54 protein-coding genes and 1 pseudogene (1 of these 55 only partly in view) are annotated in these 56,001 nt (G+C 61.2%); 16 read left to right on the top strand and 39 right to left on the bottom strand.

Annotated elements, in window-relative coordinates; genetic code table 11:
* On the bottom strand, positions 1-1,324 hold a 1,324-nt coding region (locus tag BN1129_RS07810; RefSeq protein WP_042035694.1), incomplete at its 3' end, for a 2,4-dienoyl-CoA reductase FMN-binding domain-containing protein.
* Between the two features lie 330 nt (positions 1,325-1,654).
* Here BN1129_RS07810 and sppA point away from each other — a divergent pair.
* Positions 1,655-3,499, top strand: coding sequence for a signal peptide peptidase SppA (gene sppA / locus BN1129_RS07815; RefSeq protein ID WP_042035696.1), 1,845 nt, complete (start codon positions 1,655-1,657; stop codon positions 3,497-3,499).
* A 260-nt stretch (positions 3,500-3,759) separates the two neighbouring features.
* Here sppA and BN1129_RS07820 read toward each other — a convergent pair whose 3' ends face one another.
* Both BN1129_RS07820 and BN1129_RS07825 read right to left on the bottom strand, forming a co-directional pair.
* Positions 3,760-4,317: an NUDIX domain-containing protein gene (locus tag BN1129_RS07820; RefSeq protein ID WP_042035698.1), complete on the bottom strand. Its 558-nt coding sequence runs from the start codon at positions 4,315-4,317 to the stop codon at positions 3,760-3,762.
* A gap of 6 nt (positions 4,318-4,323) precedes the next feature.
* Positions 4,324-5,124, bottom strand: a complete 801-nt coding sequence (locus BN1129_RS07825; protein ID WP_042035700.1) for a DUF2989 domain-containing protein — start codon at positions 5,122-5,124, stop codon at positions 4,324-4,326.
* A gap of 197 nt (positions 5,125-5,321) precedes the next feature.
* Here BN1129_RS07825 and BN1129_RS07830 point away from each other — a divergent pair, with 197 nt between their 5' ends.
* Together BN1129_RS07830 and BN1129_RS07835 are read left to right on the top strand one after the other, a co-directional pair.
* A complete protein-coding gene (locus BN1129_RS07830) occupies positions 5,322-6,752 on the top strand; it encodes a glyceraldehyde-3-phosphate dehydrogenase (protein WP_042035701.1) in 1,431 nt (476 codons plus the stop codon).
* Between the two features lie 39 nt (positions 6,753-6,791).
* Positions 6,792-7,085 carry a YeaC family protein gene (locus BN1129_RS07835; protein ID WP_042035703.1) on the top strand — a complete coding sequence of 98 codons (294 nt, stop codon included), beginning with the start codon at positions 6,792-6,794 and terminating at the stop codon, positions 7,083-7,085.
* Between the two features lie 245 nt (positions 7,086-7,330).
* On the opposite strand, the gene ansA is transcribed toward BN1129_RS07835, so the two are convergent.
* Positions 7,331-8,338 carry an asparaginase gene (ansA, locus tag BN1129_RS07840; RefSeq protein ID WP_042035704.1) on the bottom strand — a complete coding sequence of 336 codons (1,008 nt, stop codon included), beginning with the start codon at positions 8,336-8,338 and terminating at the stop codon, positions 7,331-7,333.
* A gap of 475 nt (positions 8,339-8,813) precedes the next feature.
* Here ansA and gltS point away from each other — a divergent pair, with 475 nt between their 5' ends.
* On the top strand, positions 8,814-10,013 hold the full coding sequence (gltS, locus tag BN1129_RS07845) for a sodium/glutamate symporter (protein WP_042035705.1): 1,200 nt from the start codon (positions 8,814-8,816) through the stop codon (positions 10,011-10,013).
* Positions 10,014-10,252: 239 nt separating this feature from the next.
* Here the strand turns inward: gltS and BN1129_RS07850 are convergent, their stop codons facing one another.
* The gene (locus tag BN1129_RS07850; protein ID WP_042035789.1) at positions 10,253-12,124 is read right to left on the bottom strand and encodes a methyl-accepting chemotaxis protein; all 1,872 of its coding nucleotides are present in this window, start codon (positions 12,122-12,124) and stop codon (positions 10,253-10,255) included.
* A gap of 257 nt (positions 12,125-12,381) precedes the next feature.
* Between BN1129_RS07850 and prfB the strand changes: the two genes are divergently transcribed.
* Positions 12,382-13,480 (top strand): peptide chain release factor 2 gene (gene prfB, locus BN1129_RS07855; RefSeq protein ID WP_108536280.1). Its coding sequence is split into 2 segments (ribosomal slippage): positions 12,382-12,456 and positions 12,458-13,480, totalling 1,098 coding nucleotides; the frame shifts between segments, so codons are not numbered across the junction.
* Positions 13,481-13,502: 22 nt separating this feature from the next.
* Complete coding sequence (gene lysS, locus BN1129_RS07860; RefSeq protein ID WP_042035706.1) at positions 13,503-15,041, top strand: lysine--tRNA ligase; 1,539 nt, start codon at positions 13,503-13,505, stop codon at positions 15,039-15,041.
* Positions 15,042-15,146: 105 nt separating this feature from the next.
* On the opposite strand, the gene BN1129_RS07865 is transcribed toward lysS, so the two are convergent.
* Positions 15,147-15,968: a PhzF family phenazine biosynthesis protein gene (locus BN1129_RS07865; RefSeq protein ID WP_042035707.1), complete on the bottom strand. Its 822-nt coding sequence runs from the start codon at positions 15,966-15,968 to the stop codon at positions 15,147-15,149.
* Between the two features lie 190 nt (positions 15,969-16,158).
* On the opposite strand from BN1129_RS07865, the gene BN1129_RS07870 reads away from it, so the two are divergent.
* The 3 genes from BN1129_RS07870 to BN1129_RS07880 are packed head-to-tail and all read left to right on the top strand — an operon-like array spanning position 16,159 to position 20,466.
* A complete protein-coding gene (locus BN1129_RS07870) occupies positions 16,159-17,949 on the top strand; it encodes an assimilatory sulfite reductase (NADPH) flavoprotein subunit (protein WP_042035708.1) in 1,791 nt (596 codons plus the stop codon).
* Positions 17,949-19,673 carry an assimilatory sulfite reductase (NADPH) hemoprotein subunit gene (gene cysI / locus BN1129_RS07875; protein ID WP_042035709.1) on the top strand — a complete coding sequence of 575 codons (1,725 nt, stop codon included), beginning with the start codon at positions 17,949-17,951 and terminating at the stop codon, positions 19,671-19,673. Before BN1129_RS07870 ends, cysI begins: the two co-directional genes overlap by 1 nt.
* The gene (locus BN1129_RS07880; RefSeq protein ID WP_042035710.1) at positions 19,663-20,466 is read left to right on the top strand and encodes a phosphoadenylyl-sulfate reductase; all 804 of its coding nucleotides are present in this window, start codon (positions 19,663-19,665) and stop codon (positions 20,464-20,466) included. Before cysI ends, BN1129_RS07880 begins: the two co-directional genes overlap by 11 nt.
* Before the next feature lie 128 nt (positions 20,467-20,594).
* On the opposite strand, the gene proX is transcribed toward BN1129_RS07880, so the two are convergent.
* The 7 genes from proX to BN1129_RS07915 form a co-directional block, all read right to left on the bottom strand.
* The gene (gene proX / locus BN1129_RS07885) at positions 20,595-21,590 is read right to left on the bottom strand and encodes a glycine betaine/L-proline ABC transporter substrate-binding protein ProX (RefSeq protein ID WP_042035711.1); all 996 of its coding nucleotides are present in this window, start codon (positions 21,588-21,590) and stop codon (positions 20,595-20,597) included.
* Positions 21,587-22,699, bottom strand: a complete 1,113-nt coding sequence (gene proW / locus BN1129_RS07890; RefSeq protein WP_042035712.1) for a glycine betaine/L-proline ABC transporter permease ProW — start codon at positions 22,697-22,699, stop codon at positions 21,587-21,589. Before proW ends, proX begins: the two co-directional genes overlap by 4 nt.
* Positions 22,696-23,892 carry a glycine betaine/L-proline ABC transporter ATP-binding protein ProV gene (proV, locus tag BN1129_RS07895; protein ID WP_042035713.1) on the bottom strand — a complete coding sequence of 399 codons (1,197 nt, stop codon included), beginning with the start codon at positions 23,890-23,892 and terminating at the stop codon, positions 22,696-22,698. Before proV ends, proW begins: the two co-directional genes overlap by 4 nt.
* Positions 23,893-24,384: 492 nt before the next feature.
* Positions 24,385-24,879 carry a type 3 dihydrofolate reductase gene (gene folA, locus BN1129_RS07900; protein WP_042035714.1) on the bottom strand — a complete coding sequence of 165 codons (495 nt, stop codon included), beginning with the start codon at positions 24,877-24,879 and terminating at the stop codon, positions 24,385-24,387.
* Between the two features lie 24 nt (positions 24,880-24,903).
* Positions 24,904-25,371 carry a threonine/serine exporter family protein gene (locus tag BN1129_RS07905; protein WP_042035715.1) on the bottom strand — a complete coding sequence of 156 codons (468 nt, stop codon included), beginning with the start codon at positions 25,369-25,371 and terminating at the stop codon, positions 24,904-24,906.
* Positions 25,368-26,165 carry a threonine/serine exporter family protein gene (locus tag BN1129_RS07910; protein WP_042035716.1) on the bottom strand — a complete coding sequence of 266 codons (798 nt, stop codon included), beginning with the start codon at positions 26,163-26,165 and terminating at the stop codon, positions 25,368-25,370. Before BN1129_RS07910 ends, BN1129_RS07905 begins: the two co-directional genes overlap by 4 nt.
* 232 nt (positions 26,166-26,397) lie before the next feature.
* Positions 26,398-26,739, bottom strand: coding sequence for a DUF3135 domain-containing protein (locus tag BN1129_RS07915; RefSeq protein WP_042035717.1), 342 nt, complete (start codon positions 26,737-26,739; stop codon positions 26,398-26,400).
* Between the two features lie 409 nt (positions 26,740-27,148).
* On the opposite strand from BN1129_RS07915, the gene mog reads away from it, so the two are divergent.
* A complete protein-coding gene (mog, locus tag BN1129_RS07920) occupies positions 27,149-27,679 on the top strand; it encodes a molybdopterin adenylyltransferase (protein ID WP_042035718.1) in 531 nt (176 codons plus the stop codon).
* A gap of 38 nt (positions 27,680-27,717) precedes the next feature.
* On the opposite strand, the gene BN1129_RS07925 is transcribed toward mog, so the two are convergent.
* The 18 genes from BN1129_RS07925 to BN1129_RS08010 all read right to left on the bottom strand — a co-directional run bounded on the left by BN1129_RS07925 (position 27,718) and on the right by BN1129_RS08010 (position 43,502).
* The gene (locus tag BN1129_RS07925; RefSeq protein WP_042035719.1) at positions 27,718-28,134 is read right to left on the bottom strand and encodes a DUF2541 family protein; all 417 of its coding nucleotides are present in this window, start codon (positions 28,132-28,134) and stop codon (positions 27,718-27,720) included.
* A gap of 90 nt (positions 28,135-28,224) precedes the next feature.
* Positions 28,225-29,451 carry a beta-ketoacyl-ACP synthase gene (locus BN1129_RS07930; RefSeq protein ID WP_042035720.1) on the bottom strand — a complete coding sequence of 409 codons (1,227 nt, stop codon included), beginning with the start codon at positions 29,449-29,451 and terminating at the stop codon, positions 28,225-28,227.
* 91 nt (positions 29,452-29,542) lie between these two features.
* Positions 29,543-30,268, bottom strand: a complete 726-nt coding sequence (locus tag BN1129_RS07935; RefSeq protein WP_042035721.1) for a 3-ketoacyl-ACP reductase FabG2 — start codon at positions 30,266-30,268, stop codon at positions 29,543-29,545.
* Entirely contained in the window at positions 30,265-30,738 is a 474-nt protein-coding gene (locus BN1129_RS07940) for a hotdog family protein (RefSeq protein WP_042035723.1), read from the bottom strand. Before BN1129_RS07940 ends, BN1129_RS07935 begins: the two co-directional genes overlap by 4 nt.
* A complete protein-coding gene (locus BN1129_RS07945; RefSeq protein ID WP_042035724.1) occupies positions 30,735-31,916 on the bottom strand; it encodes a beta-ketoacyl-[acyl-carrier-protein] synthase family protein in 1,182 nt (393 codons plus the stop codon). The genes BN1129_RS07940 and BN1129_RS07945 overlap by 4 nt, the downstream gene beginning before the upstream one ends.
* The gene (locus BN1129_RS07950; protein WP_042035725.1) at positions 31,913-32,470 is read right to left on the bottom strand and encodes a DUF3261 domain-containing protein; all 558 of its coding nucleotides are present in this window, start codon (positions 32,468-32,470) and stop codon (positions 31,913-31,915) included. The genes BN1129_RS07945 and BN1129_RS07950 overlap by 4 nt, the downstream gene beginning before the upstream one ends.
* Positions 32,467-34,827 (bottom strand): MMPL family transporter, encoded by a 2,361-nt coding sequence (locus BN1129_RS07955; RefSeq protein ID WP_042035726.1) that lies wholly within the window; start codon positions 34,825-34,827, stop codon positions 32,467-32,469. Before BN1129_RS07955 ends, BN1129_RS07950 begins: the two co-directional genes overlap by 4 nt.
* Positions 34,828-34,877: 50 nt before the next feature.
* Complete coding sequence (locus BN1129_RS07960; RefSeq protein ID WP_108537171.1) at positions 34,878-35,492, bottom strand: outer membrane lipoprotein carrier protein LolA; 615 nt, start codon at positions 35,490-35,492, stop codon at positions 34,878-34,880.
* Positions 35,489-35,914, bottom strand: a complete 426-nt coding sequence (locus BN1129_RS07965) for an acyl-CoA thioesterase (protein ID WP_108537172.1) — start codon at positions 35,912-35,914, stop codon at positions 35,489-35,491. The genes BN1129_RS07960 and BN1129_RS07965 overlap by 4 nt, the downstream gene beginning before the upstream one ends.
* A gap of 11 nt (positions 35,915-35,925) precedes the next feature.
* Positions 35,926-37,488 (bottom strand): HAL/PAL/TAL family ammonia-lyase, encoded by a 1,563-nt coding sequence (locus BN1129_RS07970; RefSeq protein WP_042035728.1) that lies wholly within the window; start codon positions 37,486-37,488, stop codon positions 35,926-35,928.
* Positions 37,475-39,178: a glycosyltransferase family 2 protein gene (locus BN1129_RS07975; RefSeq protein WP_042035729.1), complete on the bottom strand. Its 1,704-nt coding sequence runs from the start codon at positions 39,176-39,178 to the stop codon at positions 37,475-37,477. Before BN1129_RS07975 ends, BN1129_RS07970 begins: the two co-directional genes overlap by 14 nt.
* Complete coding sequence (locus BN1129_RS07980; RefSeq protein WP_042035730.1) at positions 39,175-39,546, bottom strand: ApeI family dehydratase; 372 nt, start codon at positions 39,544-39,546, stop codon at positions 39,175-39,177. The genes BN1129_RS07975 and BN1129_RS07980 overlap by 4 nt, the downstream gene beginning before the upstream one ends.
* Complete coding sequence (locus BN1129_RS07985) at positions 39,530-40,900, bottom strand: AMP-binding protein (protein WP_042035731.1); 1,371 nt, start codon at positions 40,898-40,900, stop codon at positions 39,530-39,532. The genes BN1129_RS07980 and BN1129_RS07985 overlap by 17 nt, the downstream gene beginning before the upstream one ends.
* Complete coding sequence (locus BN1129_RS07990; RefSeq protein WP_042035733.1) at positions 40,897-41,535, bottom strand: COG4648 family protein; 639 nt, start codon at positions 41,533-41,535, stop codon at positions 40,897-40,899. The genes BN1129_RS07985 and BN1129_RS07990 overlap by 4 nt, the downstream gene beginning before the upstream one ends.
* A complete protein-coding gene (locus tag BN1129_RS07995) occupies positions 41,504-41,752 on the bottom strand; it encodes an acyl carrier protein (RefSeq protein ID WP_042035735.1) in 249 nt (82 codons plus the stop codon). Before BN1129_RS07995 ends, BN1129_RS07990 begins: the two co-directional genes overlap by 32 nt.
* Before the next feature lie 3 nt (positions 41,753-41,755).
* Positions 41,756-42,022 (bottom strand): phosphopantetheine-binding protein, encoded by a 267-nt coding sequence (locus BN1129_RS08000; protein WP_042035736.1) that lies wholly within the window; start codon positions 42,020-42,022, stop codon positions 41,756-41,758.
* 17 nt (positions 42,023-42,039) lie between these two features.
* Positions 42,040-42,798, bottom strand: a complete 759-nt coding sequence (locus tag BN1129_RS08005) for a lysophospholipid acyltransferase family protein (protein WP_042035737.1) — start codon at positions 42,796-42,798, stop codon at positions 42,040-42,042.
* Positions 42,783-43,502 carry a beta-ketoacyl synthase chain length factor gene (locus BN1129_RS08010; protein WP_042035738.1) on the bottom strand — a complete coding sequence of 240 codons (720 nt, stop codon included), beginning with the start codon at positions 43,500-43,502 and terminating at the stop codon, positions 42,783-42,785. The genes BN1129_RS08005 and BN1129_RS08010 overlap by 16 nt, the downstream gene beginning before the upstream one ends.
* A gap of 486 nt (positions 43,503-43,988) precedes the next feature.
* Between BN1129_RS08010 and BN1129_RS24485 the strand changes: the two are divergent.
* From BN1129_RS24485 to BN1129_RS08025, 3 genes and pseudogenes are all read left to right on the top strand, one after another.
* Positions 43,989-44,313: pseudogene (locus tag BN1129_RS24485) on the top strand (hypothetical protein); the annotation flags it as partial.
* A gap of 18 nt (positions 44,314-44,331) precedes the next feature.
* Complete coding sequence (locus tag BN1129_RS08020) at positions 44,332-45,408, top strand: methyltransferase (protein ID WP_042035739.1); 1,077 nt, start codon at positions 44,332-44,334, stop codon at positions 45,406-45,408.
* Between the two features lie 43 nt (positions 45,409-45,451).
* On the top strand, positions 45,452-45,667 hold the full coding sequence (locus BN1129_RS08025; protein ID WP_042035740.1) for a hypothetical protein: 216 nt from the start codon (positions 45,452-45,454) through the stop codon (positions 45,665-45,667).
* 37 nt (positions 45,668-45,704) lie between these two features.
* Here the strand turns inward: BN1129_RS08025 and BN1129_RS08030 are convergent, their stop codons facing one another.
* Together BN1129_RS08030 and BN1129_RS08035 are read right to left on the bottom strand one after the other, a co-directional pair.
* Positions 45,705-46,460 (bottom strand): DNA/RNA non-specific endonuclease, encoded by a 756-nt coding sequence (locus tag BN1129_RS08030; RefSeq protein WP_042035741.1) that lies wholly within the window; start codon positions 46,458-46,460, stop codon positions 45,705-45,707.
* A gap of 249 nt (positions 46,461-46,709) precedes the next feature.
* The gene (locus BN1129_RS08035; RefSeq protein ID WP_042035743.1) at positions 46,710-47,687 is read right to left on the bottom strand and encodes a cytochrome-c peroxidase; all 978 of its coding nucleotides are present in this window, start codon (positions 47,685-47,687) and stop codon (positions 46,710-46,712) included.
* 449 nt (positions 47,688-48,136) lie between these two features.
* Here BN1129_RS08035 and BN1129_RS08040 point away from each other — a divergent pair, with 449 nt between their 5' ends.
* Complete coding sequence (locus tag BN1129_RS08040) at positions 48,137-48,862, top strand: carbonic anhydrase (protein WP_042035744.1); 726 nt, start codon at positions 48,137-48,139, stop codon at positions 48,860-48,862.
* Positions 48,863-48,933: 71 nt separating this feature from the next.
* Here the strand turns inward: BN1129_RS08040 and BN1129_RS08045 are convergent, their stop codons facing one another.
* Both BN1129_RS08045 and BN1129_RS08050 read right to left on the bottom strand, forming a co-directional pair.
* Positions 48,934-49,842, bottom strand: a complete 909-nt coding sequence (locus BN1129_RS08045) for a pseudouridine-5'-phosphate glycosidase (protein WP_042035745.1) — start codon at positions 49,840-49,842, stop codon at positions 48,934-48,936.
* Positions 49,836-50,927, bottom strand: coding sequence for a PfkB family carbohydrate kinase (locus BN1129_RS08050; RefSeq protein WP_042035746.1), 1,092 nt, complete (start codon positions 50,925-50,927; stop codon positions 49,836-49,838). The genes BN1129_RS08045 and BN1129_RS08050 overlap by 7 nt, the downstream gene beginning before the upstream one ends.
* 248 nt (positions 50,928-51,175) lie before the next feature.
* On the opposite strand from BN1129_RS08050, the gene BN1129_RS08055 reads away from it, so the two are divergent.
* A complete protein-coding gene (locus BN1129_RS08055; protein WP_209418491.1) occupies positions 51,176-51,646 on the top strand; it encodes an RNA methyltransferase in 471 nt (156 codons plus the stop codon).
* 197 nt (positions 51,647-51,843) lie between these two features.
* Here the strand turns inward: BN1129_RS08055 and BN1129_RS08060 are convergent, their stop codons facing one another.
* Positions 51,844-52,590 carry a type 2 periplasmic-binding domain-containing protein gene (locus BN1129_RS08060; RefSeq protein WP_042035748.1) on the bottom strand — a complete coding sequence of 249 codons (747 nt, stop codon included), beginning with the start codon at positions 52,588-52,590 and terminating at the stop codon, positions 51,844-51,846.
* Between the two features lie 208 nt (positions 52,591-52,798).
* On the opposite strand from BN1129_RS08060, the gene BN1129_RS08065 reads away from it, so the two are divergent.
* On the top strand, positions 52,799-53,227 hold the full coding sequence (locus BN1129_RS08065) for a universal stress protein (RefSeq protein ID WP_042035749.1): 429 nt from the start codon (positions 52,799-52,801) through the stop codon (positions 53,225-53,227).
* A 76-nt stretch (positions 53,228-53,303) separates the two neighbouring features.
* On the opposite strand, the gene BN1129_RS08070 is transcribed toward BN1129_RS08065, so the two are convergent.
* The 3 genes from BN1129_RS08070 to proB all read right to left on the bottom strand — a co-directional run.
* Positions 53,304-53,939, bottom strand: a complete 636-nt coding sequence (locus BN1129_RS08070) for a murein L,D-transpeptidase catalytic domain family protein (RefSeq protein ID WP_042035750.1) — start codon at positions 53,937-53,939, stop codon at positions 53,304-53,306.
* Between the two features lie 156 nt (positions 53,940-54,095).
* Positions 54,096-55,349 (bottom strand): glutamate-5-semialdehyde dehydrogenase, encoded by a 1,254-nt coding sequence (locus BN1129_RS08075; RefSeq protein WP_042035751.1) that lies wholly within the window; start codon positions 55,347-55,349, stop codon positions 54,096-54,098.
* A 35-nt stretch (positions 55,350-55,384) separates the two neighbouring features.
* Positions 55,385-56,001: the 3' portion of a glutamate 5-kinase gene (gene proB / locus BN1129_RS08080; RefSeq protein WP_042035752.1), read on the bottom strand. It continues 487 nt past the right edge of the window; only the last 617 of its 1,104 coding nucleotides appear in the window; its start codon lies off the right edge, out of view; it ends in the stop codon at positions 55,385-55,387.

Here is a 56,001-nt window from a genome sequence, read left to right on the forward strand (position 1 = left end):
CGCCACACTTCTCCAGTCGCTTGGCGAAATAGCGCAGGGTCTCGTGAAACTCCTCCTTGCCCGGGATCTGCTTGGCGAAGTTGAACTGGCCGCCGATTATCGGAGCCTGATCAAACAGGCTCACCTGATGGCCGCGCTCGGCAGCGTAGCAGGCAAACGCCAGCCCGGCCGGGCCCGCCCCCACCACCGCCAGTTTCTTGGGCTGGGGCACGCGGCCAAACGTCAGCTCGGTCTCGAAACAGGCGCGGGGATTGACCAGGCAGGAGGCCCGCTGCTGCTTGAACACATGGTCAAGGCAAGCCTGATTGCAGGCGATGCAGGTGTTGATCTCGTCCGCCCGGTTTTCGGCCGCCTTGATGACAAATTCAGGATCCGCCAGGAAGGGGCGCGCCATGGAGACCATGTCCGCCTCACCACCCGCCAGAATGCGCTCGGCCACCTCGGGGGTGTTGATCCGGTTGGTGGTGATAAGTGGCACTGTGAGGTGCTTTTTCAGCTCGGCAGTCACCCAGCTGAAGGCACCACGCGGCACGCTGGTGGCGATGGTGGGAATACGCGCCTCGTGCCAGCCGATGCCGGTGTTGATCAGGGTTACGCCGACCTGCTCCAGCGCCTTGCCAAGGGCGATCACCTCTTCCAGGGTCGAGCCCTGCTCCACCAGATCCAGCATGGAGAGGCGGAAGATAATGATGAAGTCGGTGCCGACCCGCTCGCGGATGGCGCGGACAATCTCCACCGGGAAGCGCATCCGGTTCTCATTGCTGCCACCCCAGCCATCGGTGCGCTTGTTGGTGCGCTCGCAGATGAACTGGTTGATGAGATAGCCTTCCGAGCCCATCACCTCGACGCCGTCGTAACCGGCCGCCTTGGCCAGCGCAGCGGTAGCGGCGAAGTCGCGAATGGTGCCGCGGATCTGCCGCTCACTCATGGCGCGCGGCTTGAACGGGGAGATCGGAGCCTTGAGGGCGCTCGGCGCCAGACTGAACGGATGGTAGGCATAACGACCGGCATGGAGGATCTGCAGCGCTATCTTGCCCCCCTCCTGATGCACGGCCTGGGTCACCCTCTTGTGTTTGGCGACCTGCCAGGGGAAGCTCAGTTGCGAACCGTGGGGCACCAGCCGCCCACGCAGGTTGGGGGCGATGCCGCCGGTGACGATGAGACCGACGCCGCCGCGGGCGCGCTCGGCATAGAAGGCGGCCAGCTTGTCAAAGCCGCCCTTCTCCTCTTCGAGGCCGGTGTGCATGGAGCCCATTAATACCCGGTTGCGCAACTGGGTAAAACCGAGATCGAGGGGGGTCAGCAAAGTCGGATAACGGCTCATCATGAACTCCTTTTCGAGGCCGGTGCGCAGGAATCCATACGCAATACCCGGTTCTTGAGCTGGGTGAAGCCAAGGTCGAGAGGAGTCAGAAGCGTAGGGTAGCGGCTCACAAGGCCTCCGGTTAACTTTTTGTTATCAAATTGAAGCTAGAGTAAAGAATCGAAAATGCTTTTTCAAACAAATGTTTGGACATTTTTTCGGCGAACAGACGTGTTCTGAAGCAAGAAAGGACGATGGCGCTGCCGATCGCCCCAAGCGGAAATGGCAATTGGTGGGCCAACTGGTTAATAATGATCCTTCTCTACCCATTAACAGGGCGATAACGCGACTATGTCTATTTTCAAAGGTCTGGGTTGGTTGTTCCGCAGCCTGTGGCGCCTGCTCAATTTCACTCGGCTGATGCTGGTCAATCTGCTGTTTCTCATCGTAGTGCTGGTCATCGTCTACAGCGTGGGCCAGAAAAAAGCCCCTCAGGCTCCCATCGAAGGGGCGCTGACCCTCAATCTCAATGGGATACTGGTGGAGCAACGCTCGCAGACTGATCCCACAATGCAGTTGCTGCGCCAGCTGAACAGCAGCGAAGAGCAGCCGGGCGAAATCGTCCTCTCCGATCTGCTGTGGGCCATCAAAAGTGCCAAGGATGACGATCGCATCAAGGCGCTGGTGATCAAACCGCAAGGGCTACAGGGTGCCAGCATCTCCAAACTGCAGGAGGTGACGAGTGCCATCGATGAGTTCAAGGAGAGTGGCAAGCCGGTCATCGCCATGGCCGACTACTACAACCAGGGCCAGTACCTGCTGGCCGCCCACGCCGATCACGTGCTGCTCAACCAGAGCGGCGCCGTGGTGATCGAGGGGCTCGGCGTCCACCAGACCTACTTCAAGTCGGCGCTGGAAAAGTTCAACATCACGCCGCATGTGTTCAAGGTCGGCACCTACAAATCCTTCGTTGAACCCTATATCCGCGACGACATGTCCCCCGAGAGCAAGGAGGCCAACCAGCGCTGGCTGGATCAGCTGTGGCAATCCTATGTGACGGACGTAGCCGGGCAGCGGGAGATAGAACCCGAGGCAGTCGCGCCGGCCAAGGATCGCTTCCTCGAGCTACTGCGCAAGGCTGGTGGCAATGCTGCCAACTACGCCCTCGACAACGGGCTGGTGGATCAGCTGGCAACCCGCGACGAGATGACCCAGGCGGTCATTAAAGAAGTCGGGGAAACCGACGATCACGGTTGGAAAGGGGTCGGCCTGAAAGAGTACCTGGCCGCTGCGCCCGAGCAGTATCCACAAAGCGGCAAGGATGAGGTGGGTCTGGTGGTCGCCAGCGGTGCCATCATGGATGGCGTGCAGCCTGCCGGTACCATCGGCGGCGACACCCTCTCCGAACTGCTGGCCGATGCCCGTCGCGACGACAAGATCAAAGCTGTGGTGCTGCGGGTAGACAGCCCGGGCGGTAGCGCCTTTGCCGCCGAGCAGATCCGTGCCGAACTGCTGGCCCTGAAACAGGCTGGCAAACCTGTGGTGGTCTCCATGGGCAGCTATGCGGCTTCCGGTGGCTACTGGATCTCTGCCGATGCAGACAAGATCTTCGCCTCCCCCACCACCCTCACCGGCTCCATCGGGGTGTTCGGCATGTTCGCCACCTTCGACAAGGCGCTGGCCCAGTTCGGTGTGCATACCGACGGCGTCGGTACCACCGATTTCGTCGGGGTCGGCCCGACCCGCGCCCTGCCGGATCACGTGGGTCAGGCAATCCAGCTGAGCGTGGAGGATACTTACCAGCGTTTCGTCGGTCTGGTGAGCAAGGGCCGCGGCCTGAGCCAGCAAGACGCAGAGAAAGCGGCCGAAGGTCGGGTCTGGACTGGCGAAGATGCCAAGGCCCTTGGTCTGGTGGACGAGTTCGGTAATCTGGATGACGCCATCAAGGCAGCGGCCGAACTGGCCAACCTCAAGGAGTGGCAGGTCACCCCCATCGAGCAGGAAGAGTCAGCCAAAGACAAGTTCCTGCGCCAGCTGTTCGACAGCAGCGCCCAGGCGCTGGCCCCACACCTGCAAAACTGGTTGCCCGCAGGCGTTGGCAAGACACTGCAGGAGGTGAACCGCAGCCTGGATCCGCTGACCCGCTTCAACGACCCGCAGGGCACCTACGCCTTCTGCCCGGTCTGCGTGCAGTAATCGTCGACTCGCAAAAAAACCGCCCTAGGGCGGTAAGAATGCGAGTCTCAGCCCGCGAGGTAGAAGGGCCAAAGAGCGAGGGAGGCATCATGCCTCCCTCTTTTTATTGGATGCCAGTCAGGGCAAAGCGGTTAGCCACATTGATGCTTTGACCATGGCACCGTTTCTGTTATTCAAACTTTCGAATATTCAGTCACAAAAAATACTTAACTGACTGGCATGACCCTGGGCGGTTTTTTTATCTGCCTCAAGGGCCTGAGTCATGCCAGCAGGCCGGATTCGTGCCAGTGGTGTAACTCGGCCAGCACCCGGGTCTCCCGCGCCGTCCACTGGGGGCAAGGGCCCGCCAGCTGGGTCTTGTTGGTCTGCAGGGCATCATCCAGCTCAAACCAGCCGGGAGTGAAGCCGAGCCGCACCTCGTAGGGCTGTGGCTGGGGCTCGTTCCAGTCCTCCCCCACTTGACAGAGGTAGTAAAAGGAGCGGATGCAGTAGGCATCATAGTCGGCCTCGCGGGCGGCGCGATACTCCCGCGTTTGCCCGAGCAGGGCACCGATCGCCACCAGCTCGGCGCCACACTCCTCCCGCAGCTCGCGCGCCAGGGCGGCACTGTGGCACTCCCCCTGCTCGATGCCGCCACCGGGAAACATGAGATCGCCGTTGACCCGGGAGTGAACCAGCAGCAGCCGGTCACCGCGCAGGACGATGGCCCTGACGGTGACGCGCTCCAGCTGGCGACCACCGGTGGTCACCTGGCCGTGCAGGAACTGGATGTCGAAGGGGTGAGGCCAGTCACTGGCCAGTTGTTCAATGTGATTCATCAGGATTCAAGGACGGTAAGTCCCGCTTTTTAGCTGCTCGACTATGGTGGCGGCCTGGCTGTCCCAGGCCTCCTGATCGGCTTTGCTCAGGGAGTGATAGAGGCCGAAGCGCTTGGCCGAGACCTCGGGCGTATTCTGGAACGACTCGCTCACCTTGCCCCACAGATAGGCCAGACCGTACTCCTTCTGGCCCATATAGAGGGTGCTGAGAGAGGTGAGGATCCTGCCGTTGACCGCATCCCCTTCCCGATAGAGGGAGAGTGCATGATGCATGAACGCGATGGCCTTCTGCGGCTCGCTCTTGGCATGGATACCTCCCAGCGCCAGCTGCAACTCGGGCTCTTCCAGCACGGGCTGCCCCTCCAGCGCCAAGAACTGCTGGCGTGCCAGCTCGTTGGTGTTGTTGGTCCAGTGCCAAAGCAACAGGTAGGGATCCTGCGAATTGCGGGTAGCGGCATCGAGCTGGGCAAGCTGATCGCCCGCCGCCAGCATTCCCTCCACCCGAGGGCTCTTCTGCTCCCGGGCTGTCTTGTATTCGATATTGGTAGAGCGCTCGGCGCACTTGAGGTAACGCTCCAGGCTGCGCATCAAATCATATTTGCGCCTGTCCGTCCCCTCTTCCTGCAGATGGTAGCGAGCCCGAATGATATCGGTCCGCTCATAGCGACACCAACCGTCGTCCACCAAGTCCTGACAAAGAGTCGGATGATTGGCACAAATGTTGTGGATCCTGTCGTCGTTGCAGGCGGTGAGGGTCAGACCGCAACTGAGGCCGAAGAGCAGGGAACGCGCTGAAAAATGGGTCATGGCTCACATCTTGTTGGTAACAATTGCAGCCTGTCACGGCCACCCTTGGCTAGCAAACAGATTACATATCCATTACAATGTGCGCGCCGTATAAGGCCGCGACTGCAGAATAATATAACGAAATCTACATCCCTACACTGATCTGCATTCGACGAATTTCTATTTGCCCCAACAACGTGAAATAAAGGATCTGGTTAATGACCCACGAGCACTACTTGCAAGCGTGGCAGGAGAGCCAGGAGCTCGCCGAAGCCATGCAACCCTTGATAGGTCGCCTCTACCGACAGCAAGGGATCGAGATCACCGTCTACGGACGTCCCCTGCAAAATGCCTCCACTATCGACATTCTCAAAGCCCACAGAGTCGTTCGCCGTCATCAGGGCGCCCCGCTACCGATCCAACAGAGCTTCCCCCTGCTGCAGGCCATCCTGGCCCTGAACCCGACCGCTGCCGAGATCGATCTGGGCAAGCTGGCGGTCGACTACTGGCAGGATCACCAGGACGAGGCAGGCATAGACGACTACCTGCGCGCCAAGCTGGCACCGGCCCTGGGGCGCGACGTGCCACCTGCCACCGACGTAGTGCTGTACGGCTTTGGCCGCATCGGCCGCCTGCTGGCCCGACTGCTGATCGAGCGCACCGGCGCCGCCAACTCGTTGCGTCTGCGGGCCATAGTGGTGCGCGGTGGTCGCGAGGGGGATCTGGAGAAACGCGCCAGCCTGCTGCGCCGCGACTCGGTGCACGGCCCCTTCAACGGCTCCATCGAGGTGGATGTGGAGCGCAGCGCCATCATCGCCAACGGCACCTTCATCCAGGTTATCTATGCAAACAGCCCGGCCGACATCGACTACACAGCTTACGGCATTCACGATGCGCTGATCGTCGACAACACCGGCGTCTGGCGTGACGAAGCGGGTCTTTCCGAGCATCTCAAGTCACGCGGTGCCGCCCGTGTGCTGCTGACCGCACCCGGCAAGGGCGAGATGAAGAACGTGGTGTTCGGGGTTAATCACGAGGTGATCGGACCGGATGACAAGATCATCTCGGCCGCTTCCTGCACCACCAATGCCATCACCCCTGTGCTCAAGGTGATGCAGGACAAATATGGTATCCGCCACGGCCACGTGGAGACGGTGCACTCCTACACCAACGATCAGAACCTGATCGACAACTATCACAAGGGGGAACGACGCGGTCGCAGCGCCGCCCTCAATATGGTGATGACCAGCACGGGCGCGGCCAAGGCGGTGGCCAAGGCACTGCCTGAGCTCAAGGGCAAGCTGACCGGTAATGCCATCCGGGTACCGACTCCCAACGTGTCGCTGGCCATCATCAATCTGTCGCTGGAGCAGGCCACAGATAGGGAAAGCCTCAACGCCTATCTGCAGCAGATGGCGCAAAGCTCCGCCCTGCATCGCCAGATCGACTTCAGCGCCAGCACAGAGCTGGTCTCCTCCGACATGGTGGGATCGCGCTTCGCGGGCATCGTCGACTCCCAGGCGACCATAGCCGAAGGGGATCACTGCGTGCTCTACGTATGGTATGACAACGAGTTCGGTTACAGTTGTCAGGTAGTGCGGGTGATGGAGCAGATGGCTGGCGCGGTTCGCCAGGATCTGCCCGTCTGATCCCGCGGTTCATGGCGCAATAGTTCAAGGAGAGGCCGGATGTCGTTTCAACTGGGTGAGTTTCAACAGGCCATCAGACAGATGCCCAAAGAAGTGTATGAGCGGCTCAAGACCGCGGTTGAGCTGGGCAAATGGCCCGATGGCAAGCCCCTCACCGACGACCAGAAGGCCACCTCACTGCAGGCGGTGATGGCCTGGCAGGCGATGCACATCGACAATCCCGAGCACATGAACATAGGTCGTGACGGCGAGATAGTGATGAAGAGCAAGAGCGAGCTCAAGCGTCAGTATCGGGACGAGGAAGAGATAGTCAGGATCGACCTCAACCACTGAGCCTGACCCGGCAGGCCGCTCGCGGCGGCCACAACAGAGAGGGGAGCCACTATGGCTCCCCTCTCTTTTTCCACTCTCTGCAGGGTGCGGATACCCCCTCATCCCCAACCTTTCTCCCACCAGAGGAGAAGGGGACGGATCGGCAGTCTGCGGATCGTTCGTGGATCACCTGTCGATGTTCCCCATGGCGAACCTCCAATAGCACCTCGATCTATCCCCTCTCCCTCCGAGCTAGGGCCCAACACTCAGGGTGTCAGCTCCCCACGCAGGGATTGCTGCATCAGCTCGCGGATTCGCGGCGCTGGCAAGCCCTGGCTCAACAGGAAGTGCAGCTTGGTCAGCGCCGCCTCGGCTGTCATGTCAAAGCCCGAGATGACCCCGGCGCGGGACAGGGCATTACCGGTAGCATAACCCCCCATATTGACCTTGCCGTGCAGGCACTGGCTCAGGTTGACTATGATGACGCCGCGGGCCGAGGCCTCGGAGAGCAGCGCCAGCATGGCCGGGTTCTGCGGCGCATTGCCCACCCCGAACGACAGCAGGATCAGCGCCTTCACCGGTTGCTGCAATATGTTGGCGATCACCTCGCTGGAGATGCCCGGATAGAGGGTCACCACGCCGATAGGCTGGGGGGTGATGTCGTGCAGCACCAGCGGCCGCTCGGACGGGGCACCCAGCTCGCCCGCTTCCAGCGAGATGGCGATGCCGGCGTTGAGCAGCGGCGGGTAGTTCGGTGAATCGAAGGCGTGGAAGCCGTCGGCGTGCACCTTCTTGCTGCGGTTGCCGCGATAGAGCTGGTTGTTGAAAAAGAGCGTCACCTCGTGGATCGGGTAGTTGGCCGCGATGTAGAGGGCATTGAGCAGGTTCTGCTGACCATCGGAGCGCAGCTCGGCAAGCGGGATCTGGGAGCCAGTGATGATCACCGGCTTGTGCAGATCTTCGAGCATGAAGGAGAGTGCCGAGGCGGTGAACGACATGGTGTCGGTGCCGTGCAGGATCACGAAGCCATCGTATTTCTCGTAGTTGTCTCGAATGTCCTCGGCGATACGCTGCCAGTCCGCCGGGGTCATGTCGGAGGAGTCGATGAGGGGATCGTATTCGTGAATATGGTAATCCGGCATCTCGGGACGATGAAACTCGGGCATCCGCGCCAGACAGTCTTCCATAAAGCCCGCCATCGGCACATAGCCGTGGTCGGAGCGCTGCATCCCTATGGTGCCGCCTGTATAGGCAATGTAGATAGACTTCTTCACACCCTCTCCTCTTTGATGGGTACAACACCCGCGTTAATGGGCTCAATACCCGCAAACCATGAATCCCCATGGGAAACGAACCAAGGTCTTCACATCCCGTCCGTTGCCACCTGATGGGCTGAAAACTGGCGAATTATAGAGACTGGCGCCCCAAATGACAGCCGTTGAATCGCAGTTACCAGGCATAAACAGACAACCAACCCAATAGTGTTAAATATCATAACAAATTACAAAACAGACCATTAAACTGACAAATGTGGATATATTTGGTGTTTTTTGCTACTATCTGCCGGATTTTTCATAAATCTCATCTGGATGCCTGATTCATTCGGGCCCACATAGATCCCATTTTTGCGTGGGACGGGGGGAATATCACCCCTTCTTTGTTGGCACATGAGCCACACTGTTTTTATCCCGGCTGAATCTGTGAGTCTTCATCAACGAAAGACACAGCCAATCAACATGGGAGTACTGAATGCTACAACTTGATTCCTACGCCACCCTGGTCGCCGCCACCCTGGTGTTGCTGCTCGGTCGTTTGCTGGTGACCCGAGTCGGGCTACTGCGAACCTTCAACATCCCCAAACCGGTTGCCGGCGGCCTGGTGGTCGCCCTGGTGCTACTGCTGCTGCGCTCGACCCTGCAGCTGGAGTTGCAATTCGACACCAGTTTGCAGACCCCGCTGATGCTGGCCTTCTTCGCCTCCATCGGACTCTCCGCCGATCTCGCCAACCTCAAACGCGGCGGCAAGGCGGTGATCACCTTCCTGATGGCAGTGACCGGCCTGCTGCTGATGCAAAACAGCCTGGGGGTGGGTCTGGCGACCCTGCTCGGTCTGGATCCCCACATGGGGCTGCTGGCCGGCTCCATCACCCTCTCAGGCGGCCACGGCACAGGCGCGGCCTGGAGCGCCACCTTCGCCGAGAAGTACGGGGTGCAATCCGCCGCCGAACTCGCTATCGCCTGTGCGACATTCGGCCTGGTGTTGGGCGGCCTGATCGGGGGCCCGGTTGCCCGCTATCTGGTCAAGAAGGTGCAGGTGCCCGGTGCAGAACACAACAGGGATGAGGCGCCCAAGGGCTTCGAAATGCCCGACATGGAGCGCCCGCTCACCACATTCAGCCTGATCGAGACGCTGGCGCTGATCGCCATCAGCCTGAAAGGGGGCGAGTTGTTATCCGCCGCCCTCAAGGGCGGCGCCCTCGAGCTGCCGAGCTTTGTCTGCGTGCTGTTTGTCGGTGTGCTACTACGCAACCTGTTGACCCTGCTCAACTGGCATGAGGTGAGTGATCGCGAGGTGTCCCTGCTCGGCAACGTCAGCCTGTCGCTGTTCCTGGCCATGGCGCTGATGAGCCTGAAGTTGTGGGAGCTCTCCAGCCTGGCCCTGCCCATCTTCATCCTGCTGGCCACCCAGACGGTGGCGATGGCGCTCTACGCCATCTTCGTCACCTTCCGGGTCATGGGCAGCAACTATGACGCGGCCGTGCTGGCGGCGGGCCATTGCGGCTTCGGCCTGGGGGCCACCCCGACGGCCATTGCCAACATGCAGGCCGTCACCCAGCGCTTCGGCCCGTCCCATCTGGCGTTCTTGGTGGTGCCCATGGTGGGGGCCTTCTTCATCGACATCATCAACGCCATGGTGATCAAGCTGTTTATGGCGCTCCCCTTCCTGTAAACCGCTCAGCCAGACGTGATATGAACAAGAGCCCACCTCATGGTGGGCTCTTTGCTAACGGCCATCCTGGCGGTGCGGCGCCATCGTCCATTGGCAACCCCCACGGTGACAACGGCAATCATGGGCACCAGCCAGCGTCCCCTGTCATGAAGCAGCAAGACCGCAGATAACAAAAAGCCCCGCACCAAGGTGCGGGGCTTTGTTCAGGATGGGACGCAGGCGTCCCGTCGCATCATCCCTTACAGGATAAAGGTCGAGACCTGCTGGTTCAGATCGGTGGCACGACCCTTGAGGCTATGGGCCTGATCCAGATCGCGCATGGCAGCGGCGGTGATCTCGTCACTCACATCCTTGATGGCGGTGGTGTTCTGAGTGATCTCGCCAGTCACCTGGGTCTGCTCCTCCGCGGCGGTGGCGATCTGACCCGCCATGTCGGAGATGAGCGACACGGCATGGGTGATCTCTTCCAGCGCGGCAGCGGCGGCATCGGCATCTTTCACGCTGTTGTCGGCCAACCCCTGGCTGGTCTGCATCAGGCTCACCGCGCGTGCCGTGGTCTGCTGCAGCGTCTCTATGGTGGACTGGATCTCCTGGGTGGAGTCCTGGGTACGACGAGACAGCACCCGCACCTCGTCCGCTACCACAGCGAAACCACGACCCTGTTCACCGGCTCGCGCCGCTTCGATGGCCGCGTTCAGTGCCAGCAGGTTGGTCTGCTCGGCGATGCCCTGGATGGTGGAGAGGATGCCGGAGATGGCTTGGGCGTGACGGCTCAGCTCGCCGATCACCTCGGTCGCCTGCCCCACCTCTTCGGCCAGGCCGTTGATGGACTGGCGAGTCTGGTTCACCAGCAGCTTGCCCTGCTCACTGCTCTGGGCGGATTGCTGGGCAGCAGCAGCCGTGTTTTCGGCGTTGCCGGCGATCTCCATGGTGGCGCTCGCCATCTCGGTGACAGCGGTGGCGACCATGGTCACTTCCTGCTGCTGACGCTGCAACTCGTCCACGGAGGCCTGGTTGGTCACCAGACTGCGCTCGGCATCGGCATTCAGCTCGTTGGCCAGCTTGCGGATGTTGCCGATCAGCTGGTGCTGGCTGCCGACGAAACGGTTGAAGCTGTTGGCCAGCTGGCCCACTTCGTCGTTGGCGTCGATCTTGATGCGCTGGGTCAAATCGCCGTTACCGTCGGCGATGCGGGCCAGGGCCTGGGAGACCTTGCTGAGCGGGCCGAGCAGCAGGCTGACCAGCCAGGAGATGGCAATGATGCTGCCCACCAGCACCAACAGGGCCAGGCCAAGCTGGGTTATCAGCAGGGAGGATAGCGGGGCTTCCAGCGTTTCCTTGTCCAGTACCAGAACCAGCGCCCAGTCAGTATCCGGGATATCCACGGACCACAACAGCTTGTCGCGGCCTTCGTTGTCAAAGTAAGCAGGGAGCAGGCTGTTGCTGGCCTTGCTCTGCTCGATCAGGGCGTTGGTCAGATCGTTGTCGATCTCGGTGGCCGGCTTCATCGCCTTGGCCGCGTCCTTGTAGGCGATGACGGTGCCGTCCTTGTGCATCATAATGGCGATGCCGTCGGCGGGCAGCTTCATCTTGGTGATGTCTTCCACCAGGGAAGCGATGGAGAGATCACCACCGACCACGCCGCCTTGCGCCGGCTGGGCCAAGGTTACCACCATGATGTTGTAGGCCACATCCAGATAAGGTTTGGTCACGATAAGACCCCCCTTGCTCATGGCTTCCTGATACCAGCCACGAGAGCGCGGGTCATAGCCGTCACGATTGATGGAAGGGTCTGAGTCATGCATCTTGCCGTTGCTCTCACCAAAATAGGTGAGCTGAAAGCGACCCGAGACTTGCGCCTGTTGCAGGGCATTGAGGGGCTCGGCACCGGCCTTGTTGCCAAGCGCCTGGATCACGTCGCGACGTGCAGAGAGCCAACCACTGACGCTGGCGGCCTGCTGGCGGCCCAGTCGTTGTACCTGTTCCTGACTGCCTTGCAGCAACAGGGACTTCTGGCTGGTATAGCTCTGCCAGGAGAGCAGCAGGATCACCAATGACAGGGCGATCACCACTGACAACAGTATCTTCTGCTTGAGTGATAGGTTTTTCATCATGATTTCTTCTTATGAGGTCAGGAACAGGATTTCCCAAAAGTGCACAGCACAGCACTGCGTCGTTGTTAGCGACCCGTCAGGCCGAAACTGAACCTGAAAATGAGTCTGCGGGCGATATTTTCCACCGAGTTAGGGAAAACTGCACCAGAAATTGACTACAGGACGCCCACAAGGACAGGCGACCCTGTTTATTCCTTCCACAATTGGCTAGAATATCCCGTTTTTAAATCACATCGACCCCGAGAGTTTTCACGATGTTTGAAGTCAATCCTGTATTAAACAAGCTTAAGGAGCTGTCTGAGAGGACCGAGCTTCTTAGGGGGTACCTTTGACTATGACGCGAAGAAAGAGCGTCTAGAAGAGGTCAACGCCGAGCTGGAACAGCCGGACGTATGGAATGAGCCGGAGCGCGCACAGGCGCTGGGCAAGGAGCGCGTCACGCTGGAAAACGTGGTGGGCACCATCGATGCCCTGACCCAGGGCGCCGAAGACGTCGAGATGCTGGTGAGCCTGGCGGTGGAAGGGGAAGACGAAGAGACCTTCAACGAAGCCGTGGCCGAAGCCGATGTGCTGGAAAGCAAGCTGGTGGATCTGGAATTCCGCCGCATGTTCTCCGGTCAGCACGACGCCTCCGACTGCTACATCGACATCCAGTCCGGCTCCGGTGGTACCGAAGCTCAGGATTGGGCCAACATGGTGCTGCGCATGTACCTGCGCTGGGGCGATGCCCACGGTTACAAGCCGGAGCTGATCGAGCTCTCTGACGGCGACGTGGCCGGCATCAAGTCCGCCACCATCAAGTTCACCGGCGAATACGCCTTCGGCTGGCTGCGCACCGAGACCGGCGTCCACCGTCTGGTTCGCAAATCCCCGTTCGATTCCGGTGGCCGCCGCCACACCTCGTTCTGCTCCATTTTCGTCTATCCCGAGATCGATGACGACATCGACATCGAGATCAACCCGGCAGACCTGCGTATCGACGTCTACCGTGCCTCCGGCGCCGGTGGTCAGCACGTCAACCGGACCGAATCCGCGGTGCGTATTACCCACGTTCCGACCGGCGTCGTGGTACAGTGCCAAAATGATCGTTCCCAGCACAAAAACAAAGATCAGTGTATGAAGCAGCTGAAAGCCAAGCTCTACGAGCTGGAAATTCAGAAGCAAAACGCTGAAAAACAAGCCCTCGAAGAGACCAAGTCCGATATCGGCTGGGGCAGCCAGATCCGTTCCTATGTACTGGATGATGCACGCATCAAGGATCTACGTACCGGCGTCGAAACCCGCAATACCCAAGCGGTCCTCGACGGCGACCTGGACAAGTTTATCGAAGCCAGCCTGAAGTCAGGCCTGTAAAAACAGAGCAGCAGGAATCACCATGTCTGAACAAACCACAACTCCGGAAGTAGACCACTCTCTCGAACTGAACAACGAGATGACGGAGCGTCGTTCCAAGCTGGCCGCCTTGCGCGCCCAGGGCAACCCCTTCCCCAACGACTTCCGTCGTGACAGCCTCTCCGGCGATCTGCACGCTGAGTTTGGCGACAAGAGCGCCGAAGAGCTGGTGGCCTTGGGTAAACAGGTGAAGATTGCCGGTCGCATCATGACCCGCCGGATCATGGGCAAGGCGTCCTTCGCTACCCTGCTGGACATGGCTGGAAAAATCCAGGTCTACGTGACCCGTGACGATTTGCCGGAAGGCTTCTATAACGAGCAGTTCAAGAAGTGGGATCTGGGTGACATAGTCGGCGTGGAAGGGACCCTGTTTCGCACCAACACCGGCGAGCTCTCCGTTCACGTTTCCGATATCCGCCTGCTGACCAAAGCGCTGCGTCCGCTGCCCGAGAAGCACAAGGGCCTGACCGACCAGGAAGCGCGCTGCCGTCAGCGTTACCTGGATCTGATCGCCAACGAAGAGTCCCGCAAGACCTTCGTGATCCGCACCAAAGTGGTTGCAGGCATCCGCAAGTTCTTCAACGACAAGCAGTTCATGGAAGTGGAAACCCCCATGATGCAGGTCATCCCGGGTGGCGCCTCCGCGCGTCCGTTCGTCACTCACCACAATGCGCTGAACATCGACATGTACCTGCGTATTGCACCCGAGCTCTACCTGAAGCGTCTGGTGGTCGGTGGCTTCGAGCGTGTTTACGAGATCAACCGCAACTTCCGTAACGAAGGTATCTCGGTGCGTCACAACCCCGAGTTCACCATGATCGAGTTCTACATGGCCTATGCCGACTACATCGATCTGATGGACCTGACCGAAGAGTTGCTGCGCACCCTGGCGCAGGACATTCTGGGCGACACCCAGATCCGTTACGCCAAAGAGGGCGAAGAGGGTCTGACCATCGATTTCGGTCAGCCGTTCCAGCGCCTCACCATGGTGGACTCCATCCTGAAGTACGCCGAGGGCGTGACCCGGGAAGACCTCACTACCCTGGAGAGCGCCAAGGCCGTTGCCAAGCGTCTGCACATCGAGCTGATGAAAGGTTGGGAGCTGGGTCACGTGATCACCGCCATCTTCGAAGAGACAGTGGAGCACATGCTGCTGCAGCCGACCTTCATCACCGAGTACCCGGCAGCTGTCTCTCCGCTGGCCCGCCGCAACGACGTGAACCCGGACGTCACCGACCGCTTCGAGTTCTTCATCGGTGGCCGCGAGCTGGCCAACGGCTTCTCCGAGCTGAACGATGCAGAAGATCAGGCCAAACGCTTCCAGGATCAGGTTGATCAAAAAGAAGCGGGCGACGACGAAGCCATGTTCTATGACGCCGACTTCGTGACCGCGCTGGAACACGGCCTGCCGCCGACTGCCGGTCAGGGTATCGGTATCGACCGTCTGGTCATGCTGTTCACCAACAGCCACACCATTCGCGACGTCATCCTGTTCCCGGCCTTGCGCCCGCAGCAAAAATAAGCCCGGTACGCAGGCCTGGCCTGCGCCTCGATGGCAATGAAACGCCCCGCAACTGCGGGGCGTTTTTTATGGCGAAGGTAGCCCGGTAGCGAGCCCTCGAGATAGTCACACGCTGGCACCTAATGGGGTAGGTGGCAGCAACCACTCCCCCTGCCACAGGGTCAACCCCTGACCCGCCATCAATACCCGCTCGCCCCGCAGATCCAGCCTGAGATCACCGCCTCTGGACGAGACCTGACGGGCCCGCAACTGCTGCCTGCCGAGCCGTTCAGCCCAGAAGGGTGCCAGAGCGCAGTGGTTGGAACCGGTGACGGGATCCTCATCGACGCCCACCCAAGGGGCAAAATAGCGGGAGACAAAATCATCATCCGCCCGGCTCGACGGGGCGGTGACGATCAGCCCCCGTCCCGGCAGGGCACGCAGGGCATGGAAATCAGGCGAAAGAGTGCGGATCTCCTCTTCACTTGCCAGCTCTAGCAAGAACTTGGCCCCGGCCGCCAGGGTCTGTCGTGGTTGGCAACCGATCGCGGCAGCATAGGCGGGATCCAGCGTCAGTGGCGTCAACGCGATACGCGGAAAATCGAGCCAAATCCACTCCCCTTCGCGCCGGGCCAGCAGCTCACCACTGCGGGTCTCGAAGCGGATCGTCTCGTGTGCGGCTACTGCCCCTGTCTGCCACAACACATGGGCAGCTGCCAAGGTGCCATGACCGCAGAGATCAACCTCGACTGTCGGCGTGAACCAGCGCAACTGGTAATGGGCCCTGCCAAGTTGCACCAGAAAGGCAGTCTCGGAGAGGTTGAACTCGGCCGCCATCGCCAGCTGGCTGGCATCCGGCAGGGCGGGTCCCAGTACGACCACCGCAGGATTGCCACCAAAGGGCTGCTGGCTGAAGGCATTGACATGAAACAATCTAATATTCGACATTGCACTTCCTGTGTTATCAAGTAGCACTCATTTAACGCCCTTTATACCACGATCCTCTTTTGCTGCGGGCGCAAGCGTGCCCCACCCCCTTTTAATGCATTAATAGAATAAAGAAGACATTTTTATTCTTTGTTGTTATTGAACACGCCCTTTAATCTGACCAAAAATCAGACCATGGAAGACGTGTGTGATGCAATTGAAGGATTCTCTGACCAACCTAGCCCCCCTCTCTGATGAACAACAACGTCAGTTGAACCAGGCGCTCTCGACCCTCAATACCCAGCAACTGGTCTGGGTGAGCGGCTATCTCTACGGTCTCTCCCAATCCGGCAGCCAGCCTGTGGCGGCCAGCGGTACGCTGGCGGCGCCCGGCGGCAGTCTGACCATTCTCTATGGATCCCAGACAGGCAACGCCAAGGGTGTCGCCACTGCCATCAAGGCGCAGGCCGAAGCCCGTGGCCTACCCGTCACCCTCGCGTCGATGGCCGACTACAAACCCAAGCAGCTCAAGAAAGAGAGCCACCTGCTGGTAGTAGTGAGCACTTACGGGGAGGGTGAGCCGCCGGAGAGCGCCGTCGATCTGTTCGAGCAGCTTAAAAAAGGCAAGATTGGCAAACTGAACGGGCTCAAGTTCGCCGTGCTGGGGCTGGGTGACAGCTCCTACGAGTTTTTCTGCCAGACCGGCAACGATTTCGACAACTTCCTCGCCACCGCAGGGGCCGAGCGGATTCATGAGCTCGCGAGCCTCGATGTGGATTATCAGGATGCGGCCAAGAGTTGGGGCGAGCAGGCACTCAACGCCATTGCCGCGACGCTCACCACCGGGGCAGCCAGCAGCAAGGTGGCAAGCGCGGTGCAGCAGGCGGTGGGCCTGAGCCACTACAGCAAGGAGAACCCCTTCCCTGCCCGCCTGTCGCTCAATCAGAAGATCACAGGCCGGGATTCCACCAAGGATATCCGCCATATCGAGATCAGCCTCGAGTCCTCCGGTCTCGCCTATCAGCCGGGGGATGCCCTCGGCGTCTGGTTCGACAACGACGCCGATCTGGTGGGCGAAGTGCTGGCCCTGGCTGGCCTTTCTGGCGATGAAGACACTGCCCACGGCAGCCTGCGCGAAGTGCTCACCCGCAACCTTGAACTAACCCGGCTGCACGGCGGCTTTATCACAGGACTCGCTGACATATCGGACAACGCGGCGCTGAAAGATCTGGCGGGCGACAAGGCCCAGGTCAATGCGCTGGTGGCCTCTGCCCAAGTGGTGGATGTACTGAAGCGCTTCCCGACCGCCCTCACTGCCGAGCAGCTGGTTAGCCTGCTGCGCCCCCTCACCCCGCGCCTCTACTCCATCGCCTCCGCCCAGAGCGAGGTAGAAGAGGAGGTGCACCTGACCGTCGGGGTGGCGCGCTACCCGCAAGAAGATGGCACCGTACGCTCTGGCGCCGCCTCCTCCTATCTGGCGGACCGGCTGATTGAGGATGGCGAGGTGCGGGTGTTTGTCGAACACAACGACAACTTCCGCCTGCCCGCCAATCCTGACACCCCCGTCATCATGGTGGGCCCCGGCACAGGTATCGCCCCGTTCCGCGCCTTTATGCAGGAGCGGGAAGCCCAGGGAGCGGAAGGCAAGAACTGGCTCTTCTTCGGCAACCCCCACTTTACCCAGGATTTCCTCTATCAGGTGGAGTGGCAGCGTTATGTGAAATCGGGCCTGCTGTCGAAGATCTCGCTGGCCTTCAGCCGGGATCAGGCCAACAAAATTTATGTGCAGGACCGCCTGCGTGAAGCGGGCCAGGAGCTCTATCAGTGGCTGGAAGCAGGTGCTCACTTCTATGTGTGTGGTGACGCCAACAAGATGGCCAAGGATGTGCAGGAGGCCCTGCTGGATGTGATTGCCGAACACGGTCACAAGAGCCGTGAGGAAGCAGAAGAGTATTTGAGCGAATTGCGTCGTGCCAAACGTTATCAAAGGGATGTCTATTGATGAGCAAGCAAACAATCTCGGAACAGAAAGCGGGGCCAGTGGAGGGACCGCTGGCTGACAACGAACGCCTCAAGCGCGAGAGCAACTTTCTGCGCGGCACCATAGAGCAGGATCTGCAAGACCCGCTCACCGGTGGCTTCAACGGCGACAACTTCCAGCTGATCCGCTTCCACGGCATGTACCAGCAAGATGACAGAGACATTCGCCCCGAGCGTGCAGCCCAGAAGCTGGAGCCGCTGCACAACGTCATGCTGCGCGCCCGCCTGCCGGGGGGGATCATCACCCCGGCCCAGTGGCAGATCATCGACAAGTTCGCCGAAGAGCACAGCCTGTACGGCAGCATTCGCCTGACCACCCGTCAGACCTTCCAGTTTCACGGGGTGCTCAAGCGCGACATCAAGCTGATGCACCAGACCCTCAATAGCACCGGCATCGACTCCATCGCCACTGCTGGCGACGTGAACCGCAACGTACTCTGCACCAGCAATCCGGTGGAGTCCGAGCTGCATCAGGAGGCCTACGAGTGGGCCAAGAAGATCTCCGAGCACCTGCTGCCCAAGACCCGCGCCTACGTGGAGATCTGGCTGGACGGTGAAAAACTGGGGCAGGACGAGGAGCCTATCCTGGGCTCCAACTACCTGCCGCGCAAATTCAAGACCACTGTGGTGATCCCGCCCCACAACGACGTGGATATCCACGCCAACGATCTCAACTTCGTGGCGATTGCCGAAGGCGGCAAGCTGGTGGGCTTCAACGTGCTGGTGGGCGGGGGGCTCGCCATGACCCACGGCGACACCAGCACCTACCCGCGCAAGGCGAGTGACTTTGGCTTTATTCCCCTCTCCCACGTGCTGGAGGTGGCGGCCGCCGTGGTCAGCACCCAGCGCGACTGGGGCAACCGGGTCAACCGCAAGAATGCCAAGACCAAGTACACCCTTGAACGTGTTGGCGTCGAAGCGTTCAAGGCTGAGGTGGAGAGCCGCGCAGGTATCCCCTTCGCCGAGAGTCGCCCCTATGAGTTCACCAGCCGTGGCGATCGCTTCGGCTGGGTTGAAGGGATCGATGGCAAGCACCACCTCACCCTGTTTATCGAGAATGGCCGTTTGCTGGACTTCCCCGGCAAGCCGCTCAAGACCGGCATGCTGGAGATCGCCAAGGTGCATCAGGGGGATTTTCGCCTGACCGCCAACCAGAACCTGATCATTGCCGGGGTGCCTGCCAGCGAGAAGGCCCGCATCGAAGGGCTGGCACGCCAATACGGCCTGCTGGATGACGGCGTGAGCGAGCAGCGCAAGCAGTCCATGGCCTGCGTGGCCCTGCCCACCTGCCCGCTGGCGATGGCCGAAGCGGAGCGCATGCTGCCGGCGTTTGTCACCGACATCGAAGGTCTGCTGGCCAAGCACGAGCTGGCGAATGACGCCATCATCTTCCGTGTCACCGGCTGCCCCAACGGCTGCGGCCGCGCCATGCTGGCGGAAGTAGGTCTGGTGGGCAAGGCGCCCGGCCGCTACAACCTCCATCTGGGCGGCAACCTTGAGGGCACCCGCATTCCGCGCCTCTATCAGGAGAACATCACAGAGCCGCAGATCCTGGCCGAGCTCGACGTGCTGATCGGCCGCTGGGCCAACGAGCGCAATCAGGGCGAGTGCTTTGGCGACTTCGTGATCCGGGTCGGGGTGGTGGCGCCCGTTATCGATTCCGCGAGGGACTTCTATGCAGCCTGAACTGACTGATAGCGGGGCCGATGGCAGGCTCGATCTCTCCGCCCTGCTCTCCCTGAGCCGGGAGGAGCAGACCGAGGCGCTGGCGCCCCTCAACCAGGCGCTGGATACCATGAGCGCCCCCGAGCGGGTGCGCTGGGCACTGGCCAATCTGCCGGGGGAGCATCTGCTCTCCTCCAGTTTCGGCATTCAGGCAGCACTGATGCTTCATCTGGTGAGCCGCGAGCGGGCCGACGTGCCGGTGGTGCTGACCGATACCGGTTATCTCTTCCCGGAGACCTACCGCTTTATCGACCAGCTGACCGAGCGCCTCGCGCTCAACCTGAAGATATACAAGGCCGCGTTGTCACCGGCCTGGCAGGAGGCGCGATTTGGTCTCTTGTGGGAGCAGGGCGTGGAGGGGATCACCCGCTACAACCAGCTCAACAAGGTGGAGCCGATGGACCGCGCCCTGCGTGAGCTGGGGGCCCAGACCTGGTTCTCCGGCTTGCGCCGGGAGCAGTCCGGCAGCCGGGGCGCGTTGCCAGTGCTGGCCATCCAGCGTGGCCGCTTCAAGTTTCTGCCGGTGATCGACTGGAGCAACAAGGATGTTTTCTACTACTTCAAGGAGTTCAACCTCCCCTACCATCCGTTGTGGGAGCAGGGTTATCTGTCGGTCGGCGATGTCCACACCACCACCAAGTGGGAGCCCGGCATGAGCGAGGAGCAGACCCGCTTCTTCGGCCTCAAGCGCGAGTGCGGCCTGCACGAGGAGGGTGGCAAAGAGCATGGCGAGCAGGGTGGCTCCGGCATCTGAGCCCGCTGGCAAGGCCAGATCCTGACAATAAAAAACGCCCGGCAAGAGTTCTGGGCGTTTTTTATTGCTGAGGTGCAGCGGCTAACGTGCGCAGGGCATAGCGCCCTGCGTGCAGTCACGCCATCCGCTTATTGCACGGCGGCGCGCGCCTGGGTCAACCAGTCGTTGACCAGCGCCTCATGCCCCTTGAGCCAGGCCTCGGCGTGACGCTCTACATCCGCCGGTTTGTTCTGACCTTTGTTCATCAGCCCGTTCTGGATGTTGATGTCGTTCAGCGGGAGCTTGACGATACTGAACAACTTGGCCGCCGCCGGGTTGGCCTCGGTGAACGCCTTGTTGGCCACTATGTGCATGGAATTCACGGTAAAGCCGTAGTTTTTGCCGTTGGGCAGGCGGGTCTGCGCTGCATCCTTGGCATCGGCAGGCACTTCCAGCCACACCACGTCCCGCCCCGGCACCAGCTCACTGCTCAGCCAGTAGGGGATCCAGGTGTAGTAGATCACCGGCTTGCCACTCTGGTAACGGGCCCGGGTATCGGCGATCAGGGCCGCGTAGTTGCCCTGCTTGTGGGTAATGGTGGAGGTCAGGCCGAACTCGTCCAGATGATGGTTGATGGCCTCTTCACAGCCCCAGCCCGGGTTGCAGCCCACCAGATCGGCCTTGCCGTCGCCATCACCGTCAAACAGGGCCGCCAGCTTGGGATCCTTGAGCTGACCCAGGTTGGTAATGCCATGCCGGGTGGCGGTCTGCTTGTCGATGAGATAGCCCTGAGCGGCGCCCGATGCATAGGTCCCCTGGCGGAAGAACACCTTGTCACCGCCAGCCTGTTCGTACTTGTGGTTGTGCAACGGGATCCAGTTAAAGGCCAGGAAGGTACCATCGCCCTGTGCCACCGAGGCGTAGGCCACGTTGTAATCTACCTCCTGCACCGTCTGTACGTCATAGCCGAGGCGACCCATCAGCTTGCTGACCAGCAGGGTCTGAAAAGTCTCTTCCGGCAGGGAGCTCTGCAAGGGTTGAACGCGGACCCCCTCCCCCGGCAGTTCGGTGCTGGCCATGGCGACAGAACTCAGCAACAGGGCGTTCAGCACCAGGGTGCTCAGGGTTTTCGTGATGAACCTCATGCATTTACTCCTTTGTAATCAATTACTTTACTGCTGCCACGCAGGCGCATCAGCAGGGCCACGGGGCCATGTTGATACCAGCGGCCTGTGTGGCTGCGATCCCGCTGTCCCATTGCCTGGGTCAGACGGTCGAGCACGATGGCCAGCAGCACTATGCCGAGGCCACCGATGGAAGCGAGCCCCATGTCGAGTCGGCCTATGCCGCGCAGTACCATCTGGCCCAGACCACCGACCGCGATCATGGAGGCGATCACCACCATGGAGAGCGCCAGCATCAGGGTCTGGTTGACCCCGGCCATGATGGTGGGCATGGCAAGCGGCAGCTGCACCTTGAACAACAGCTGGGAGGGGCTGGCGCCAAAGGAGTGGGCCGCCTCTACCAGATCTGCCGGCACCTGTCGGATCCCCAGCATGGTCAGCCGGATCATCGGCGGCAGGGCGAAGATGACGGTCACCACGACGCCGGGTACGTTGCCGATGCCGAACAGCATGACGATGGGGATGAGATAGACGAAGGCCGGAGTTGTCTGCATGGCATCCAGCAGCGGCCGGGTCCAGGCAGACAAGCGCTCGCTACGGGCCAGCAAAATGCCAACCGGCAAGCCAATCAGGATGCAGAAGAAGAGCGAGGTCAGCACCAGCGACAGGGTCACCATGGCATCGGACCAGGCACCGATGAGGCCTATCCCGACGAGAGAAAGCAGGGTACCCAGCGCCATGCGACCATTAACCAGCTGCCAGGCGATCAGGGTCAGCATCCCTATCATCAGGGTGGATGGCACCGTCTGCAGCAGATGGGTCATGGCGTTGAGGGTGACCTCTACCGGTGCCCGGATCAGCTGGAACAGGGGGCGCAAGTTATGGACCAGCCAACCAATGCCGCTCTCCACCCAAATATCCAGCGGTACCAGCGCCTGCTGGAAGGGATCAAGCCAGTCGACAGCCGTGGCTGTATCCGCCGTTTCAATCTGGCTCTGCCAGTCGGCGGCAAGGGTTTCGGTATTGCCCCAGGGATCGGCCTGCGCCTCATTGGCCCGGATGGGGGCACTCGCCAAGAACAACAGCGCCAGCAAGCCGGTCAGCAGATGATGAAAGGGTTTGATATTCATACCGGGGTACTCCTGTCCAGGGTGTTCAGCAAGTTGGCCTTGGAGATGAGCCCCAGATAGGTGCCATCTTCCTCAACCACAGGCACCTGACAGGGCGCTGCGGCCACCTGACTGATGAGTTCATTGAGGGAGGTATCGGCCTGGATGGGCTGAATATCGGCCAGCAAGGCTTGCTCCAGGCTTCCTTTGTTTTTCACCGCCTGACCGAGCGACTCGACCGAGACGACCCCGAGGAAGCGGCGGCTGCGATCCACCACATAACCGAACTCCCGCTCCTGATCCTTGAGTTGACGCAGGGCGTTGCCCGGCCCGTCCGTGGTGTGCTTCTTGATAAGCGGCATCTGCTTGCGACTGACGATATCGCGGGCACTGAACACATTGGCCAGATCCACACCGCGAAAGAAGGCGCGAACATAGTCGTTGGCGGGCTGACTCAGGATCTCGTCGGGGGTACCGACCTGGATCACCTGACCATCCTGCATGATGGCGATGCGATCGCCGATACGCATCGCCTCGTCCAGATCGTGCGAGATGAAGACGATGGTGCGTTGATGGCTGGCCTGCAGCTTGAGCAGCTCATCCTGCATCTCGGTGCGGATCAGCGGATCCAGCGCAGAGAAGGCCTCATCCATCAGCAGGATATCGGGGTTATTGGCCAGCGCACGGGCCAGACCGACCCTTTGCTTCATGCCACCTGAGAGGGCATCGGGAAAGGCGTCCACCCACTGACCCAGACCCACCTGATTGAGTGCCTGGCGGGCACTTTCCTGGCGATCGAGAAGCGGCACGCCAGCGAGCTCCAAACCGAAGGCGGCATTTTCCAGCACGGTCAGATGCGGCATGAGGGCGAAGGATTGGAACACCATGCTGATCTTCTTGCGCCGCACCTGGCGCAGCTCACTATCTGAAATGGCGGCGATGTCCTCACCGTCGATCAGCACCTGACCACGGGTCGGTTCAATCAACCGGTTGAAGAGGCGTACCAGGGTGGATTTTCCCGAACCGGACAAGCCCATCACCACGAAGATCTCCCCCTCGTGGATGGCCAGATCGACCCCATGCACACCCAGTGTCTGCCCGGTCTTCTGCAGAATGCTGGCGCGGTCGTGCCCTTTCGCCAGCAATTTGAACGCCTTTTCCGGCTGTTCTCCGAAGATTTTATAGAGTGATTTCACTTCGAGTTTGACTGTCATACTGTCCTTTTTTCATGGTCGACATCTTGGTAATTAACCTGCCGAACGCGAACCAATTACTTTCTACACTAAGCAATTTACATGAAAAACAAAAGAACCATAGGAGTCCATACAAAACAATGAAAACATAAACAATTGATTTTAATGGTTTATTTTTGACAATAAAAAGCCATAAATCGACAAGCATGGGCCATGCCAGCATGGTTAATTTGATTAGATAACTAATTATCGTGGTGTTTTGACAGGCTAATAGGAGGAGGAAACCAGGCAGATCAGGGGGATGCCGCCAGGCAGGATCCTGAACAGGCAGCAGGGCTGGAAAAAATCATTACAACCCTAATGATATGCAGGCGAAAAACGAGGGGATACAGGGGAGCGGTTGAGCGCAGCCATGGCGAAGGCCTTGCCTGCCGGACCCGCCCTTTGTGGCAAGAAAAAAGCCCCCAGTGCAGCACAAGGGGCTTTTCGGCTTCAACAGTTATTCAATACGGTTCAGCGCCGTTGCCAGGTTTCGAAACTGTAGGGATGGGGGTTCTTCTCGTCGGGCTCATGGGGTTCGCGCTCAACGCAATGCCACTCGTCCTCCTCGAAGGCGGGGAAACGGGTATCCCCTGTCACCGCCAGATCGATGCGGGTCAGATAGAGGCTGTCGGCCCGTGGCAGCAGCTGACCATAGAGATGACCGCCACCTATCACCATCAGCTCGTCTACCGTCTGACCATCGGCCAGCAGCGCCAGCGCGGCCTCCACCGAATCGACCACTTCGACCCCGTCGGCCTGGTAATCGGGGTTGCGGCTGATCACCAGATTACGCCGTCCGGGCAGCGGCCGACCTATGGATTCGAAGGTCTTGCGCCCCATCAACACCGGTTTGCCCAGAGTCACCCGCTTGAAGTGGGCCAGATCTGCCGGCAGGTGCCAGGGCATCTGGTTATCCAGGCCAATCACCCTGTCGTGGGCCATGGCGGCAATCATGGAAATCTTCATGGGGTCAGCCTCTCACACCGTCTGTCAAATAATGGGCCGGTTACGGTACACGACCAGGGAGGGGATCGCCAAACCGAAACTGAGGGCACCCACGATAAACAACGCCTTGAGGCCGTTCTCCACCGCGCTCTGGATAAGGTCCATGGTCACCCCGGAGATGTTGAGCTCGACCACGGCGATCATCGCCTTGAACGCATAGCTGCCCGGGATCATTGGGATGATGGAGGCAACGCTAAACACGGGGCGAGGCGCCAGCAGCCGACGGGACCAATAGACACAGACAAAACCGACCGTGGTCGCCGCCGTCAGTGTCGCCCACTCGATGGGCATACCGTAATGAATGAGCAGGGTCCGCAGGCTGTGGGCCAGGGCACCGCCCATGGCGCAGTACTTCAACATGCGTGGCGGCACGTTGAACAGCATGGCAAACCCTACCGCCGGAATGGAGGACCAGAAGGCATCCTTGGCCAGCAACCAGACAAGATCCATCATACCTTCCACCCCCAGATCCCGGTGACCGACATGGCCAAAATGATACCTATGGCGGCGCTGATGGTGAGCAGGGTTGCCGTGCCCCAGCGCGCCAGCCCCATGTTGAAGTAACCCTTCACCATGTCGGAAACCGCATTGATGAGCGGGAAGCCCGGCACCAGCAAGAGTACGCTGGCGGCCATGGCGAGATAGGGCTGGGCCCCCCAGTTGAAGAAGTTGGCACTGGAGGAGAGCAGGGTGGCGATGAAGCCGGTCGCGGCAAAGTTGATAAGCGGGCTGTGGTGATGACGGGCGATCAGCTGGCGCACTCGCATCGCCACGGCGGAGGAGAGGCAGGTCACCAGGAAGATGGGCCAGTCGCCGCCAAACAGCAGGCTGAAAGCGCCGCAGGAGAGCCCCACCATGGGCACCACCAGCCAGGGGTGGTAATGAAACGGCACTATGCCGTCGAGCCGCTGACGCACCTCGCGCGCACCGATCAGCCCCTTCTCCGCCATGATGCAGATGCGCTGGATCTCGCACACCACCTGCATGTTGATGCCGTGCTCCCGTACCCGGCGGGTGGTGGTGACGCAACTGCCCTGATAGAGGCTGGTGAGCACGATGGCACTGGAGGAGATAGCCATCTCGACGCTCTCCAGCCCCAGCGCCATGCCAAGCCGGACCGTGGTCTGCTCTATGATGCGACTCTCGGCCCCGAACTGGGCCAGCATCTGGCCCACCTTGACGATGATACGGGTGATCTCTGTCTGCTGCTCCTGCGACAGCACCCGTCTTGGAGTGATACTGCTCATAATCCCTGCGAGTCGTGGCAAAATTAAAAGATCGCCATATTAGCCTAACTGTCGGCGCCATACATCCACACCGATCACGGCAATAATCAATTTTTAATAAAACAGCGAATGCCACGAAAACACATCAAATATATTACAAATCACCTCAGATAAATTAACGTCAGTAAACGGACCTCACCCGATGACAGATATATAACGCAGAATAATAATAAGAATGCTATCAAGGGGATGTTTATTTCTTCTTGCGATAATAATCGAAGAAAGAAACCACATTATTTTCTCTGTAGACGGAGGGCTGGTCAGCATAGAGATTGGCATTGAGCTGGATCATCTGACTGCGCATGGAATAAAAGGAGGAGTGCATCATGCCCGCAATACGAATACAGCTATCCAGATTGTTCTTGGCCAATTGACGCTGACAGTCGATACGAAACTGCAGGCCGCGCAATCGCTGTTGCTGCTCCGGACTGACCCGGTCGATCAACCCCTCTATTTGCTGGTGCAGCAACTCATCGAGTCGTTCCGGCTCCGTCACCGCCAGTCTCCTCAAGGTATCAAAATCAGGCAATTCCATATGCCCTCCTGCGGTCAGCCGCTGTATGGTGATACTCAAACAACAACGATCAGTACAACATTCAACCAACCGTATAATAAGTTATATAAGACGATTGCCCTCCTGGTTCAATCCATACCACAACCTTTCTAGGCTGACTGCGCCAAAACAGGATCAACAATCGGGGAATTATTTTCTTATTCGTTATGGATCAACCAATTATTCATCAATACGGCTGTTTTTTTCGTTTATACATTTTAGGCCGACGATACCCAAGTCTTATGTCTTATTGAAAGGGCGTCGGCAAGAAAGCTTTTCATTCGGCACTCGATGCTATGCCCCACCCTCGCCAACACCTGACCTCGTTTAACATATCTCACTGATTATGTTATTTTATTTGCTACTTATTCTAGGCAACCAAGGGCAGACCATGAGCAAGGCAAGAATCGGCATCGTCACCGTCAGCGATCGCGCCAGTGCAGGCATCTACGAAGACCTCTCCGGCAAGGCCATCATAGACACGCTGAACGCATATTTGACCTCGGCGTGGGAACCCCTCTATCAGGTGATCCCGGATGAACAGGATCAGATCGAAACGACCCTGATCCGGCTGGCAGACCAGGAACAGTGCTGCCTCATCGTCACCACGGGCGGCACAGGTCCGGCCAAACGGGATGTAACCCCTGAGGCCACAGAAGCGGTGTGCGATCGCATGATGCCAGGCTTTGGCGAGCTGATGCGGGCCGAATCCCTCAAGTTCGTGCCGACTGCCATTTTGTCGCGCCAGACTGCAGGCCTGCGCGGCGGCGCCCTCATCGTCAACCTGCCGGGCAAGCCCAAATCCATCCGCGAGTGCCTGGATGCGGTCTTCCCCGCCATCCCCTACTGCATCGATCTGATGGAGGGGCCCTATCTCGAATGCGATGAAGCCGTCATCAAGCCGTTTAGACCCAAGAAATAAGCCCTGAATGGGCGGGGGATGTGAACCCCCGTCCATATTTACTTGCGACCATATACCTTGACCCCGGCCTTACTCCCCTCCGAATTGCCATAGACCTCGATCCGCTTGATGCAGAGCCGGCTACCGAGAGATTTCCACCCCGATTCCTGATCCTCTTTCAGATCCTTGTCGAAATTAAGGGTCTTGCTGCGATCATTGCCGTAAAACACCTTGACCCTGTCCAGGGTCAATTCCCGTCCTGCCTTGACCATGATGGACTTGGCCGGTCGGCAAACGATGATGGGAATAATGGCCGGGTGGTCACCGACGCCGAGCAGCATGGTGTTGCCCAGCCGAAATTCATCATCGGCCATGGCCGGTGCAGGCAGCGCCAATAAAAGGGTGGACAGCAAGAGCGCATTGAAACCTGGGCGCAGGCGGAGTTGAGCAGAGAAAACAGCAGATGGAACAGACATTATGCCTCCCGAAAAATGGGAGGCATATTAATTCATCAAGGCTAAACCCAGGCTGTACCGGCGCCCTGCCAGCAGGCAAGGTGCGCGGCTTCAGGACCAGCGCTTGAAGATGAGAGAGGTGTTGATGCCGCCAAAGGCGAAGTTGTTGGACATCAGATAGTCCACCGCCAGCGCGCGGCCATTGCCCACCACATGATCCAGCGGGGCACAGGCCGGATCCGGCTCGGTCAGGTTGATGGTGGGGGCAAACCAGCCCTCTTGCATCATCTCCAGCGACAGCCAGGCCTCGATGGCACCGCAGGCGCCCAGGGTATGGCCGAAGAAGCTCTTGAGCGACGATATGGGGGTCTTGTTGCCAAAGATGGTGGCGGTGGCGTGGCTCTCGGCTATGTCGCCGCGCTCGGTGGCCGTGCCGTGGGCGCTGATGTAGCCAATGTCGGCGGCCTTAAGCCCGGCCTGGGCCAGTGCCATCTCCATGCACAGCTGCATGGTCTCCTGCTGGGGCTGGGTCACGTGGGCGGCGTCGCAGTTGGTGGCAAAGCCCACCAGCTCGGCGATGATGGTGGCCCCGCGCGCCTGTGCATGTTCCAGCTCCTCCAGCACCAGAGTGCCCGCCCCTTCGCCAATCACCAGACCGTCCCGCTGCCGATCGAACGGCCGTGGCGCCAGCTCGGGGTTGTCGTTCATCTGGCTGGTGGCAAACAAGGTATCGAACACCACGGCCTCAGACGGGCAGAGCTCCTCCGCCCCGCCAGCCACCATCAGGGTCTGATAGCCGTGCTTGATGGACTCGTAGGCGTAGCCAATCCCCTGGCTGCCGGAGGTGCAGGCGCTGGAGGTGGGGATCACCCGCCCGCGCAGGCCGAAGAAGAGGCCGGTATTGACCGCCGCCGTGTGCGGCATCATCTGCACATAGGTGGTGGCCGTGATGCTGGCGGTGCTCTTGTTGTTGAGCATGACCCCGAAGGCACGGATGGGATCCGTACTGCCGGTGGAGGAGCCATAGGCGATGCCGGTGCGACCGTCGGTCAGCACCGGGCTGTCGATAAGCCCAGCCCGCACCAGCGCCAGCTCGCTGGCCACGGTCGCCAGCTGGGAGACCCGCCCCATGGCCCGCGTCTTCTTGCGCGGATAGCGGGCGGGCAGCACAAAATCGGCAATGGGCGCCGCCAGCCGGGTATTGAGCCCCTCGTAGATAGCCCACTGTGGCATGGTCACCACCGCATTGCGCCCCGCCTGCAACTTTGCCCGCACGCTCGGCCAGTCCTGACCGAACGCTGTCACCCCGGCCATGCCGGTTACTACTACCCGCTTCATACCATACCGCCATTCACAGAGATAACCTGGCCTACCACAGAGACAGCACCATGTTGAACCGACATCAGGCAAGAGACCACCAGCATCCGTGTCATACCATGCCCCCGTTGATGGAGATGACCTGGCGCGTGATATAGCCGGCGATGTCCGACATCAGGTAGGAGACCAATCCGGCCACCTCGTCCGCCTGCCCCATACGCTTGAGCGGGATCAGCTTCATCGCCTCCTCCTGCACCTCGGCATCCACCATGCCGGTATCGATGAGGCCGGGCGCCACGCAGTTAACCGTGATCTTGCGCTTGGCCAGCTCCAGCGCAAGCGCCTTGGTGGCCCCCATGATACCCGCTTTGGCGGCGCTGTAGTTGACCTGGCCACGGTTGCCCATCAGGCCCGAGACCGAGGAGATGGTCACGATGCGGCCGCCCCGGCGCAGACCTATCATCGGCATGATGCAGGGCTTGAGCAGGTTGTAGAAGCCGTCCAGATTGGTGTGCAGCACCCCGTCCCAATCCTCGTCGGTGAGGGCGGGGAAGGCGCCGTCACGTATGATGCCGGCGTTGCAGACCACACCGTAATAGGCGCCGTGTTCGGCCATGTCGGCTTCCAGCCGCTCGCAGCAGCCCTGGCGATCGGCAATGTCGAACTGGATCAGGCGCCCCTGTCCCCCTGCGGCTTGCAGGTTCGCCAGGGTAGCCTCGGCCCCAGCGCGGTCGCCGTGGTAGTGCACGACGACGAGAAAACCGTCGGCGGCCAGCTTGAGGGCGATGGCGCGGCCTATCCCCTTGCTGGCGCCCGTGACCAATACGGTAGAGATCATGAAACGTCCTTCGCTAACAAATCGGATAATTCGCCGGGTGCGGGTTGATAGGTCGAGAGGCGCGCGGTGGCGCACTCCTGCCCATCTTGCAGGATCCGGCAATCGAAACTGGCCATGCCGCCGTCTTGCAACAGGCAGCTGGCCTCTATGGTGAGCAGGGCCCCCGCCGCAAAGCGGGTGGGCTGGCAGCGGTACTTGCGGGTGCCGAGCAACATACCGATGCGCACCGGCTCGCCGCGCAATCGCCCCTGCATGCCGGCCCAGGCGGCTATGGTCTGAGCCATCAGCTCTATGCCGACCCAGGCGGGCAACGAGCCCTCGCCATCGAGCAACAAGGCGTGCCGGGCGCCAACCAGGGTCTCGCAGCACACCCGGCTCGCATCCACGGCGCAGAGCCGATCCAGCAGCAGCATAGGGGCCTGATGGGGCAAGAGAGTGTCGATGGCGGGCAGCGGTATGAGCTCATTCATGAGGGTGATAGTCCAAACAGCAGGCTGACATTGTTGCCACCGAAGGCAAAGGAGTTGGAGAGGACCCGGGGCGCCGCCAGTCGAGTGGCGCCACTCACCAGCCGGATGGAGGCCAGCGCCGGATCCACCGTCGTCACCCGCTGGGGAGGCAACGGCAGCGCCCGCTCCAGCAGCAGGCAGGCGAGCGCGGCTTCAATGGCCCCCGCCGCGCCCAGGGTATGGCCGGTGAGCGGCTTGGTGGAACTGCAGGGCACCTTGTCGCCGAACAGGCGATGCACTGCATGGCTCTCCATGGCGTCATTGAGGCGGGTGGCCGTGCCGTGCAGGTTGATGTAACCCACCTGTTCCGGCGTCACACCCGCCTGGGCCAGCGCCATCTGCATGGCCGCCTCGGCCCCCACGCCATCCGGATGAGGGGCCGAGATATGCCAGGCATCGGACGACTCGCCCGCCCCCAGCAGCGCCAGCGGCGCAGGCGTGCGGCTCAGCAGAAACAGCGCGGCCCCCTCGCCTATGTTGATCCCCTGGCGGCCGTTGTCGAAGGGCTGGCAGAGGGTGCCACTGAGGGACTCCAGGCTGTCAAAACCGTTGATAGTCAGCCCGCACAGGCTGTCGGCGCCACCGACGATCACCGCATCCACCAGTCCGGCCGCCAGCATCCGCTGACCGCTGATGAAGGCGCGGGCGCTGGAAGAGCAGGCGGTGGAGAGGGTGTAGGCAGGCCCGGAGATGTCGAGATAACGGGCCAGAAATTCGGACGGAGAGCCCAGCTCCTGCTGGCGATAGTCAAAGGCCGGGGGAATTGCCTCCCCCCGCCGGGCGGCGGCGATCGCCAGCTCGGCCTCGCCTATCCCGGCTGTGCTGGTGCCGAGCACCAGGCCTACCCGCGCAGGGCCAAACTCCGCCAGCGCCTTGTCCAGGGCGGGGCGGATCTGCGCCAGCACCGCCAGCAGCAGGCGATTGTTGCGCGAGGCATAAGGGGCCAACGCCGCCGGTATTTCCGGCAGAGCGCCCTCGACCCGCCCCACCGGGGTCAGGCGACCATCCAGCAAGGTCTGGTTGTGGCGGGTGAGCGGCGTGCTCCCCTCTGCCTGCCAGGCCAGCAGGGCCTCGGCGCTGGCATCCCTGCCCTCCCCCAATGCCGAAATGAAGCCGTAGGCCGCGATATAACAACTCATTGGGACAGGGTCTCCAGCTGCAAACGGTAGTGAAATACATGCTGTTGCAGACTGACCGGCTCCCGTACGCCGCCCTTGTCCTGGTACCCGATCTCGGTGACCAGGGCGCCATCGGGAGAGCGCAGCCGGCGCGTCAGCCCTTCGTCCCGCAGCGTCCAGCCCGGCGGCAGCTGCGGCTGCCAGCTGGCCAGCGGCCAGTAGCAGAGCATGACATCCGCCAGCACCTGGGTCACGGGCGGCATGCCGGTGGCGAGCAGCGGGCTCAGCTGCTGAGTCGCTATGCCCTGCTGATCGTAACGCACCCGAAACAGCCGCACCCCGCTCGGGGTCAGGCCGACCAGGGTCAACTGGCTGCCATCGGCCTCCAGCACAGTCATCAGCTGATGGGAACTCTCACCCACGGTGGCCGTCAGCAACTGCTGGCGATAGAAGGGGGTGGCAAGCACAGGGGCTGGCAGCGCCATGACGCTGCCCTTGTCGAGATAGGTGGTGGGGGCAGGCGGGCTGCTGCAGCCCCCCAGCAAAAATATGAGTAATACAAACAGTGATCTCATTGCCATGTTGGCTCCCGACTATCCTGCCCTGGCAGCGGCAGTCGTACCCGGTCCAGCACCAGAGGCGACAACAGGAAGGCAGTAAAGATACCGCCGCTCAACACCAGACCAAAGCCCGCTATGGCGGGGGTGTGACTCAGCGCCAGCAAGCCGAACGCCAGCTGGGTGGTGAGGTTTGCCAGCAGGATGGCGAGCAGGGTGGAACTCTGCCGCGCAAGTTCGTTGCCACAGTGGGCAAAGAAGAGACCGTAGTCGATGCCGATGCCGAAGATGAGGCTGAGCGCCAGCACACCAAACAGGGTGAGCGGCTGGCCGCAGGCGGCGAGCAGTGCCAGCCCCATGGCGAGAGCAATCAGGTTGACCAGCAGCACCCGGGACGCCCTGGCTGCCCCCATCCGCCGCCAGAGCAGCAGGGCCACCAGGCCGATGGCCAGCAGCAGCAGTTCGGCCAGCTTGATCCGGTAGTGGGCAAACAACTGACTCCACTCGCCGCGCTGATCCTGCCAGTAGATACCCTGCTCGGCAGCTGCCAGCGCCGTCAGGGCGACCTCGCCCTGCACCCCGACCAGCGGCACCCAGATGGCGACGCGGCCATCCTCCAGCGAGTGCCACAGCAGACGGCTCCCCTCGCTGACCGGGCTGGCCAGCCAGGCTGTCGGGGTCAACCAGTCAGGCTGACGGGCGGGCCCTTGCCCCCCTGCTGGTATTGGCACCCCGGCCTCTTGCAGTCGGGTCACCACCTGGGGCAACAGGGCCCGAATGGCGGCCGCATCCTGCTGCTGCCGCGCCAGCGAGGGCAGCCAGCGACTGAGGGAGACAAAGTCCCGCAATGCGCCACTGTCTTTAAGCTCGACCAGCTGGCCATCCAGTCGCTCCAGCCGTTGCAGCGCCTGCTCGGCATCCGTGCCTGTCACCAGAAAACCCTGCATGCCCCCCTGCTGACCGGTCAGGGCCTTGATCTGGTTCTCCTGCGCCTGCAGTTCCACCGGCAAGGGTTGCAGCCGGCGTATGTCGTCATCCACCTGCAGTTGGCTGATGCCAAGGGTGGCCAGCAGCAGGCAGAGCAGCGGCAGGCCAATGCGCACCAGGCGACGCTGCTGCCAGGCACTGAGCCAGGCCATCAGCAGTGGCTGGCTGCGCAGGGGCCGGGTCGGCAGGGGGCCCGACCAGCGCGGGAACAGACAGAGCACAGTGATGAAAGCGCTGAACAGGCCCGCCAGTGCGCACACCGCCAGCTGTTGCAGCCCGGGGAAGGGGGCGAGCCAGAGCAGGCCATAGCCGATCAGGGTCGTCAGCACCGCCAGCGAGAGGCTCGGCAACAGCCGTAGTCGGGTCTGATGCGGCGTCTCGTCGTCGCCGTGCAGCCGTCGCTCGCACAGGAAATGGATGGCGTAGTCGATGGCGATGCCGATGAGGCTGCTGCTGATTACCAGGGTGAAGAGATGGATCTCGCCAAACAGGATGAGCACAGTGCCCAGCCCCCACATCAGTCCCACGCAGATGGGCAGCAGGGAGAGCAGCAGCGCCCGGGTCGAGCGAAATACGCCCCAGATAAGCAGAATGACGCCGATCATGGAGCCAAGCCCTATGGTGGAGATGTCCTGCTGGGCCAGGTTGCTAGCGTGCTGGCTGTAGAAAAGGGTGCCACGGCGCAGCAGCTCGGCACCGGGATAGGCTTCGGCCAGCCGGTGCTCGGCGTTGTCGAGTGCCCTCAGCAACCCCTGGTTGCGCTGGATATCAAAGGCGGAGAGATCCAGCTCGGCCCGCACCATGAACCAGTCGCGACCCGCCTTGTCCCGGCTGACCAGCCAACCCTCCTTGAGTTGCATGGGGCCGCGAGCCTCTGCCAGCACCCCGGCCCGGGTCAACAACAGCGGATCGCTCTGCCACTCGGCGCGGGAAACGCCGCCAAAGGGCGAGTAGATTTGGCCAAGCACCCATTGGCTCCAGCCCTCGGCGCCAGCCGCCAGCCGGACCCGGCCCGCTTCATCCATCCGCTGCCAGGCGAGATCGCGCAGATAGCCCTGCCAGGCGGGGGCCAGCTCGGGCTGATAGCCCTTGATATGGGAGAAGGCTGCTATCTGGTCGAGCTGTTTTACCCACAGATCGGCCGCCGCCTGTCCGTTCTGTCCGGCAGGCAGGCTCAGCATCCAGACCAGCTGGCGATCGAGCTGTTGCAGCAAGCCCTGCTGCAACGCCGGATCCAGATCGCTGCGGGATTCGTGGGGCAACAGATCCATCAGGCTGGTGTTGATGCGGCTGTGGGGCAGCTGCCAGGCCAGCACGGCCACCAGCAGCAGGCAGAGGCAGATCCAGATCGTGCCAAGCCGGCGCCAAGTGGTTTCAGATTGCAGCAAGGTAGATTCTCCCGGCCAAACCAAGGGCAGTGGCAGGGTGCGATGCGGGGCTAGTGGGTAGCAAAGCGGGCCTGCTCCTCAGGGGTCAGTGGCAGGGTTCGCTCCTGCCAGGCGCTGAAACGGATGCGGGTGCTGTCACCCTGCTTGTCGGCAATGACCAGCTCATCCAGTTGCCCTTGCCCGCTCAGGGTGAGACTGGCAAACACCTTGTCCAGCGGCGTCAGGGTCGGCACCAGCAGCAGCTGCCAGCCCGCCTCCGTGCTCTGAAAATCGATCTTGAAGTAGCGGCGCAGGGTCGCCTCGTCCGAGCCGAACAGCGCCAGCAACATCTGGCTGAATTCAAGCAGTTGCGGGCTGTCGATGACGGTGGCGGGCTGACCCGCTACCTGCTGCACCATGCGTTGCGGCGTCAGGGTCAGGGTCAGGGCAAAGGGCTGCTGCTGCTGCCACCAGAGACCCAGGTCACGCACCAGCAGCAGCTCGCCGGAGGCCTTGAGCGGCTGGCTCAGCCCCGCCACCTGTTTCTCCTGCTCGAAATGGGCCTGTCTGACCGGACTCAGGGTCAGCAGCTGCTGCACCTGGTCACGGCTCAGGGGGGCCGCCTGCAGCGGCAACGCCAGCAGCAGGGCCAGTCCGACCATCAGCCGGTTCAGAAGACAGCTCATTGGCTCACCCCCAGCTTGTCCAGCAGCACCTGGGGCGAGGCTAGGCACATCTCGCCGCTCGCCTTGCTCACCGCCACCTGGATGCTGTAGCCCTTGCTGGTGCGGGTGCCGCTCGCGGTATCGCTCAGCAGGTAGTCGATCTTCAAGCGGTTCTGGTATTCGGTCAGGGTGGCGCGCACCCGCACCCGCTGGCCGAAGCGCAGCGGTGCCAGGTACTTCATCCGGGTGTCTATGATGGGCCAGAGGTAGCCGGAGGCCTCCATCTGCGGGTAGTTGTAATCGATGAGGTCCAGCAGGGCGCAGCGGGCCAGCTCTATGTAGCGAAAGTAGTGACCGTGCCAGGCGACAGCCATCATGTCCACGTCGTGAAATGGGATGGTCACTTCCACTTCAGTGCTGATCTGCCAGGGTTCCAGCGCAATCCGGGTACGGCTCATAGCGAAGATTCCTGATAAAGGGGGTAGTGACGCTGACGGAGGCGGGCGATCAGCGCCCTGAGCTCCTGCTCCAGCGCCCTGTCTTCCAGCAGAGGCGCAAACTCGGCCCGCACCTGTTGCACCATATGGGCCAGGGCCGGACTGAGCGGGCGGCTGAAGGGTGTGGGCTGGGCCAGACGCAGCTCGACCCCCTGTACCGCCGCCAGCAAGCAGGCTGCCCCGACCTGCTCGGTCAGGGTCAGCACCCGCAGGGCATCGCGCGCCGCTATGGTGCCCATACTCACTTTGTCCTGGTTGTGGCACTCGGTGGAGCGGGAGAAGACGCTGGCGGGCATAGTCTGCTTGAGCGCCTCCGCAGTCCAGGCCGAGACGCCGATCTGCACCGCCTTGAAGCCGTGGTTGATCATCTGCCGCCCGGCCAGCGCTCCCGAGAGGTTGCTCGGCAGGCCGCCGTTGAACTTGGTGTCGACCAGCTGGGCCAGCTGGCGATCCAGCAGGTCCGCCAGATTGGCGATGGCCGTCTTCATGCTGTCCATCGCCATGGCGATGTGGCCGCCGTAGAAGTGGCCACCGTGCATCACATGCTCCCCATCCCCGTCGATCAGCGGGTTGTCGTTGGCGCTGTTGAGCTCGTTTTCGATGAGCTGGCGCCACCAGGGCAGGCTGTCGGCCACAACACCGATGACGTGGGGGGCGCAGCGCAATGAGTATCTGTCCTGCAGCCGGTCGCTGTGGCGCGGCAGCTCGCCGGCCACCAGATCCGATCTCAGCCAAGCCGCTATCCCCTGCATACCGGGGTGCGGCTTGGCGGCAAACAGCCGCTCGTCGAAGTGGAAGGCGTTGCCCCCCATGGCGACGCTCACCAGCGCCGTGATCCGGGTCGCCAGCCGCATCAGGTAGTCGGCGCGGGCGTAGGCGAGACAGGCCAGCGCCGTCATTACCGAGGTGCCGTTCATCAGCGCCAGGCCCTCCTTGGGTCTCAGGGTCAGGGGGGTGATCCCAAGCGCCCGATAGACCTCGGCGGCGGAACGCAGCGCGCCATCGTGATGGAGCTCGCGCTCCCCCACCAGCACGGCGGCGACGTAGGAGAGCGGCGTCAGATCGCCGCTGGCGCCGACGGAGCCCTCTTGTGGTATGCGCGGTATGAGATCCTGCTCCAGCAGCCAGCAGAGCCTCTCGAGCAAACCAGGGCTGACGCCGGAGACCCCTTGCGCCAGGGAACATAGCCGGGTCGCCAGCACGGCGCGACCGGCATCGAGGTCAAGATCCTCACCCAGCCCACAACCGTGGAAGCGGGTCAGGTGCAGCGGCAGCTCAGGCACCAGCTCGGCAGGCACGGGCCGGGTCACCGAATCCCCGTAGCCTGTGGTCACCCCATAGATGACCCCCTCCTCGGCCAGCAATCTATCGAGAAAATCGGCCCCCCGCTGGATACGCTCCATAAAGGCGGGATCCCCGTTCAATGCCGGGCGGACACGACGCTCTGCCAGCGCCACCACATCTTCGATGGTCAACGGCTCGGCGCCAAAGGTGACGCACTCCATCTCACTCTTGTTCATCGGTCAGCTGCCAGAAATCAAAGAAGTTGAACCAGTCCAGCGGGGCGCGCAGGCAGTGATGCTGCAGACGATCGGCATAGGCCTGCACCCGGGACGCAAGTATCTGCTGTCGCCCATGGCGCGGCAGACTGAGGCTGTCGGCAAAGGGCTCGAAATGCACCCGAAAGCGCCCCTGCTCCTTGAGGCCGAACATCAGGTAAACCGGGCAACCCAGCACGCTAGCCAGGGCAAAGGGACCGAGGGGAAAGGGGGCTGGCGCGCCGAGAAAGTCGGCCCAGACCACCCGCTTCTCCCGGGTCACAGAGGTGCGATCGCCGACGATCACCACCCACTCCCCCTGATCCAGCTTCTCCTTGAGCAGGATGGCGGTATCAGCTCCCATCTCCTGCACCTGGATGAGATTGAGCCACGAATCCGGGTTGATCTGCTTGAGCAGGGCGTTGAAGCGGGCCGCGTGACGGGTGAAAACCAGCGCATTGATGCGCACCTCCCCCTTGCGGCTGCCAAGGGCCCGGCACAGCTCGAGATCGCCAAGATGAGAGCCCAGCAGCAGCAAGCCCTTGCCGCTGTTGATAGCGGCCTCGTAGTGATCCTTCCCCACCAGCTCGACCTGATCCTCGGCTATGTCGCCACGCCAGCCGGCCAGCTTGTCGAGCGCCGCCTCGCCAAAGCGCAGAAAGTGACGAAAGCTCGATCTCGGCTCGGCGGGCAGTGCCACACCCTGCGCGCGAGCGAAGCTCTCGAGCCGGGCCAGATAGGCTTGGGATGCCTGACGCTGGGTGCGGCCGGTCAGCCAGAAGTAGCCGATGACGGGGTAGAGCAGCAGAGAAAAACCCCGTCGCCCCAGCAGGCGATAGCTGGCCAGCATGATCTGCATACCGAGCAGGGAGCCGCGCTCCGGCGTGCGCGACCAGTGGGTACGGCGTTCACGCCACAGCCGGGTCGCCCATGACCAGAGGCGACATGGCCCACTCGCCAGGCGCAGCAGCAGATCCCACAGCAGGCGGCACACCAGCCGGGTGTGCATCCATGAAATATCGCGGTTGTCGCGCCAGAGCTGGAAATGGGAGCTGCCATCGGCGGGATAGATGACCCGGGTCGGCACGAAACGCACCGCCACCCCGGCCCAGTGCAGGCGCACCATCACCTCGGTGTCGAAATCCATCCGCCTGCCGAGCGCCACCCGTTCGAGCAGCGCGCAGCTGGCTGCCAGCGGATAGACCCGAAAGCCACACATGCTGTCCTTGATGGCAAACGATAGCGTCTCGATCCAGACCCAGACATGGGTGATGTAGCGGCCATAGAGGCGCCCCTTGGGCACGGAATCGTCGTAGACAGGCCGCCCCGAGATAAGTGCCTCCGGGCATTTGCCCGCCTCGGCCAGCAGGGCCGGAATGTCTGCCAGATCGTGCTGGCCATCGGCATCCACCTGCAGGGCGTGGCTGAAACCGAGGCCATAGGCGTGGCGCAGCCCCGTCATCACGGCGCCGCCTTTGCCCTGGTTGTGCGAATGACGCAGCAGGGTAACCCAGGGGTGGCGTGCGGCCAGCGCATCCAGTGCGGCGGCGGCGACAGGTTCGCTGCCATCGTCGATCAGCAGGCAGGGCAGCTCATATTCGGCCAGCCGATCCAGCACGGCGGACAGGGGGCCGGCGTGGTTGTAACAGGGGATCAGGATGCAGGTCGTCATGGGATGAAGCGCACCCGTCCGCTGCTCGCCAGCTCATCCCCCAGCGCGTAGCTGAAAACGAGTTGATCCTTTTGTGGCTGCCACTGCAGGCTCAGGCTGCACTCTGCCCCCGGCCGCAGCGGACGCTGGAACTTGAGCTGATCCAACCCGTGAAACGGTAACTCCAGGTTGAGTCGGCTGGCGGCATAGTGCATGACCCAGTGGATCTGGGTAACTCCTGGCAGCAGGGGCGCGCCGGGAAAGTGGCCCGCAAACCAGGTCAGGTCCGGCTCGAGCCGCAGGAGCAGGCGCACGCCATCGGCCAGCGTCTCGCAGCCCAGCACTGTCGGCAGCGACCTCATCGGCAGAGTGTCAGCAGAGAGGCTCATCGAACAGCTCCTTGAGTTGTGGCCAGGGACGTTTGCCCTGGGCGTTGAGCGGCATCTGGTCAACCCGGCGCAGGCTGCGCGGCAGGGCGACCGGTTCGAGCCAGGGGCGCAGCTGCTGGCGCAGGGCCAGCAGGAAGCGGCCCTGATCCAGCTCGGCCCAGCGGGCGGCCCCCAATTCGCTCAGCACCAGCACGGCGCCGAGGATCTGACGCTGGCCCTGATGCAGAGGCAGCACAGCGGCCTGCTCCACCTCAGGCAGGGCTTGCAGGCGCGCCTCCACCTCGTCGAGGGAGATGCGCTTCTCCTCCAGCTTGATCACCCTGTCCTGGCGCCCCAGCAGCTCGAACCCGGCCCCCTTAAACAGGATGCGATCGGCGCAGGCCAGCCAGTCGTCCTCTGCCAGGAAGGGGGAGCGCAGCAGCAAGCACTGATCCGGGCCGACCTGCACCTCGACCCCGGGCAAGAGGGTCCAGGGGGTCTGCGCCTGATGGCGCTGGCGCCAGCCGATACCGCCAGTCTCGCTGCTGCCGAAGATCTCCACCGGCAGCTGGCCGAGCAGGGCCCGGGCCTGATGGGCATCCCCGGGTTGCAGGGGACCGCCGGAGGAAACGATAAGGCGACAGCCCGCGGCGGGGATGGCCGGATCGAGCCGGCTCAGAAAAGCGGGGGAAGCGATCAGCGCCCAGGGGGTGGTTTGCACCGCCAGCTGCTCCGGATAGTCGATGCTGCGGCGATCGAACGGACGCCCCAGGGCCAGCGGCAGCAGGATGCGAAACAGCAGGCCATAGATGTGCTGGTGACTGACGCTGGCCAGCACCCGTGTGTCGGCCAGGGCCTGGCCCCAGAGCGCCATCTGCACCCGCAGTTCGGCCTCCAGCTGCGGCCAGACCTTGGGGATCGCCTTGGGTTCGCCGGTGGAACCCGAGCTGAACAGGGTCAGATCGAGACGATCGGGAGCCCGGCTGGCGCGCTCGGCATCCAGCTCGCCATGGCAATCGGCAAGGGGCAACCGCAACTGGGGCACATCAAGCCCATCGACTGGCAGCTCGCCATCGGTGAGCAGGCCGTCAAACTGATCCCGCAGCGCCAACAGCCCGGCCACCCGTTGATGGCCCGGCAAGATCGCCTGATGACCACAGAGGGCGCAGGCGAGCAACGCTTGCGCAAACAGCAGGCTGTCATCGAAACAGAGAGCCCAGCGCGCGCGCGGCTGCCTAGGGCGAGCATGGCGGGCCATGGCCCGGGCCAGTTGCAGGCTGCCAAAGCGCAGTTCGGCCAGGGTCACCTCGCCGCCTTGACCGAACGCCACCACACTCTCACCCTCGCGGCACCAGATCGCCTGCAACAGGGTCATGGGGCCAGCCTCTTCATCAGCCGTCGGCGTACCAGATACTCCCCAGCCATCAAAGAGCCCATCAACCCATAGCTGATGAGGCCGTTGTAGAGACTCCAGAACGCCAGATCGCCGTACCAAATGGTGAAGGCCGCTAGGGCGCCGTTGATCACGAAGAAACCGCACCAGATCTGGGTCACCCGACGGGTGTAGCCGATGGCGACATCCGGCAGACGTGGATCCTGCAAGCGGGCCAGCCGCTCCACCAGACTCATGGGACGGGTCAGGCTCCAGCCAAACAGGCAGAGCAGCGCCATGCTCACCGCCAGCGGGTAGTAGAGCAGCCAGTGACGGGCGTTGAACAGGGCCGACAGCAGAGTCAGCCCCAGGCCGATGCAGGCCAGCAGGCGGCCCAGCCAGAGCAACTCAGGCAAGGGGCCAAGACGTGACCAGCCCTTGAGCAGACTCGGCAGCAGTCGCAGCGAGAAGATGACCAGCAGGCCAAGCAGCAGCGGGGTCTGGCTGGTGTGAGTCAGCCCCCAGTAGACAGCCAGCGGGTAGAGCAGCAGGGCGCCACCGGCCAGCCAGGAGAGCCAGCGCGTCATGGTCAGGGGCGTACCTGCATCAGGCGCCGGCGAGCAGACGCTCGACCGCATCCACAACGTCATTGACGCTGCGCACCGACTTGAACTCTTCCGGCTTTATCTTCTTGCCGGTCAGCTTTTGCAGGTGCACCACCAGATCGATGGCATCTATGCTGTCGAGATCGAGATCTTGATAGAGGCGAGCCTCCGGGGTAATTGCCTCTTCATCCACTTCGAACAACTCGACGAGGGCAGCCTTTATCTGGGAAAAAATGTCGTCACGGGTCATGGCTCAGGCCTCCCCTTTCGACTGAGCCTGCACCAGGGCGACCAAGGCCGCGACGGAGGCAAAGTGACGACGGGTATTTTCATCCTCGGCGGAGAGCACTATGCCGTAGCGGCCCTTGATGGCAAGGCCCAGCTCCAGCGCATCGATAGAGTCCAGTCCCAGGCCATCCCCGAACAGCGGCACCTGGCTGTCTATATCCTCAGGGGTCAGTCCCTCGAGGTTGAGACTGTCGATGATGAGTTGTTTGATCTCTAGGTGCAGGTCTTGCATAACTGTTCCATACGCTGTTATTGGGGCCCCGTTTGCAGGGCCCGTGTGAGAAAACGGGTCAACTGGCGCGCGGCCAGAGCGCTGCTCTGTCCGGTAGCGACCACCTCGTCTGGCGCCACTTGCGGCAGGAATTCGATGGTGAAAGTCGGCTTATTTTCCGGGATCTTGAACCATTTGTCCTGCTTGGTGAGAAATCGGGTGTTGCAGTGGATCCGCACCGGTTGCAGGGGCACCTGGCTGCGCACCGCCAACTGGGCGGCGCCACGCTGCAGCTTGATGGGCTTCCCCGTAGTGGTGCGGGTGCCTTCCGGGAAGATCAGCAACAGACCGCCGGCCTGGATCCGCGTCATGCACAAGGGCAAGAGGCGCTCCGCCTCTACGTTGGGAATATAATCTGCCGCCCTGACCACACCGCCCACGAAAGGGTTGCGCCAGAGGGATTGTTTGACAATACAGTCACACACAGGCATCTCGGCCGCCAGCATGACGTAATCGAGCAGGCTGGGGTGATTGGCCACTACCAGGGCGCAGCGCAAGTCGGCGGGCATGCCGCTCACCCGATAATCCAGCACGCCCCAGCCACGCAATACGCCGAGAAACAGCCGAAAGCTGTGGCGTATGGTCAGCTGGGCTAGGGTGCGCCGCCGCTCCCCCCGCAGGCAGAGCGCCAGCAGCGGAAACCAGAACAGGGTGAGCAGCAGACCGCCCACCCCGAAAAGGGTGAAGCCAAGGGCTGTGCCCAACAGACGCCAGCACAGGTTCAGCGCCGCTGCCATGTCCACTCCTGCCGGCCATTACCCAGGGTCAGTGTCGATTCATCCCGCTGCAGGGCACGCCAGAAGGCCAGCGACTGAGGCAAATTCGAAGGTGTCCCGGATCCCGGACTCACGCCACTCGCAGCTTGGCAGCACCACTGCTCACCGGCCTGCAATATCAGCCCCAGCGCATGGGCCGGCGCCTCGCCCGGCAACCAAGGGTGATGAAACTCGGGCACAGGCCCCTCGAACGCCACCAGCAGCACCCGGTTAGCACCAGCGCTCAGCGCCGCCACCGCCTCGGTGAAACCCGCCATCAGGCCGCCCTCTCCCGCCGCCAGCGAGGTCATGGGGATGGCAGCCTTGCCCTGAATGGAACTAAGGCCGGCGGCCGTGTTGTGGACTGACATGGAGAAATCGGTAGGGGACAACGCCTGGCCATTCGCCAGCGCCTGCAACAGGGTCATAGAACGGGCCAGCTCGCCGTGGCGGCTGACGAAGATGGCGTAATCGACGGGATGGCGAGCCAGCAGGCTCAGCCCCACCTGCACCGCCAGCCTAGAACCTTGGCTCAGACGGCGCGCCATCATCATGGGCAGCAAAGGGGTCGCGGGGAACGGGGGATCGGCGGGCCATTGCCCCAGCTGTGTCCACGCCTGCCAGTCGAGCGCGTCGACAAGACCCGGTGACAATGCCTGACTATCCTGCAACGAAAAAGAGAGCATATTTCAGGCAACCTGTCCTTGACCTTGGTGTGAGCGCTTGGACGATAAAAGGCACCCACCCGCTGGGCAGTGCCTGCTCCCCGGGGATTATCCGCCGGAGTCATCACATTAATACCGCGCGAATAATACCATTATTCATCAAAAATAATAGCTGGCGCGGATTATCCGTTGGCATTGTGATTGAAAATAAACGATTTGTGTTGTCTCATTGCCAAGCTCTATTTATTGAATTTCCTCGCAAGGGAATATTATGAAAGTCATTAATAAAATATCCCTGTTGCTGGCCTGTGCCCTGCTGGCAGCCTGCTCCACCAGCCAGCCCATTCGCTAGGGAGAGATAGGTTGCTCGGCCAATGCTGGACAAATTTGACATCGCATTTTCAGCATACCTCTGTACAAAATGCGTGCAGAGAATGCAATTACAACCCGGATGACAGTGGTTAATTTTTTTGGTTAAAATTTCAGTAACTCATGCTCTCGCCCTGGCCCATTCGCAATATGGCCGCTAACCCGGTTGCCTTCAATCTGACCGAAGATCAGGTGGCCAGCGCCATGAGCACTTCGGGGATAAGAAAGATCTGGGCGATGAAAAAAGAGCAGCCGGGACGTATTCATGGCCAGGTCAATGTACGCCAGCATCAGACGGTGATGCGATATTCCATATAGCAGCCACGACTATTCCATTAATTATGTGAGCAGCGTCAATCTGGATGACAAGGGCAATGGCAGCATTCATCGCAGTTATAACCGCTGGGTACTGGGCCTGAATCAGGCCATCCAGAACGAACTCGTCCGCACACAGAGCCGTTAATACGGCAGGAGCCACCCCGTGAACCATTATCAGGCAGACCCCTACAACGCGCTGGAGGCCATAGGCGCAGCCCAGAAGATCGCCTTCGGGCCCATGCTGTTCCAGGCCAGCTGGTGTCTGCGTGAAACCGGGGTGCTTGCCTTTCTCGAGACGCGTGGCCAACAGGGCGCGCCGCTGGCGGACATAGCCCAGGCGTGCGAGCTGAGTGAATATGCGGTCAGCGTGCTGCTGGACATGGGGCTCGGCGGCGGACTCTGCTACCAGGCCGATGAGCACTATGTGCTGGGCCGGGTCGGCAAGTATCTGCAACACGACGCCATGAGCCGGGTCAATCTCGACTTCACCCAGCACGTCTGCTATCAGCCCCTAGCCCATCTGCTCGAAGCCATCCGTCAGGGCTCGCCGGCCGGTCTGCAGGAGTTCGGCCCCTGGCAGACCCTCTACCCACATCTGAGCGAACTGCCTGAGCCCGCCCGCAGCAGCTGGTTTGCGTTTGATCACTTCTACTCCGACTGGGCGTTCCTGCAGGCACAGGAGAAAGTACTTGGCTATGAGCCTCGCCACCTCTACGATCTGGGCGGCAACACCGGCAAGTGGGCCATCGCCTGCGCCAAGCGGGATCTCACCCTGCGCGTCACTATTCTGGACTTGCCAGAGCAGCTGGCGCTGGCCCGTCTGAATATTGAAGAGGCGGGACTGACGGCTCGGGTGCAGGGCCATCCGGTGGATCTGCTGCAAGCGTGCACCTTGCCCGGCGCGGCCGATCTCTGGTGGATGAGCCAGTTCCTCGACTGCTTCAGTCACGAACAGATAGTCGCCATTCTGAACAGGATCCGGATGGCCATGCAACCCGATGCACGGGTTTGCATCCTAGAGCTGTTCTGGGACAGGCAGACCTTCGAGGCCGCCAGTTTCAGTCTCAACGCCACCTCCCTCTACTTCACCTGTCTGGCCAACGGTAACAGCCGCTTCTATCACTCCAAACAGATGTACCAGTGCCTGCGCGAGGCTAATTTCCACGTGGAGGAGGAGCATGAGATCCCGGGCCCGGGCCATACCCTGCTGGTTGCCCGCCCGCTGCACACGAGGCCATAATGCCGACATCGGCATTTAAATGATGAAACGAGAAGGAACACACATGACGCCTAACTATATGGCACTGCTGGCACTCGGTCTGACCCTGGGCGCAGTGACCGGCGGCTGTGCCGACATCAAGGAGGCGGGCAGAACCGTGGGGCATACTACCCGCAACGTAACCCGAGAGATTGGCCACACCACCCGGGATGTGGCTCGTGAAATCGGTCACGGTACCCGGGATACCGTCAAGAAAATCGGTGACGATCTGAACGACTGACAGCAGGGGTCCAGGCCCCTGTTGTCATAGGGGTGGATCAATTGCTCCACATGGCCATCAGCCGGGATTCCATGGCCTCTTCCTGCTCATCCGGCAGTTCGGCGAAGAAATCGAGCCCTGTCAGCTCCTCCACCGCATCCACAGTCACTATGTAATCCGCAAGCCGGCTGGCCGACACGTTCTGCTGCGGCAGGACAAAGGCGATCGCCTTCTGGTTGGCCACGTCCATCACCACCCGATAGTAGGCGTGGGGCACAGTCACACCGTTGCCGATAGCGCCATCGGAGTTGGTGAAGATGGGGCCTGTGATCACCTGAACATCCTGATAGGCAATGGCCCACTGGCGGGTCTTCTCCTCCAGAATGCGCCAGGCCCCCTGATTGAGCGCCGGCAACTGCGGAGTCATGTTGGTCAGCAGGAAGCTCTGCTTCATGGTGGTGGCGGTGGAGCGCATGTCCGCCGCGGGGGCCTGATGGCCGCGGTCATAACCCGAGCCCTTGTAGTCCGCCAGGGTGGCGCGGTACTGCACCGGCACCTCCCTGTCTTCGGCGAAGGCGTCCTTGCGCGGTACCGGCCCCTGGGCGCTGGTCGCCGTCATCCGATAGGAGACCCAGTCAGAGACCTTGGTGTCATAGTTGTAACCTGCGGCGTAACCGTCCCGACACAACAGCTGACTGGATTGGCTGGGGACCCCGAGCTTGACGTGGTCCTTGCACTGGAAGCCCGCCGCCAGGGTCGGGAAGGTGGTGAGAGTGAATCCGATAGCCAGAACTAATTTATTGATATTATTCATTATTATGCCACTCCTTGTATTAGGCGGAGTGATTTGACACCAGGTCGGATGAGTTAGGCAATCGAACAGATTATGAGCGTGTTGAAATTGTGAAGAGGGCTGCAAATCGGTGAAATCCCCGTCGCCAGCTGGGGGATTGTCATCCCCTTGTCATTATGCTGATTACCACACTTTGGCTTTGTTATCAGATAGATAGAGCCATGAAAAAGCGGGACCTCAGCCCCGCTTGAATTCAGACTCACGACCCGCTCAGCTCTTGACCTGAGGCCTGGGAGTATCAGGTTGGGAGGGCGGCAGGAGCGGCAGCACTATCTGCGGCTGCTCACCGGTCAGGCTCTTGAGGTAGGCTGTCATGTCGTCGGCCTCCTGCTCGCTCAGCGCCTGGCCCAGCTGGATATCGGCCATTATCCGCACCGCCTCCTTCAAATCCCACACAGACCCGTCGTGGAAGTAAGGGTAGGTCAGCTCTATGTTGCGCAGGGTCGGCACCTTGAACCAGCCGATGAACTGCTTCTCGCCCGTCACGCCACCGCGCCCCTGGGCCGGATTGTCGGTCTTGAACGGCTTGACCAGCCCCATCTTCTGATAGGAGTTGCCACCGATGGCCACGCCGTTGTGGCAGGCGGTACAGCCCTTCTCCTTGAACAGCTGATAGCCCTTCAACTGCTGTGCCGTCAGCGCCTTGCCGTCTCCCTTCAACCAGCGATCGAACGGCGCGTTGGGGGTAACCAGGGTCTCTTCGAAGGCGGCGATGGCGTCTGTGACCTCATCAATGCCGAAGTCCGCCTTGCCGTAAACGGCGCCGAAACGGGTGCGATATTCGGGCAGGGTGTGCAATGTCTCGACCGCCAGCTTGTGGCTGAAGGCCATCTCCAGCGGATTCTCGATGGGGCCCGCCGCCTGCGCCTGCAGATCCTTGGCGCGACCGTCCCAAAACTGCACGAAGTTGAGGCTGGCGTTGAGCACGGTGGGCGAGTTGATCGGCCCCTCCTTCCACTTGTGGCCAAGGGAGCTGACCTGGTTGTCCACCCCGCCGGTAGCCAGGTTATGGCAGGAGTTGCAGGAGATGGCATTGGATTTGGAGAGCCGCGGCTCGAAGAACAGCATCTTGCCCAGCTCGACTTTTTCCGGCGATGCCACCTTGGGTACCTCTACCGGTTGTACCGGTTCGCTCGCCCACCCCATCCCGGGCAGACCCAGCGCCAGCAGAAGACAATATTTATTCATTTTCTCTCTCCCTTGTGACTGTGCATAACTGCAGCATCAGCCTGACCGGGAAAGCCTGATTATTATTTGCTCAAGATCAAATGAGACCCAATAAAATCACATTAAAAACAATCGATTAATATATTTTAGGCGAACCAGTGGCGGGGACTTGCGAGGCAAAAAAGAGCTGATTTTTGATGAGTAAATTATGAGCTAATTCATCTACGATGACAGCCAATTAATTAGATTGCTGTTATTGAATAAAGCGATTGTTCAATATGCAGGCGTGGCTGACTGCTGAATAGATTCATATTAAATACATCATAAATATGATCAGAAATACGGCTGTTAATAACAAACAATCTGTGTCTGACACTCCGTCTCTCGCATTTCAGATAATGCCATCTGTTGTTTCTTCACTTACCAAAGAAACGGATGGCTGTGCTTTTCAAGCAAAATAAGGATGTATGATGAGAAAGTCCCTATTGGCCGGTGCCCTGTTGCTGTGTCCCACCGCCTTTGCCGCCACCGTACACTGGGAATACAGTGGCGAGGCCGGCCCGGCACAATGGGCCAAGCTGACTCCCGAATTTGGCCAGTGTGCGGGCAGCAACCAGTCGCCAATCAACCTCGATGATCTGGTAGAGGCCAAGCTGGCCCCGCTGCAGTTTCACTACCGGGCGGGCGGCCAGAGCGTCACCAACACCGGCCACACAATACAGGTCAGCTATGCCCCGGGCAGCACACTGCAGCTCGACGGCATGGCCTTCGAGCTCAAGCAGTTCCACTTCCACGCCCCCAGTGAAAACCTCATCAAAGGCAAATCCTACCCTCTGGAGGGGCACCTGGTGCACGCCAATGCCAAGGGGGAGCTGGCGGTGGTGGCCGTGATGTTCGTGCCGGGCCACGCCAACCCGGCGCTGAACCAGGCCTGGCAGCCGTTGCCGGCGAAGGCGGGCGACAGCCGATCGCTGGCAACGCCGCTATCGGCGGATCAGCTGCTGCCCACCAAGCGTGATTACTACCGCTTCAGCGGTTCGCTGACCACCCCGCCCTGCTCGGAAGGGGTGCGCTGGCTGGTGATGAAGCAACCGGTGCAGGTGAGCCAGGCCCAGATCGATGCCTTCAAGGCGGTGATGCACCACCCCAACAACAGACCCGTGCAGCCGCTGCATGGTCGGCTGGTGTTGCAGTGATCGGCGGATGCCATGGCTGAGTTGCAACGAAAAGAGGGTCGATTGACCCTCTTTTCGTTCATGGACTTTATTTACAGACTGGCGGCGATGCGCGCCCCCAGCGCGGCGTTGTTCAGCACCAGCTGGATGTTGGCTGCCAGCGAATTACCGCCGGTCAGCTCGCACACCCGGGCCAGCAGGAAGGGGGTGGACGCCTTGCCCTTGACCCCCTGCTCGTCCGCTTCGCGCAGCGCCTGTTTGATCGCGGCGTCTATGTCGGCCTTGGGCATGGCAAACTGGGTCGGGATCGGGTTGGTGACCACGGCGCCACCGGCCAGTCCCAGCTCCCACTTAAGGCGCAGCGCCTCGGCGATCGCTGCCGGACTCTCCAACCGGTAATCCACCTTGAAGCCGCTCTCGCGGGTGTAGAAGGCGGGCAGCTCATCAGTCTGATAGCCGATAACGGGCACACCCTGGGTCTCCAGATACTCCAGCGTCAGACCGATGTCGAGGATCGACTTGGCGCCGGCGCAGACTACGGCCACCGGCGTCTGGGCAAACTCCTGCAGATCAGCCGAGATGTCGAAGGTCTCCTGAGCACCGCGATGCACGCCGCCGATGCCGCCGGTGGCAAACACCCGAATGCCGGCCATGGCGGCGATGATCATGGTGGAGGCGACCGTGGTCGCGCCCAGCCCCTTGTTCGCCAGCACAAAGGGGATATCCCGTCGGCTGCACTTGGTGGCGGCATGACCGGCCCGACCCAGCGCCTCCAGCGCCCCCGCATCCAGCCCCACTTTGAGGCGGCCATCCAGGATGGCAATAGTGGCCGGCACGGCGCCGTTGTCGCGCACCACCTGCTCTACCTGGCGCGCCGTCTCCACGTTCTGGGGGTAGGGCATGCCGTGGGAGATGATGGTGGACTCCAGGGCAACGACAGGTTTGCCGGCGGCCAGGGCCGCAGCGACGTCAGGTTGGATATCGAGGTAAGCGTTCAACATGGGTACTCCTCCAGCATGCGTTCAACAGCGGCCTTGGAAAGGCCGGAAAAGACGGTATCGGAACAATTGACGGTGAGGGCGGCGCAACCGAGGGCGAAACGGGTGGTATCGGTCATGTCGCTCTCCTGTAACCAGGCATAGGCCAGCCCCGCCATAAAGGCATCGCCACCGCCGGTCACGTTGACGACCGGACTGCCGAGCACGGGCAGATGGCCCTGGCACTCCCCGTCGCTATAGAAAATCCCCTGATCGCCGAGACTCAGGAATAACCTCTGCACCCCGGCGCGGTGGAACCAGGCCGCTGCCATGGGCCAGGTATCTGGCCCGGCGATGGTGAAACCGCACAGCTGCTCGGCCTCGCTGCGGTTGGGTTTGAGGGTGTGGATCCTGTGCAGCCATGGGCGGATCTTCTCCACCTTGGCCACCGAGACGGTGTCGACGAAGATGATGTGCTCCCCCTGACGCTCGAACAGCCAATCGAGGGTATGGGTGGCGAGGTTGGTGTCGAGCACCCATAGCCGCGCCGCCCCGAGGAAACCGGTGAGCGGGGTGAGCCGGGCTGGTGTCAGTTGATCGATGATCGCCATGTCGTTGACGGCGCAGCTCATCTCGCCGCTGCCATCGTGCAGGCTGAGGTAACAGGAGGTTGCCTGCCCCTCCAGCACCAGCACCTGACGCACGTCGACGCCAGCACGCTGGCTCACTTCCAGCAGATGATGACCGTATTGATCGTTGCCCACTGCGCTCAGCAGCCGGGTGTCGGTACCAAGCCGCGCCAGGTTCTCGGCGATGTTGCGCCCCACCCCGCCGGCGGAGGTACGCACCTTGCCGGGGTTAGAGTCGCCGATACGCAAGTTGTCATGACTACAGCCGCAGATATCCATGTTGGCGCCGCCAATCACCACGGCGTAGGGGCCTTCCCGCAGCACATAGCCACGCCCCTGCACATAGCCCTGGCGCATCAGGCTGGAGATGTGACTCGCCAGCGCCGAGCGACTGATGCCGAGGCGATCCGCCAGCTCCTGCTGGGCAATCATGGGATCCTGGCGCAGCAGGGCGAGGATCTCTTGTTCACGCTCAGTCATAGACAAACATCCAATTGCAAACGTTTGTCCATTATTTATGAAAAACGTTTTCCCACCATCACCGCGTGCAAAAACTGTCGGTTTGCGCACAAAAAATCAGCAACAGGCTGCAACGGATTTCTCATATCTGCACGCCACTTTTCATGTGCGGGCGGGCGACTGCCGCTTATAATGCGGCCGCCACAGAGGAGAACAAGATGAAAGAGTCAGGTTATAGCTGCGCAGAGCAGGCCGATACACGGTCACCAATGCAGGAGGCACCGGGCTATTGTTGCATCGGACTGGTCAATCCCAAGTCACCGGAAAACGTGGGGGCTGTGATGCGCGCAGCCGGTTGCTATGGGGCTGACGAGGTCTACTACACGGGCAATCGCTTCGAGCTGGCGCGCCGTTTTGCCACGGATACCAAGCAGATGGTGGACAAGATACCCCTGCTCGGGGTCGATGATCTCATGGAGATAGTCCCGGCCGGGTGCGTCCCCGTGGTGGTGGATCTGATCGAGGGCGCCACACCGCTGCCGGATTATGTGCACCCCGAACAGGCCTTCTATATCTTCGGCCCCGAGGATGGCACCCTGGATCCTGCCCGATATGGCTCGGTGAAGGACGTGATCTATGTGCCGACGCAAGGCTGCATGAACCTGGCGGCCTCGGTCAACGTGATCCTGTATGACCGCTTGGCCAAACGCATACGGGCCGGGGCCGAGCGAGCAGAGTAAACGTGTTTATCTGTTCCCTCATTTTTGCCGATTTTGCTGTGGGGGTCACCCGATGCACCACTGCCAGTAGAAGCTATATCGCTGCGGCCGTTGGCGGCTGATGGTAGGGGCACTTGCACCTTATCTCTCTGGGTGTTCGATGGATCTATCTTTCTATCGACCAAAGAACGCGTTGCTTCTCTTCCTTCTACAGAGCATCAGTTATCGTCTGGCTCAACCCTTTGTTCCAGCTCATTGATAAAACCTCGATAGTAATCATGAAGCTGGTAACGGCGGTAGATCTCGGCCAGGGTACCATTCCTGATCAGCCGCACCATGCCATGATCCCAGACCTGTTGCAGGTGCCCCCCCCGTTCGGTATCAGCAAAGATGGGGTAGGTCGGGATCCAGCGCAGGAAGGTACGATTCATGTTGGCAGGGATGGCGTCGGCCGAGTAGAGCACACCGGCGGTCAGGTAGTAGCGGTAGCGCTCCTTGGCCAGCAGTTGCAGCGCCATGTCGTGGCTGTCGATCTCGTGCCAGCGCATGTTGACCGGGATGTACTTGTCAAAGGCCCAGCCTCGCAGCCACAGCACCCCCTCTCCTTCCAGACTGGTCTCGCCGAGCCATTGGGGCTGCCACTTCTTGAGCATCAGCACGGTCAGATCGTCGGCCGAGGCGGGATAATCCGGCTGGCGTACGCCGCTGACTTCATCCCGATAAACCCCCATCGCCATGTCTCCCCCCTTCTGCGCTACCACCGCCAGCGCCCGTTTGTAGGGCACTATGTGCGGGATCACCTCATAGCCATGGGGCTGATAGATAGCCCTGACGATATCCAGATAGACGCCCCGTCCATCCGGTAGGCAGAAACCGGGCCAGTCATCGCAATAGACATGCAGGGGATCGGCCCGACCGGGCAGGGAAAACAGAAGAAACAGCAATGCAAACAGCAGACGAACCATGTTTAACCATTTCCTCGGTGCCGATGTCTTCATCCAACGGATCAACCCGCGCGATGAATGTACCCAAGCCATACCACATCATAAGAAGATCTGGCGCTGAATCACCTCTTTTTCCCAGTTTTGAGAGCCAGTCGAGGGTTATAACCCTCTTAATGGGTATCATTGAAAATAAGATTCATTAGTAACCCAACCATAGGGGAGTCTTCATATGTCATCCATCAAAACCCTGCTCTGCCCCGTCGATTTTTCCCAGATGTCGCAGTCAGTGCTCGACTATGCGGTGTTCATGGCCCAAAGCCATCAAGCGGAACTCAAGTTGGTCCATGTGGTGGATCAACTGCATGGTTTCGACAGCTACAAGATCCTGCACATGACCGCCATCGAGATCACCCACGAGATGGAACGCCAGGCCAAGACCCAGCTGAAAGAGCTGGTCGCCAGCCTGCCCATTCCCGCCACCTTCGAGGTGCGCTTCGGCCGTGCCGCAGACGAGATCGTCATTCAGGCGAAAGAGGAAAAGGTCGATCTTGTGGTCATGGGCAGCCATGGCCGTTCCGGCCTCAGCCACCTGCTGGTGGGCAGCGTCGCCGAGTCCGTGGTGCGTCACGCCCCCTGCCCCGTGCTGGTCGTGCGTTAACGCTCGGCCCGTCACCGCGCAACAAGTAACAGTAAGGCCAGCACTCGTGCTGGCCTTACTCATGTGGGGGCGCACCTCAGCCGTGGGCATAGATGACGCTTCCCCCCTTAATGATGTCTATGATGGCCCTGGACAGCTCCTTGGGCAGCGCGGGACAACCCCAGCTGCGACCCAGCTTGTCATATTTGCGCAGATGCCGCGGACTGGCATAGTCGGCTCCGTGCACCACGATGGCACGTTTGCGGGCATTGCTGTTCTTGCCCGGGCTCAAGCCATCGAGGCGCAGCGAATAGCCATGCTTGCCCTGATAGGTCTCGGCGGTACGATAGACGCCGAGGGAACTCTGCATGGAATTGAGCTGGTTGGAAAACTGGCGGGCCGCCAGCTCGCCCGAGTTGCGACCGTGGCTGACCCAGGTGTGGTAGAGCAGTTTGTGACGCTTCAGGTCGATCACGAACAGCCGACGCTGGGTCGAGGGTTTGCTGTAGTCGATGATGGTGAGTATGGGTTTGCGCTTGTGGCGCACGCTCTGATAACTGTTGATGGCCTTGCGAAACACCTGATGGTCGAGCTTGCCTGCCAACCCCAGCTGGCGATAGAGATCCTGATCCCAGCTGGCGTGGCTGCTGGTGCTGAAACAGAGCGCCCCCAGCAGCAGCGGCAAGCTCAACCAGAGCCATCCTAGCCGCACAATCCTATCTGTTTGCTTCATCCTTGAATCTGCTCCCGTTTTTGTTGGTAGTGCAGCGTGTAACGTATCGCCACACCCTGCTGGATAGTTATATGCAAGCCTCTGATGAGTCGCAAGAAAAGAGCATAAAAATGCCGACCTGAGTCGGCATGATTCCAGCAGGTGTTGGCAACGTACTCAGGCACGGATCAGATAGTCAGCCAATCCCACCCACTTGTAGCTGGTCAGTTCGGTCAACCCCATGGGGCCACGGGCGTGCAACATCTGGGTCGAGACCGCCACCTCGGCACCCAGGCCGAACTGGCCACCATCGGTGAAGCGGGTGGAGGCATTGACGTAAACAGCGGCCGAACCGGCGCCATTGACGAACCGCTCGGCATTGCTCAGGTCGTTGGTGAGGATGGCATCCGAGTGACCGGCGTTATGCTCGCGCATGTGGGCCAGCGCCTCGTTCACGTCCGCCACCAGCCGGATCCCCAGGGTCAACCCCAGCCATTCGGTGTCAAAATCGTCCAGACCAGCCTCGCGCAGGTTGTCGGCGCCAGCCAGCAGTGCCATGGCGCTGGGGGCGGCCACCAGGGCCACCTTGCGCTCGTTCATCAGGCTGACCAGCTGCGGCAGCAAGGCTGCGGCCACGTTTTCATGTACCAACAGGGTGTCGAGCGCATTGCAGGCGGAGGGGCGCTGCACCTTGGCATTGTCGATGACCGCCAATGAGCGTACCAGATCGGCGCTCTCGTCCACGAAAACATGGCTGATGCCAAAGCCGCCGATGATGACGGGGATGGAGCTGTTCTCCTTGCACATCTTGTGCAGCCCGGCACCACCACGGGGGATGATCATGTCCACGTAGCGATCGAGACGCAGCAGCTCGCCCACCAGCGCCCGATCCGGATTGTCGATGTACTGTACCGCCTCGGCAGGCAGACCTGAGGCGGCTAGCGCACGCTGGATCACCCGCACCAGCTCCAGATTGGAGTGGAAGGTCTCGCGCCCGCCGCGCAGTATGCTGGCGTTGCCTGTCTTGAGGCAGAGGCTGGCGATGTCGATGGTGACGTTGGGGCGGGCCTCGTAGATGACGCCAATGACACCAATCGGCACCCGACGACGCGAGAGGCGCAGGCCGTTCTCCAGCACCCGGCTGTCGATTTCGGCACCGACCGGATCATCCAGGGTGATCACCTTGCGCACATCCGCCACTATCCCCGCCAGCCGGTCCGGGTTGAGCAGCAAACGATCCAGCATGGCATCCGACAATCCGGCCTCTCGGCCGGCCGCTATGTCCTTGTCGTTGGCAGCCAGGATCTGGCGGCTTCGCGCCTCCAGCTCGTCGGCAATGGCGGCCAGCGCCCGGTTTTTCTGCGCCGTGCTGATGGTCGCCAGCTGATAGGCGGCTTCGCGGGCCGCCTGCCCCATTTTCTCCAGACTCATCTCAGTTCCCTTTTATTCATGCCGATGCCGCCCAATCAGAGCAGCACCATGTCATCCCGGTGAATGGCCACGGCACCATAGCCGTAGCCCAATATCTGTTCTATCTGATCCGAGTGAACACCCCGCAGCTTCTCCAGCTCCAGATGGTCGTACCGGCAGATGCCACGGGCCAGCTCGACGCCCTTGGGATCGATAATACGCACCACGTCGCCGCGCACGAAATCTCCCTTCACTGAGACTATGCCCTTGGGCAGCAGGCTGGAGCCCTTCTCCTGCATGGCAGCCACGGCGCCCTGATCCACCCGAACCTCACCATGGGGGGGCGGGCCGGCCAAAATCCAGCTCTTGCGCCCTTCCAGCGGTGAGGCCAGCGCCGGGAACAAGGTGCCAATACGCTCACCCCTGGCGAGACGACCTATCACCTCCGGCATCTGGCCGGTGGCGATCACCACCTTGACCCCGGCCCGGCGCGCCACGTCGGCCGCCTGCAGCTTGGTCGCCATGCCACCCGTGCCAAGACCACCGACACTGCCCCCCGCCAACTTGCGCAGGGTGTCATCTATGGTCTGCACCTCCTCGATCAGCTGGGCATCCGGGTTGCTGCGCGGATCAGCGGTGAACAAGCCGGTTTGATCGGTCAGCAGGATCAAGA

The sequence above is a fragment of the Aeromonas popoffii genome (assembly GCF_000820025.1).
Classification (GTDB): Bacteria; Pseudomonadota; Gammaproteobacteria; order Enterobacterales; family Aeromonadaceae; genus Aeromonas; species Aeromonas popoffii.

Excerpts from the sequence above, each read along its gene's own strand:
- sppA (WP_042035696.1), top strand. The coding sequence starts at position 1,655 with ATGTCTATTTTCAAAGGTCTGGGTTGGTTGTTCCGCAGCCTGTGGCGC.
- BN1129_RS07820 (WP_042035698.1), bottom strand. The coding sequence starts at position 4,317 with ATGAATCACATTGAACAACTGGCCAGTGACTGGCCTCACCCCTTCGAC.
- BN1129_RS07825 (WP_042035700.1), bottom strand. The coding sequence starts at position 5,124 with ATGACCCATTTTTCAGCGCGTTCCCTGCTCTTCGGCCTCAGTTGCGGT.
- BN1129_RS07830 (WP_042035701.1), top strand. The coding sequence starts at position 5,322 with ATGACCCACGAGCACTACTTGCAAGCGTGGCAGGAGAGCCAGGAGCTC.
- BN1129_RS07835 (WP_042035703.1), top strand. The coding sequence starts at position 6,792 with ATGTCGTTTCAACTGGGTGAGTTTCAACAGGCCATCAGACAGATGCCC.
- gltS (WP_042035705.1), top strand. The coding sequence starts at position 8,814 with ATGCTACAACTTGATTCCTACGCCACCCTGGTCGCCGCCACCCTGGTG.
- BN1129_RS07850 (WP_042035789.1), bottom strand. The coding sequence starts at position 12,124 with ATGAAAAACCTATCACTCAAGCAGAAGATACTGTTGTCAGTGGTGATC.
- lysS (WP_042035706.1), top strand. The coding sequence starts at position 13,503 with ATGTCTGAACAAACCACAACTCCGGAAGTAGACCACTCTCTCGAACTG.
- BN1129_RS07865 (WP_042035707.1), bottom strand. The coding sequence starts at position 15,968 with ATGTCGAATATTAGATTGTTTCATGTCAATGCCTTCAGCCAGCAGCCC.
- BN1129_RS07870 (WP_042035708.1), top strand. The coding sequence starts at position 16,159 with ATGCAATTGAAGGATTCTCTGACCAACCTAGCCCCCCTCTCTGATGAA.
- cysI (WP_042035709.1), top strand. The coding sequence starts at position 17,949 with ATGAGCAAGCAAACAATCTCGGAACAGAAAGCGGGGCCAGTGGAGGGA.
- BN1129_RS07880 (WP_042035710.1), top strand. The coding sequence starts at position 19,663 with ATGCAGCCTGAACTGACTGATAGCGGGGCCGATGGCAGGCTCGATCTC.
- proX (WP_042035711.1), bottom strand. The coding sequence starts at position 21,590 with ATGAGGTTCATCACGAAAACCCTGAGCACCCTGGTGCTGAACGCCCTG.
- proW (WP_042035712.1), bottom strand. The coding sequence starts at position 22,699 with ATGAATATCAAACCCTTTCATCATCTGCTGACCGGCTTGCTGGCGCTG.
- proV (WP_042035713.1), bottom strand. The coding sequence starts at position 23,892 with ATGACAGTCAAACTCGAAGTGAAATCACTCTATAAAATCTTCGGAGAA.
- folA (WP_042035714.1), bottom strand. The coding sequence starts at position 24,879 with ATGAAGATTTCCATGATTGCCGCCATGGCCCACGACAGGGTGATTGGC.
- BN1129_RS07905 (WP_042035715.1), bottom strand. The coding sequence starts at position 25,371 with ATGATGGATCTTGTCTGGTTGCTGGCCAAGGATGCCTTCTGGTCCTCC.
- BN1129_RS07910 (WP_042035716.1), bottom strand. The coding sequence starts at position 26,165 with ATGAGCAGTATCACTCCAAGACGGGTGCTGTCGCAGGAGCAGCAGACA.
- BN1129_RS07915 (WP_042035717.1), bottom strand. The coding sequence starts at position 26,739 with ATGGAATTGCCTGATTTTGATACCTTGAGGAGACTGGCGGTGACGGAG.
- mog (WP_042035718.1), top strand. The coding sequence starts at position 27,149 with ATGAGCAAGGCAAGAATCGGCATCGTCACCGTCAGCGATCGCGCCAGT.
- BN1129_RS07925 (WP_042035719.1), bottom strand. The coding sequence starts at position 28,134 with ATGTCTGTTCCATCTGCTGTTTTCTCTGCTCAACTCCGCCTGCGCCCA.
- BN1129_RS07930 (WP_042035720.1), bottom strand. The coding sequence starts at position 29,451 with ATGAAGCGGGTAGTAGTAACCGGCATGGCCGGGGTGACAGCGTTCGGT.
- BN1129_RS07935 (WP_042035721.1), bottom strand. The coding sequence starts at position 30,268 with ATGATCTCTACCGTATTGGTCACGGGCGCCAGCAAGGGGATAGGCCGC.
- BN1129_RS07940 (WP_042035723.1), bottom strand. The coding sequence starts at position 30,738 with ATGAATGAGCTCATACCGCTGCCCGCCATCGACACTCTCTTGCCCCAT.
- BN1129_RS07945 (WP_042035724.1), bottom strand. The coding sequence starts at position 31,916 with ATGAGTTGTTATATCGCGGCCTACGGCTTCATTTCGGCATTGGGGGAG.
- BN1129_RS07950 (WP_042035725.1), bottom strand. The coding sequence starts at position 32,470 with ATGAGATCACTGTTTGTATTACTCATATTTTTGCTGGGGGGCTGCAGC.
- BN1129_RS07960 (WP_108537171.1), bottom strand. The coding sequence starts at position 35,492 with ATGAGCTGTCTTCTGAACCGGCTGATGGTCGGACTGGCCCTGCTGCTG.
- BN1129_RS07970 (WP_042035728.1), bottom strand. The coding sequence starts at position 37,488 with ATGAACAAGAGTGAGATGGAGTGCGTCACCTTTGGCGCCGAGCCGTTG.
- BN1129_RS07975 (WP_042035729.1), bottom strand. The coding sequence starts at position 39,178 with ATGACGACCTGCATCCTGATCCCCTGTTACAACCACGCCGGCCCCCTG.
- BN1129_RS07980 (WP_042035730.1), bottom strand. The coding sequence starts at position 39,546 with ATGAGCCTCTCTGCTGACACTCTGCCGATGAGGTCGCTGCCGACAGTG.
- BN1129_RS07985 (WP_042035731.1), bottom strand. The coding sequence starts at position 40,900 with ATGACCCTGTTGCAGGCGATCTGGTGCCGCGAGGGTGAGAGTGTGGTG.
- BN1129_RS07990 (WP_042035733.1), bottom strand. The coding sequence starts at position 41,535 with ATGCGGTCGAGCGTCTGCTCGCCGGCGCCTGATGCAGGTACGCCCCTG.
- BN1129_RS07995 (WP_042035735.1), bottom strand. The coding sequence starts at position 41,752 with ATGACCCGTGACGACATTTTTTCCCAGATAAAGGCTGCCCTCGTCGAG.
- BN1129_RS08000 (WP_042035736.1), bottom strand. The coding sequence starts at position 42,022 with ATGCAAGACCTGCACCTAGAGATCAAACAACTCATCATCGACAGTCTC.
- BN1129_RS08005 (WP_042035737.1), bottom strand. The coding sequence starts at position 42,798 with ATGGCAGCGGCGCTGAACCTGTGCTGGCGTCTGTTGGGCACAGCCCTT.
- BN1129_RS08010 (WP_042035738.1), bottom strand. The coding sequence starts at position 43,502 with ATGCTCTCTTTTTCGTTGCAGGATAGTCAGGCATTGTCACCGGGTCTT.
- BN1129_RS08025 (WP_042035740.1), top strand. The coding sequence starts at position 45,452 with ATGACGCCTAACTATATGGCACTGCTGGCACTCGGTCTGACCCTGGGC.
- BN1129_RS08030 (WP_042035741.1), bottom strand. The coding sequence starts at position 46,460 with ATGAATAATATCAATAAATTAGTTCTGGCTATCGGATTCACTCTCACC.
- BN1129_RS08035 (WP_042035743.1), bottom strand. The coding sequence starts at position 47,687 with ATGAATAAATATTGTCTTCTGCTGGCGCTGGGTCTGCCCGGGATGGGG.
- BN1129_RS08040 (WP_042035744.1), top strand. The coding sequence starts at position 48,137 with ATGAGAAAGTCCCTATTGGCCGGTGCCCTGTTGCTGTGTCCCACCGCC.
- BN1129_RS08045 (WP_042035745.1), bottom strand. The coding sequence starts at position 49,842 with ATGTTGAACGCTTACCTCGATATCCAACCTGACGTCGCTGCGGCCCTG.
- BN1129_RS08050 (WP_042035746.1), bottom strand. The coding sequence starts at position 50,927 with ATGACTGAGCGTGAACAAGAGATCCTCGCCCTGCTGCGCCAGGATCCC.
- BN1129_RS08055 (WP_209418491.1), top strand. The coding sequence starts at position 51,176 with ATGCAGGAGGCACCGGGCTATTGTTGCATCGGACTGGTCAATCCCAAG.
- BN1129_RS08060 (WP_042035748.1), bottom strand. The coding sequence starts at position 52,590 with ATGGTTCGTCTGCTGTTTGCATTGCTGTTTCTTCTGTTTTCCCTGCCC.
- BN1129_RS08065 (WP_042035749.1), top strand. The coding sequence starts at position 52,799 with ATGTCATCCATCAAAACCCTGCTCTGCCCCGTCGATTTTTCCCAGATG.
- BN1129_RS08070 (WP_042035750.1), bottom strand. The coding sequence starts at position 53,939 with ATGAAGCAAACAGATAGGATTGTGCGGCTAGGATGGCTCTGGTTGAGC.
- BN1129_RS08075 (WP_042035751.1), bottom strand. The coding sequence starts at position 55,349 with ATGAGTCTGGAGAAAATGGGGCAGGCGGCCCGCGAAGCCGCCTATCAG.